Raw genomic sequence first — 56,563 nt, 5'->3', positions numbered from 1 at the left:
GCGGACACGGACATCGGCAAGCGGACGGCGGCGCTGGACCTGGACCGGCCTTCGGACCGGCGCGTCCTCGACGGACTGCTGGACGAGGCGGACGTCCTGGTGACCGGCTACCGTCCCGGCGCCCTGGAGCGCTTCGGCCTTCACCGGCCCGGTCTGGTGATCGCGCGGATCTCGGCGTGGGGCGACCACGGGCCGTGGGGCGAGCGGCGCGGCTTCGACAGCCTGGTGCAGGTGGCGACCGGGATCGCGGCGACCGAGGGTTCGGCGGACGAGCCGGGCGCGCTGCCCGCGCAGGCCCTGGACCACGGGACGGGGTACCTGCTCGCGGCGGCCGTGCAGCGGTCCCTGACGGAGCAGGAGAGGGAGGGCGGCACACGGCTCGTACGCCTGGCCCTGGCGCAGACGGGCCACTGGCTGACGCACACCCTCCCCCGCTACGAACCGGCCCGCCACCTCACGGAGACGTCCGGCCCCTTGGGCCTCCTGCGGCACGCGCTGTCGCCCGTCTCGTACGACGGCGGCCCGACGGGCTGGTCCCGCCCGCCGGGCGTGCAGGGCGGGGACGATCCCACGTGGGGTGACCCCACGGGGGATCCGCGCGCCGACGCCGCTACGGCTTGACGAGGACCTTCAGGGCGGTGCGGTCGTCCATGGACTTGTAGCCGGCCGGGACGCCTTCGAGGTCGACCGTCCGGTCGAAGACGGGGGACGGGTCGATGGTGCCGTCGAGGACGTCCGGGAGCAGCTCGGGGATGTACGCGCGGACCGGCGCGACGCCGCCCCGCAGCGCGATGTTGCGGTCGAACATGACGGACAGGTCGAGCCCCGTGCCGCTGCCGTGCGGGACGCCGACGTAGCCGATGGAGCCGCCGTCGCGGGTGATGGCGACGGCCGTGCGCATCGACTGCTCCGTGCCGACCGCCTCGATGACGGCGTGGGCGCCCTGGCCGCCGGTGAGCTCGCGTACGGCGGCCTCCGCGGCCTCCCCGCGCTCGGCGACGACGTCGGTGGCGCCGAAGACACGGGCGATGTCGGTACGGACGGTGTGGCGGCCGAGCGCGATGATCCGCTCGGCGCCGAGCCGCTTGGCGGCGAGGACGCCACACAGGCCCACGGCACCGTCGCCGACGACCGCGACCGTGGAACCCTTGTGGACGCCCGCGCCGAGGGCGGCGTGGTGGCCGGTGCCCATGACGTCGGAGAGGGCGAGGAGCGCGGTCAGCAGGCGGTCGTCGGAGGCGGCCTCGGCGGGCAGCCTGACGAGGGTGCCGTCGGCGAAGGGGACCCGGACGGCCTCGCCCTGGCCGCCGTCGGAGCCGACCGAGCCCCAGAAGCCGCCCCGCGGGCAGGAGGTCTGCAGGCCCTCGGCGCAGTACGCGCAGGTGCCGTCGGACCAGACGAAGGGGGCGACGACCAGATCACCGGCGGAGAAGCCGGAGACGTCAGCGCCCGCGGCCTCGACGATGCCCAGGAACTCGTGCCCGATGCGCTGACCGGGCTGCCGGGCGGACTCACCGCGGTAGGCCCACAGGTCGCTGCCGCAGATGCAGGCGCGCAGGACCCGGACGACGACGTCGGTGGGGTCCTGGATCACGGGGTCGGGCACGTCCTCCACGCGCATGTCGAACGGGGCGTGGATGGTGGTGGCGCGCATGACGGACGGTCCTTGCTCTCAGTCGGCGGTGCTCCGCTCACCGTACGCCTGTGTGAGCACCCCCGCGGTCAGCAGGTACTGGGCGGCGATGTAGGTGGCCATGATCCAGACGTCGGGGGCGGGCAGCTGGGGCCACTCGGCGATGCCGGTCGCGATGAGGGTGTCGGAGAGCAGGAACAGCGCGCCGCCGATGCCTGCCGTGAGCCCGAGGGAGCCGGAGCGGTACGCCATGGCGGCGAGCAGGAGCGAGTAGCCGGCGACGGGGATCCGCAGCTCGGCGGGGAGGTCGGGCCACAGGAGCACGATCGTGCCGGCGAGGGCGGCGGTGTACGCGATGCCCAGGGGGACGGACGCCCGCCGGCGCCCGAAGAGCGCGAGGTAGCAGACGTGACCGGCGGCGAACGAGCCCATGCCGACGAGGAAGGCCCCGTCGCCGTCGGCGAGCAGCAGGACGTCGCCGCCCCAGCCGAGGAGCAGCGCGACGACCAGGAGCTTCGGGGCGCCGCGGGTGGCGGCGTACGCGGCGAGCAGGGGCATCAGGAGGGGCTTGGCGATCCGGTGTCCGAGCTCGGCGCCGGCGAGGAGGGAGACCAGGTCGACGGCGACGGCGAGCGCGAAGGCGGCGAGGAGGGCGCGGGAGAGCACGCCGGCCGCCACGGCGGGTCGGGCCGAGGCGGCGCGTACGGGTGCGATCACGCGGCGGGCTCCGGGGCGGCGGAGCCCGTGCCCTGCGCGGCGACGGGCCCGGGCGTGGCGGCGGGCCCGGCTGTGGCCTGCGGCTGCCATCCCGGCCCACGGAAGACGCGCCCGGCGCGCTCGCGCCAGCTCGTCGCGGACCGTACGTCCCGGGCGATGGCGGCGTACTCGTGGGTGGCGACGCGCAGCGGGTTGTACGTCGCGATGTTCTTGGTGAGCCCGAAGACAGGCCGCTCGGTCTCCTCCACCCAGGAGCCGAACATCCGGTCCCAGATGATCAGGATGCCGCCGAAGTTCCGGTCCAGGTAGCCGCCCTGCGAGGCGTGGTGGACGCGGTGGTGGGAGGGGGTGTTGAGGACGTACTCGAAGGGCCGGGGCAGCCTGTCGATGCGCTCGGTGTGGATCCAGAACTGGTAGACGAGGCTGACCGAGGAGCAGAAGGCGACGGCGGCCGGGTGGACGCCGAGCGCGATCATCGGCAGGTAGAACGGCCACGAGGTGAAGCCGGTCCAGGGCTGGCGCAGCGCGGTGGAGAGGTTGAACCTGCGGCTGCTGTGGTGCACGACGTGCGAGGCCCACAGGATCCGGATGACGTGGTGGCCACGGTGCTGCCAGTAGTAGAAGAAGTCCTGGGCGAGCAGCATCAGCGGGATCGTCCACCACAGGACGGGGACGCGGAGCGGGGTGAGCTCGTGGACCGCCGTGTAGATCGCGACGATCGGGATCTTCCACACGAGGTCGACGAAGAGACTCCCGAGACCCATGCCCATGCTCGTGGCCGTGTCCTTGGCCTCGTACCCGGCCGCGTCCTCGTCGGGATGGAGGCGGTAGCTGACCATCTCCAGGACGGCGAGCAGGACGAACGCCGGTATGGACCAGAGCACGACGTCGGGCAGGTTCGGCATGCCGATGACGGTAGGGGCGCGGGTCCGGGTGCGACTAGACGTCGTTACCAACAAGTATGCGAGACGACTTGTCAGCAAGCTTTGGCACCTTCCGACAAGGGTCTCTGCGTACGATCCCGGAGAGGGCGGCCGTAGGGGGAGGAACTCCGTTGCAAGGTCTGGAAGTTGCGCTGGCACGGCTGGCGGGGACGGTACTGGGCGCGGTCGCGCGGTCGGTGATCGCACCGCGGAAGGGCGCGGGGCTCGTCCCGTCCCCGCTCCGCCCGCTGCCCCGGCCGGCCGGCCCCGACCGCCTGGCGAAGGTCCTCGGCGGCCGGCTCGCGGAGCGGTACGGAACGCTTCCCGAGCACGAACGGCTCGCGGCGATCGACGGCGTACGGGACACGTTCGCCGCGGCGGGCCCGCTTGACTCGGACCGGCTCTTCGCGGTGGACCTCGACCCGGAGCGGCTGCGTGCGGAGCTACGGGCCCCGGACGCGGGGCTGTCCGGCCGCGCCACGGAGCTCTACGACGACCTGCTCGGACTCTGCTGCGCCCACCTCGTGGAGCAGCAGACGGCCGAACCGTCCTTCGCGGGCCGGGCCGCGGTGGAGCACGTGCGCGTGGCGGGGCGGACACGGGACGCGGTGGAATCCCTGTCCGCGGCCCGGCCCCGGCCGGATGCGGAGGCCCTGGCCTTCGAGCAGCGGTACGCGGAGTTCGTGGCGGCGACGCACGGGCGGCTCGAACTGTTCGGGCTGACGCTGGGGCGGTCGGCGCGGGAGTGGGCGCTGGACACGGCGTACATCAGTCTGGCGGTGAGCGGTGAGCGGGCGGACGCCGTCCATGGTCTGCCCCACGCGGTGCCCGCGACGGTGACCACCGAGCAGGCCCTCACGACGACGGACCGGCTCCTGCTGCGGGGCCCCGCCGGCTCCGGCAAGAGCACCCTGGTCCAGTGGCTGGCCCTGAACGCGGCTCGTCGCTCCTTCGACGGAGAGCTCGCCGTCTGGAACCGCTGCGTGCCGTTCGTGCTCCGGCTCCGCGCCTTCACCTCGGTGGACTCGCTGCCGACGCCCGAGGACTTCCTGCGCGCGGCGGGGGTTCCGCTGCGTCCTCCCGCGGGCTGGGCGGAAGCTCTGCTCGTGAGCGGGCGGGCACTGATACTCGTCGACGGTGTGGACGAGGTCCCGGTGCGGCTGCGCCAGCGGACCGAGACGTGGCTGAAGAACCTGGTCACGGCCTTTCCGGCCGCCCGGTACGTGGTGACGACCCGCCCTTCGGCCGTCCCGGAGGAATGGTTGTCCCGACAGGGCTTCACCGCCCACTCGTTGCTGCCGATGGACCGGGACGGCATTCGCGCCTTCCTGGCTCACTGGCACGACGCCGCACGACTTGAGCAGCCGGAGGACGAGACGCTCGCCGGCTACGAGACCGCCCTGCGACATGCCGTCGCCACCCGCAGGGACCTTGGTCGGCTCGCCACGAACCCGCTGATGTGCGCGCTGCTCTGCGCGCTCAACCGCGACCGTCGGATGCAGCTGCCCCGCGCGAGGAAGGAACTGTACGACGCGGCACTCGACATGCTGCTCGTTCGGCGGGACACGGAGCGCGAGATCTGCGGGATCGAGGGGGTCGACCTGACCCGGGAGGAGCAGACGGCCCTGCTCCAGCGACTGGCGTACTGGCTGATCCGCAACGGGCAGGTGGAAGTCGACCGCGGCGAGGCGGAGGAGATGGTCTCGGAGTGGCTGGCCGCGATGCCGCAGGTCGGAGGGGTGCCGGAACAGGTCTTCGCGCACCTGCTGATCCGCAGCGGTCTGTTACGCGAACCGGCGCCAGGGGTGATCGGCTTCGTGCACCGAACGTTCCAGGACTACTTGGGCGCCAAGGCGGCGGTGGAGGCCCGAGACTTCGGCGTCCTCGTGAAGAACGCCCACGACGACACCTGGGACGACGTGGTCCAGATGGCCGTGGGCCACGCGCGCGTGGACGAGCGCGCACGGCTGCTGAAGCAGCTACTGCGGCGTGCCGACCGGGCGCCGAAGCTGCGGCACCGGCTGGTGCTGCAGGCGGCGGCCTGTCTTGAGCAGGCACCGGAACTGGACCCTGCGGTGCGGGCGGAGGTCGAGGAGCGGACGGGCGAACTCGTGCCGCCCGGAAGCTTCGAAGAGGCGACGGAGCTGGCCAAGGTGGGGGAGCTGGTGCTGCCGCTGCTGCCGGGTCCGGATGCGCTCTCGGTGTCCCAGGGCCAGGCGGTGGTGCGCACCGCGACGCTCGTAGGCGGCGAGGCAGGACTGCTCGTGGCGGCGCGGTTCCTGGCGGACGAGCGCCTCGCAGTCCGCCACCTTCTCGGTGACGCGTGGTCGATGTTCGACACCGACGACTACGCGGAGGCGATTCTCTCCGATCCAGCGATGGCCGATGTCGTCGTCACCGTACGCAACGAGGTTGACCTTGACGCCCTTGCGCGCCTACCGCATCTGACGAGCCTTCGCCTGGAGGGCGATCACGGCCTGCCCTCCCGGCTTCTGCGCCACGACGCGACGAGCTATCTGAATCTCCACGGCAACACGCGCCTGCACGATCTTTCGCCCCTCCGTCGACTGCCCCGGCTGCGCACGCTCACCGTGAGCCAATGTCCGGCCATCAGGGATCTCGGAACCCTCCGGGGGCTCGCGGTCGACCACCTGCATCTCTACGGCGCCGCCGACGGGACCTCACTCGCACCGCTGGACGGCCTCGCCGACCTCACCCACGTGACCATCGACTACGCCCCCGCCGAGCGGGCCGCCGGGGACCTGCCTTTCGGCTCCTCGCTCACAGGTCTGGGGCTCTTCGCCCGAGCCTCTGGAATGCGATTGTCCGGCATCGAGGACTGGCCCCGGCTGGAGTGGCTCACGGTGTCCGGTCCCGAACAGTGGACCGAGCTGTCCCGCACCCGTGTCCCCTCGTTGCTCCGTACGCTGCAGATCCTCAAGGTCGACGAGGTCGACCTGTCGGATGTGCTGCCCTACCAGGGCCTGACCGAGTTGTACCTCGGTTCGTGCGGCGAGATACGCAACCTCGCCGCGTTGGCCGAGCTGCCGAACCTCACACGGGTACACCTCTCGTTCTGCGGCCCCGTCGATCCGACGCCGCTGGCAAGGATCGAGAGGCTCGGCGTCGAGATCCAGCATGCAGCGATCATGTTCACCTGAACCGTCAGACCCCCGCAGCCCCCAGCAGTGAGCCCGCCGCGTACGTCACAACCATCGCCAGGGCTCCGCCGCCCGTCGTGCGCAGGACCGCGCGGCGGGGTGGGGCCGCACCCAGGCGGGCGCTCCACCAGCCGGTGAGGGCGAGGGCGGCGAGGACCGAGAGGACCGTGATCCAGAGGCGGGTCGACGCGGACGGGAGGACGATCGCGAGGAGGGGGAGCAGCGCGCCGGCCGTGAAGGCGAGGAAGCTGGCGGCGGCCGCGTGCCAGGGGTTGGTGAGACTGTCGGGGTCGATGCCGAGCTCCACGCGCGCGTGGGCGCGCAGGGCGTCGCGGGCGGTGAGCTGTTCCGCCGCCTCGCGGGCGATGTCCGCGCTCAGGCCGCGGCGGGCGAGGAGGTCGGTGAGTTCGGCGAGTTCGGCCTCGGGCCGTTCGCGCAGTTCGCGGCGTTCCTGAGCGAGCGCCGCCTGCTCCGAGTCGCGCTGGGTGGAGACCGAGACGTACTCCCCCGCCGCCATCGACAGCGAGCCGGCGAGCAGGCCCGCCAGGCCGGCGGTCAGGAGCGCGGAGCGCGACTCCGTCGCGCCGGCGACGCCCACGACGAGGCCCGCGGTGGAGACGACTCCGTCGTTCGCACCGAGGACGGCGGCCCTGAGCCAGTTCAGCCGGGCGCCGAGCCCGCCGCCGTGGGCCTCGTCGTGCGCTTCAGTCACCCCGGGAGGTTCTCACCCGGGGCGTCACCAGACTCGGACCGACCCGCCCGGCGCGAACGCCGGGCTGGTCGCGCCCGCCGGGACCTCCTTCAGGGGCTCGGCGATCTCCTCGACGGTCGGGCCGTGCACGGCCGCCAGGGAGTCCAGGAACGCCAGGTCGAAGCCGTAGACGCGGGCCGCGTTGCCGCCGGCCATCGCCGCGACCTCCTCCCTTGGCAGCCCCGCGTAGGCGATGCGGAGGCCTTCGCGGGAGTACGGCGTCGTGCCCTCGTCGTGCGGGTAGTCGCTACCCCACATGATCTTGTCGAGGCCGATCCGTTCGCGCAGCGGCACCTCGTGCGGGCGCATGAAGCTGGCGCCGACGAAACAGTTGTCGCGCCAGACCTCGCTGGGGCCCTTGCCCATGGACTCCGCGAGGCCAGCGCCGAACTTGGACTCGGCTGTGGCCGCCCGGGAGGCCGCCGCGACCAGGCGGGCGTGGTAGTAGTCCAGCATCTCGACGACCCCGGGGATCCAGCCCGAACCCTGCTCGGTCAGCACCAGTCTCAGCGACGGGTGCCGGCGGAACGCGCCGCCGAACACGAGGTGCCAGAGCGCCCGGTGCGAGAACCACGTCGTCTCCACCATGAACACCGCGCGCGCCGCCGGCTCGTCGCCGAGCGGCGGTGAGGCGGAGCCGCCGTGGTGGTTGACGGGGACGTCCAGCTCCGCGCAGACCGCCCAGATCGGGTCGTACGTCTGCGAGTAGAGCTCGGGGATCCCGCTGCCGGGCGGGGCGCCCGGCAGGAGGATGCCGCCGGTGAGGCCGGCCTCCTTGGTGCGGCGGATCTCCTTCACGGCCTCCTCGACGTCGTTGAGGAGGATCTGCGCCACCCCCGCACGGCGGCCGGGGGCGTCCGCGCAGAAGTCGGCCAGCCAGCGGTTGTGCGCGCGCAGCCCCGCCCAGCGCTGCTCGAACTCCTCGCGGCTCGGCGCGGGTGCCATCAGGGAGGCGGAGGGGAAGAACGGCGGGATGGTGTTGGGGAAGACGACCTCGGCGACGATCCCGTCCGCCTCCAGCTCGCGCAGCCTGCGCCCGGAGTTCCAGTTGCGGTCGGCGGTGTCGGCGAGCAGGTCCTCGTACGGGTTGACGTAGCCGGCCGCCCAGGCGTCGAAGGCGTCGTGGTGCTTCTTCTCGAGGTACGGCTTGTAGTCGAGGAGGTCGGCGCCGGCGTGGCAGTCCGCCGAGATGACGGTGTAGCGGTCCATCAGTTCACCCCCAGAGCGGGGAAGTCGTGGTCGGTCAGCCAGTGGCGGCCGACCTCGCGGGAGCGGGCCCAGGAGGCCTCCACCGCCTCCTGGTCGGGTGACTGGCCCAGCTCGGCGGGGGTCGGACCGATACGACGGGCGATCGGATCCAGTTTCCGGACATCGAATCCGAAGACCTCGGCCGCGGCGAGGCCCAGCATCCGCCGGGTCTCCGCCACCGGGATGTCGTGGAACGTGTTCCGCAGCCACGCGCGCGTGTTGGGCCAGGTCCCCTCCGGGTGCGGGAAGTCCGAGCCCCACAGGATGTTGTCCACGCCGATCTCGTACCGCTGTGCCAGCTCGCGCCGCTTGGTGTTGGTGGCGCAGACGAAGACCTGGCGGTCCAGGTACTCGCTCGGCGGCCGCCTCAGCTCCGCGAACGGGGAGAGCTTCTTGCCGCCGTGCGCGCCGAGGTAGAGCCGGTCCATGAACCAGAGCAGGTTCGGCAGCCACCAGCAGCCCGACTCGGCGACACCGAACTTCAGCCCGGGGTGGCGCTCGAAGACCCCGGACCAGAGCAGGAACCAGAGGGGCCTGGCCGGCCACCAGGTGACCTCGCTGACGTAGATGCCGAGATGGTCGCCGTACTCCTCGCGCGGCGCCGCGCCCGAGTGGGTGACCAGCGGCATCCCCGTCTCGGCCGCCGCCGCCCAGATCGGGTCGTAACTCCGGTCGTGGTACGGCTCCTTGTCCACCCACATCGAGGGGATCATCAGCGCCCCGAGCCCCGATTCCCTGGCCCGGTGGATCTCGGCGACGACCTTCGACGGCTCCGCCGTGATCGGCAGCAGCGCCACCCCACAGTGCCGCTCGGGGTTCTGTCCCACGAACTCGGCCAGCCAGCGGTTGTGCGCCTGCGCCCCCGCCATGCCGAGCTCCGGGTCCTGGTCGCCGGAGAGCCCGAGGCCGACCCCGAAGGGCGCGGCGGTCTGGCTGTCGACGGCGTCCGCGTCGGGGAAGACGACCTCGGCCGCCACCCCGTCGCCGTCGAGCTCCTTGAGCCGCTGGGCGGCGTCCCAGCCGCCCCGCAGCCCTTCCTCGTTGTCGCTGAACCACTTGTTCGCGAAGGCCTCGTTGCGCACCCCGAGCCGGGTCATGGCCTCGCGGCGGGCGTCCCGCCCGGCGAGGAACTCGTCGAAGGCGCGGTGGAACCGGGAGTCGAGATACGGCCGGTAGCGCTCGGTGGGCAGACCGGCGTGGCAGTCGGAGGAGATGATCAGGTACGGGTCGTTCGGATCGGCCATGACGGACCCCTCAGTCGAGAATGAAGCTCTCCAGGTACGACGGGTTGGCGCGGTCGAGCATCGACTGCGAGCGCGCCCGGATCTGCCGGTCGCTGTGCTCGCTCGCCGGGAGCATCCAGAACCGGTCGGCGCGGATGCCGTCCACGACGTGCTCCGCGACCTCCTCGACGGGCGTGAAGGCGACCTCGTGCCCGGCCTCCTTCATCGCCGCCTCCCACTGGTCCAGGCTGCGGTACGGGGTCTTGCGCGGCCGCTCCTTGGCGTACCGCTCGGGCCGGTTGCGGTGCGACTCCCACAGGCCTGTGCGCAGCATGTGCGGGCCGGGGAAGAGGACCGACGCCCCCACGCGCGCGTGCTCGGCCTTCAGATGCGCGTACAGCGACTCGGTCATGGTGACGACGGCCGCCTTGGTGACGGCGTAGACGGAGGCGGTCGGCAGCGGGGCGATCCCGCCGTCGCCGGAGGAGGTGTTGACGACGTGGCCGGGCTCACCGCCGGCGATCATGCGCGGGACGAAGGCCTGGATGCCGTGGAAGACGCCCCAGACGTTGACGGAGAAGGCCCACTTCCAGTCGTTGGGCTCGTGCTCCCACATGCGGCCCTCGGCGCCCGAGCCGACGCCGGCGTTGTTGCACAGGACGTGCACGCCGCCGAAGGTGTCGAACGCCGCGTCCGCGAAGGCCCGTACGGAATCCGCGTCGCTGACGTCGAGGGTACGGGCGAGGACCCGCGCACCGCCCTCCACCAGCTCCTCGGCCGCCTTGGCGAGCGCGGCCTCCTCCACGTCGCCGAGGACGACGGCGAGCCCCTCGGCGGCGAACCGGCGCGCCATCGCGAGACCGATGCCGCTCGCCGCGCCGGTGACGACCGCGACCTGCCCCTGGCGCAGCTCCATCACACGCTCCCTTCCGGGGGTCCGTCGAGGATCTGCTGCGGGTCGTCGTAGCGCTGGTGGATGTAGGGCAGGAGGGCCTCCGCGCTCACCCGCTCCACGACCCGGCCCTTCTGGTCGGTGGTCTTCTCGCCGATGGTGATCTCGACGATCCGGCGTACGGGAAGGTCGGCGACGGGGTCGTACATGGACTCGCGCAGCACGACGTCACCGGTGATCCGCTCCAGCTTGCGGACCTTCTCGCCGCGGACGCAGTGCACGAGGACGGGGTCGGCGTCGAAGCCGGTGCCGTCCACGCCGGGCAGGAACTTGAAGTAGAAGTCGGTCTTCTCGGCGGGCTCCGGCAGGGGCAGCGGGCCGGAGACCGCGCCGCGCACCTCGACGAAGGCGATGCCGTGGCGTGCGAGGGAGGCGCGGACGACGAGCCCGTCGCGTTCGACGACGACCTCGCCTAGCTTCTTGGGCTCGCCGAAGACCTCCCGGCCGCCGATGAGGGCACGCTCCAGGGTCATCGGCATGACGAGCGGGTACCAGCCCGCCTGCCCTCCATGGGCGGCGGCGACGGCCACCGAGCCGGCGCCCAGGGGGTAGCCGGGCAGGTCGACCTGGGAGATGTTGGCCCGCACCAGGGGCCGTTCGGTGGGTTTCAGCGGGGGCGGCAGGACGGCCGCGACCACGTCCGGATCGGTCTCCCAGACGGCGACCACTCCGGTGGACCAGATGTCGGGAAGCTTGCTGCTCTTGGCGCGGGCCGCCGTGATCTCGGCGTCGGTGCGCGCGCCGTACCGTACTCGTGCCATGACGTACCACCCTTCAGGGACCGTCGGCCTGTAACACAGTTACACCGGCGGCGATGAAGGGTAAAGAGCCGTGCACTGAGGAGAATTGGGGGGACGATGGCGCGCACCGCACTCACCCGCGAGGAGGTCCTCGCGACCGCCGCCGCTCTGGTGAGGCAGCACGGCCCGGACGCCCTGACCATGCGCAAGCTCGCCGCCGAACTCGGCACGGCGGTCACCTCGATCTACTGGCACGTCGGCAACCGCGAGTCCCTGCTCGACGCGCTGGTCGAGCGGACGGTCGCCGATCTCTCCGCCATCACCCCGCACGGGCGCACCCCCGCCGACCGGATCGTCTCGGTGGCCCGCTCGCTCCGCCGCGAGCTGCGCGAGCGCCCGCATCTGGTGGCGATGGTCCACGAACGGGGCCTGACGGAGCGGATGTTCCTGCCCGCGCAGCGGGCCCTGGCCGACGAGGTGCACGCGGCGGGCATTCGCGGCGCGCGGGCGGCGGAGGTGGTCCGCGCGGTACAGGTCCAGGTCGTCGGCTACGTACTCGTGGAACGCAACCGCGAGCGGGCACCGGTCCAGTCGCCCGCCGAGGAGGAGCTCTGGGAGTCGGAGACGACCGACCCGGACGACCCCGCCCTCACCCGGGCCCTGGCTCGCCCGATCGACCCGGAGCGCCTCTTCGTCACCTCCGTACGGGCCTTGGTGGACGGCCTGTTGAGACGCTGAGACCCCGCCGCGGACCCCGCGCTTATTCGGTGGCACGCGCGCGTGGTGCCGTCCTAGGCTGCGTTCAGGCGGGGACGGCTCCGCAAGCGTGCTTCCTTCTCACTCTTTCTATGACACCCGTAGCGCGCTCACTCTCCGTCTCCGCCCCACTCTTCCCCTCCCTCCTGGAGATCCCTTTTTGTCTGTGGTGTCGTCCGTCCTGCTCCGCCGTCTCCGTACGGTCTACGTCGATCAGGCCGGGCCCCGCCCCGGCGACCCGTCCACCGCCGAAGGCCTCACCGCTCTGGAGGCCGAGCTCCTGGACCGGGGCTTCGCCCCCACCGCCGAGCTGCGCGAGGCGCTCGCCTGGCTCGGTCCCGCGGGACTCGCCGACGCGGGCAAGCAGTTGCTGCGCCATCTGGACGCGGAGTCGGGCGTCGATCGCCCGCACATGCCGCTCTTCCGGTCGTTCCCGGCCTCCGTCCCCGACGACACGTCCACGCTCTACGTCGACCGGGTCTTCACCCTGCTGCTCCAGTGGCCGACGCAGCCGTGTGTCCTGTGCGGCACCGCCGGAACCGTCCACGCGGTCTCGCCCTGCGCCCACCTCGTCTGCCGGCACTGCTGGGACGGGGCCGTGTACGACGGCTGTCCGATCTGCCACCGCCGGATCGATCCCGCGGACCCGTTCCTGAAGCCGAAGGCCGCGACCGCTCCCGCCGAGGGCGAGGCCGAGGCCGAGGAGTCCTCCGTCGGGCCCCTCCGGCTGCTCGCGCTCGGCCGCGACCGCCCGGCGGACGCGGCGAAGGCCCTGCTCACGCTGCTGGCCCGGCGCACACCGCTCTCGCCGGCAGACCGCGACGACCTGAAGGTGCTGCTCACCCAGGCGCCCACGGCGCTCGACTGGCTGCCCGACGAGATCCCGGTACGCGCGACCAAGGCGTTGCTCCTGGGCACGCTGCTGCTCGACCCCGGTACCCGGGACGCCGTCCTGCCCGAGCTCGACGTCCGGCTGACGACCGCGACCGACGTCCTTCGGCTGCTCGCCGTCTGGTCGGGCGGTGAGGCGGACCTGCTGGAGCCCCGGCGCTTCCGCTCGCTGCCGCGCCCGCTGCGCCGCCGGCTCCTCGCCGTCCTGGACGGCCTCGACGTGACCTCACTGGTGGAGGATCTGGCACGCCACCAGGGTCTGTGGAAGAAGGCCGCCGAGACGCTCCACCCCTTCGAGCGGCACGACCGTCACCCCCGGGCCTCGATGGCGTTCGCGGTGCTGCGCGCGACCGACACGACGTCCGTCTCGCACGGCGATGCCCTGCTGCGGACCGCCGCCGAGCACCCCTCCGCGGTGCGGGTCGACGGCGGGCGCCTCAAGCCGCACACCTGGGCGGGGCGCGTCGAGACCGCCCTGGCCGAGCGGGACCCGGACACCGCGCTCCCGCTGCTCGCGCAGCGCCCCGGCGAACTGATGCGACGCCTCGACCATCTGCTGCGGCTGTACGGCTCCGGCACCCTCCCCGCGCGCGTGGCCGAGACGCTGCGCCGCGCGCTGCCCGGTGCGGGCCCCGGACCGGTGCTCGCGGCCCTCGGGCAGCTGCGGATCCGCCATCTGCCGGGCGACCGGCGGGTGTTCTTTCCGCGCGGCCGGGTCACGCACGCGTTCACGACGGACGACCGGCGTGCTCCCCTGCCGACCGCGCTCACCGAAGACGTGTGCCGACTGCTGGAGAGCGAGGTGCTGCGCAGGCTCGGTGCCGCGCCCCGGTTCGACACCGCTGTCCTGGACTCCGCGCTCGCGGGGCTCGCCGTGCCGTCCGCGGAGGGCGCCGCGGCCAAGGCCCTGGTGTCGGTGCCGCGCGGCTCGACACAGCCGCTGCCCCGGGGCGAGGTCCTGCGCATGTTCCTGCACTGGACCCAGCCGACGAAGACCCGGGTCGATCTGGATCTGTCGGTCGCCCTGTACGACGCGGACTGGTCGTACGTCGGGCTGTGCGACTACACCAACCTCGTCCACGGCGACCGGGCCGTCGTCCACTCCGGCGACCTGATCTCGGCGCCCGCGCCCAAGGGGGCGACCGAGTACGCCGATCTGGACCTCACGGCGCTCGCCGAGGCCGGGGTGCGGTTCGCGATGCCCATCGTGTTCAGCTACAACAACGTGCCGTTCGAGCAGCTCCTCGACGCGTTCGCCGGTTTCATGACCCTCCCTTCCAGGGAGGGCAGGGACGCGACGTACGACCCGAGGACCGTGCGTCAGCGCTACGACCTCGTGGGCGACTCCCAGATCCATGTACCGATGCTGGTCGACCTGGAGCACCGCACCTTCCTCTGGACGGATCTGCATCTGCCGCCGTCCGAGGGGTTCCAGAGCGTGGGGTCGCACAGCGCGGACCTGGGCCGGGTCGGCAAGGACCTGTACCAGTACTTCACGGCCGGGCGGACGACGTTGTGGGATCTGGCGGTCTGGCACGCCGCCGCCCGGACCGACGCGGTGACCGTCCTGCGACGGGCGCACGAGGGCCCTGACGACGTGTGGGAGTACCGGCGCGGGAGCGAGGAGCCCGTGGAGTCGTTCGCCGACCGGATCCGTGCGGCCGGCCCACCCGACCGGCGCCGTACGGCCGAGGACGGACGGGCCGTGGCCGCGGCGGGCGCGAGCGGCCGGAGCGCTTTCCTCGCCCTCCTCGACGGCGACGTCGTGCCGGACGGCGCGACCGGGACGGTCTACCGCCTGTTGCCGGGGCCGGTGGACGGCTGCGGTCTCGAACAGGCGGCGGCCGGTGACCTGGTGGCCGGTCTCGGCTGAGCCCGCGCGGCGGCCCCGGTGAACTCCCCCACGGGGTGGGCGCCATGGGCGTCGCGGGCTCGGCGGCGCGTCGACCGGATGGCCGGTTCCGGTCGCCGGCGGGGCACCGGGGGGCGGGGGTGTCAGTAGGGGCCCGTATTCTCAGTGACCATGCTCGACGACCGTACGACAGCAGCAGCGTGGCCGGCCGCCTACCCACAGGGGTACGCGGTCGTCGACGTGGAGACCACCGGACTCGCCCGCGACGACCGGATAGTGTCGGCTGCCGTCTATCGGCTGGACGCCCAGGGCGAGGTCGAGGACCACTGGTACACGCTGGTCAACCCGGAGCGGGACCCCGGGCCGGTCTGGATCCACGGGCTGACCCGTGACGTGCTGGAGGGCGCGCCGCTCTTCCCGGAGATCGCCGCCGAGTTCTCCGAGCGGCTCGACGGCCGGGTCCTGGTGGCGCACAACGCGCTCTTCGACTGGTCGATGATCGCCCGGGAGTACGCACGGGCCGAGCGCACCGCGCCCGTGCGGCAGCGGCTGTGCACGATCGCCCTCGCCAAGGAGCTGTCGCTGCCGCTGCCCAACCACAAGCTGGAGTCCCTGGCGGCGCACTTCGGTGTCGTCCAGGAGCGGGCGCACAACGCGCTGGACGACGCCCGGGTGCTGGCCGAGGCGTTCAGGCCGAGCCTGCACGCGGCGGCCGAGCGGAACGTACGGCTGCCGCTCCTGGAGTGCCGGCCGCTGACGGAGTGGGTGTCCACGCCCGCACCTGCCCGGATCGGCCACCAGGCCTCCTATCACACGAACGGCTGGCGTCCCTCGCGCAAGCGGCCGCCGTGCCCGCACCCGAACCCGGGTCGCTACGAAGCGGACAAACCACTCAAGCAGGGCATGCGGGTGGCGTTCTCGGGCGACACGTCCATCGACCGCGAGCTGCTCGAGGACCGCGCGGTCGAGGCGGGGCTCCATGTCGCCACGAGCGTCTCCCGGCTGACGAGCCTGCTGGTCACGAACGATCCGGACGCCGCCACCTCCAAGACGGTGAAGGCGAAGTCCTTCGGCACCCCGATCGTCGACGAGGCCGCCTTCACCCAGCTGCTGCGCGACGTGGCCCCGGCAGACGGGTGACGCGCCGGGCGTGCCGCCCGCACCTCGCCCGGGTCACGTCGCACCCTGTGGCGCATGGCACGTTGTGAGGTCTGCGGAAACGATTACGGCATGTCCTTCGAGGTGCACGCGCAAGGCGCGGTGCACGTCTTCGACTGCTTCTCCTGCGCCATTCACCGCATGGCGCCCATCTGTGAGCACTGCAAGGTCCAGATCATCGGGCAGGGCGTCGAGGTCGAGGGCAACTGGTACTGCGGCGGGCACTGCGCCCGGGCGGAGGGAAAGGTGGGGATCGTCGACCACGTCTGAGCCCCGGCAGCCGCGGCAGCCCGCGACCGCCCAGGCAGCCCCGGCCGCCCCCCGGCGACCGGAACCCCCGTGCGTGCACCCCATGACCACAGTTGTACGGTCATGGGGTGTACCGCTTCCTGTTGTCCCGGCAGTGGGTGATCCTCACCCTCGTGGCCCTCGTCCTCGTCCCGACGATGATCGAGCTGGGCTTCTGGCAGTTCCACCGGCACGAACGCCGGGTCGCGCAGAACGCCCTCATCGCGGACAACCTCAAGGCGGAGACGCTCCCCGTCGAGAAGCTGACCTCCCCCGGCCACACCGTCCCGCGCGCCGACTACTGGCGCCAGGTCACGGCCACCGGCACCTTCGACACCGGGCACGAGGTCGTCGTCCGCCGCCGCACCAACGCCGACGACAAGGTCGGCTTCCTCGTCCTGACCCCGCTGACGCTCAAGGACGGCCGGGTCGTGCTCGTCAACCGCGGCTGGGTCCCGGCCGCGGCCGACCAGAAGGCGTACCCCCCGGTCCCGCCCGCGCCCAAGGGCGAGGTGACCGTGACCGGCCGGCTCAAGGCCGACGAGACGACCGGCGCCAGCGGGATCAAGGACCTGCGCGGGCTGCCGGACCGTCAGGTGATGCTGATCAACAGCGCGCAGCAGGCCGAGCTCACCGGCCGTACGGTGCTCGGCGGCTACATCGAGCAGACCGCGCCCGAACCCGCCGGGAACACCCCGGAGCTGATCCCCGAGCCCGACCACGACTCGATCGGCGCGCACATGGCGTACGCCGTGCAGTGGTGGCTCTTCGCCGCCGGTGTGCCGGTGGGGTGGGTGATCCTGGTGCGCCGCGAGAAGCGCGACCGGGAGACCGCGGCCCGCACCGACGGTGGAGCGGGCACCCCCGAACCGGCCCCGGCCGCGGTATAGGCCACACTTTCCCTCTGATTGACCGTCGCCTCGTGCGGGAACACGCCAGAGCGTGACGCAACGTATCGACGACTACGCCCTCATCGGTGATCTGCAGACCGCCGCGCTCGTCGGAAGCGACGGGTCGATCGACTGGTTGTGTCTGCCGCGCTTCGACTCGGCCGCGTGCTTCGCCGCGTTGCTCGGGGACCAGGACAACGGACACTGGCGGCTCGCACCCAAGGGCGCCACCACCTGCACCACCCGGGGCTACGCCGGCGACTCGCTCGTCCTGGAGACGTACTGGGAGACGCGCACCGGCACCGTGAAGGTCGTCGACTTCATGCCCCAGCGCGACAGATCGCCCGATGTCATGCGGATCGTGGAGGGCGTCAGCGGCACCGTCGAGATGAGCGGGGTGCTGCGGCTTCGGTTCGACTACGGCTCGATCGTGCCGTGGATGCGGCGCAGCGACGGCCACCATGTGGCCGTCGCGGGTCCCGACTCGGTCTGGCTGCGCAGCGAGCCGCCCGTGAAGACCTGGGGCCAGCAGTTCTCGACCTGTTCGTCGTTCACGGTCGACGCGGGCGAGAAGGTCGCGTTCGTGCTCACCTGGCACCCCTCGCACGAGCCGCGCCCCGAGCTGATCGACCCCTTCGGCGCGCTGGAGGAGTGCCTGCGGGACTGGCGCGACTGGTCGGCGCACTGCGTGTACGAGGGGCCGTACCGGGAGGCCGTGCTGCGCTCGCTGATCACGCTCAAGGCCCTCACGTACGCGCCGACGGGCGGTATCGTCGCCGCGCCCACCACCTCGCTCCCGGAGGAGCTGGGAGGTGTACGGAACTGGGACTACCGCTCCTGCTGGCTGCGCGACTCCACCCTCACCCTCGGCGCGCTGCTGTCCGCGGGCTATGTCGACGAGGCGGCTGCGTGGCGCGACTGGCTGCTGCGGGCGGTGGCGGGCGATCCGGCGGATCTGCAGATCATGTACGGGCCGGGCGGCGAGCGGCGGCTGCCGGAGACGACCCTGCCCTGGCTGAGCGGGCACGCGGACTCGGCGCCGGTGCGGATCGGGAACGCCGCCGTGGAGCAGTTCCAGCTCGATGTGTACGGCGAGGTCATGGACTCGCTCAGCATGGCCCGGGAGGCCGGCATCCCACCGGTGGGGCACGCCTGGAACCTGCAGCTGAGCCTGCTCGGCTTCCTGGAGTCGAACTGGCGGGATCCCGACGAGGGGCTGTGGGAGGTGCGCGGGCCGCGCCGCCACTTCGTGCACTCGAAGGTGATGGCCTGGGTGGCCGCCGACCGGGCGGTGAGCACCCTGGAGGCCGACCCCTCGCTGCGCGGGGACGTGGTGCGCTGGCGGACGATGCGGGACGAGATCCACGCGGACGTGTGCGCCAAGGGGTACGACCCCGAGCGCAACACGTTCACCCAGTCGTACGGCTCACGGGAGCTCGACGCGGCGACGCTGCTGATCCCGCGGGTCGGGTTCCTGCCGCCGGACGATCCCCGGGTGGTGGGGACGGTGGACGCGGTGCGCGAGGAGCTGACGCACGGCGGCTTCGTCCGCCGCTACAGCACCGAAGGGACCTCGGTCGACGGCATTCCCGGCGGCGAGGGAACGTTTCTGGTCTGCTCGTTCTGGATGGCGGACGCGCTGCGGATGACCGGGCGCGAGGCCGAGGCGCGGGAGCTCTTCGAGCGCCTCGTGGAGCTCCGTAACGACGTCGGGCTGCTCGCGGAGGAGTACGACCCGGTGGCGCGGCGCCAGCTGGGCAACTTCCCGCAGGCGTTCAGCCACATCGGCCTGGTGGGGACCGCCCTCGCGCTGCCGTGGCAGGACCCGGCAGGATAGGTCCATGGATCTTGGACTGAGGGACCGGGTGTACGTGGTGACCGGCGCGACGCGGGGGCTCGGCCGTGCCTCGGCCGAGGCGCTGCTCGCCGAGGGTGCGAAGGTGCTGGTCACCGGGCGCGAGGAGAAGTCGGTCGCCGAGGCGGTCGCGGAACTCGGCCCTGGCGCGGCCGGTCTCGCCGCCGACAACGCCGACCCCGGGACGCCCGCCCGGCTGATCGCGGAGGCGCGCTCCCGCTTCGGGCGCTTCGACGGCGTCCTCGTCAGCGTGGGCGGCCCCGCGCCGGGCTTCGGCGCGGACAACACCGACGAGCAGTGGGCGTCGGCGTTCGAGAGCGTCTTCCTCGGGGCGGTACGGATGGCCAGGGCGGCGGCGGAGGAGCTGACCGAGGGCGGAGTCATCGGCTTCGTGCTCTCCGGCTCGGTCCACGAGCCGATCCCGGGCCTGACGATCTCCAACGGGCTGCGCCCGGGGCTCGCCGGGTTCGCGAAGTCCCTGGCGTCGGACCTGGGCCCGCGGGGCATCCGGGTGGTGGGCGTGCTCCCGGGCCGGATCGACACGGACCGGGTGCGTCAGCTCGACGCGCTCTCGGGCGACGCGGAGGCGTCGCGCGCGGCGAACGAGTCCCGCATCCCGCTGCGGCGCTACGGCACCCCGGCGGAGTACGGCCGGACGGCGGCGTTCCTGCTCTCGCCGGCGGCGTCCTATGTGACGGGCGTGATGATGTCGGTGGACGGCGGAGCCCGGCACGGGTTCTGACCGGCACCCAGGGCGTCGGGTGCCGACGGGCTGCACCGCGCGCGGATTCCGCCTGGCTGCCCCGGGTGGGGCTCCGACGTCCGCACCGGGCGCGGCTCACGACCGGGCCGCACCGGGCGCGCGGGTTCCGGCCGGAGCCGCCTCGGTGGGCCGGGGCGCGCCCGGTGCGCGACGTCGCGTCAGGTCACCCGCCGCGCGCGGTGCTTGACCGCGCGGAGGCGGGCCTCCGTCGGGAGGCTGCTCAGGCCGGTCGAGGTACGGGCGTGGTGCAGGGCCTCGGTGGCGAGCGTGGTCAGGGCGGCGGCCGGGGAGGCGTACGGCTCCAGGCGCAGCGCCACGCGCGTGCGCGGGGCCGTGCGGCGCCCCGTCAGGGAGACGCGGGCCCTGGCCACCCCCTCCTGGGCCGTCGCGTCCGCCTCGACGACCGTCTCCAGGGACCGGCCCCGTACCGTCGCCACCTCGCCGTCACCCGTGTCGATGAGGATCTCCGCGAGCCGGGCGCGCCGGAGCTGGGCGAGCAGCCACCACAGGAGCAGAAGCACGACCACGCCGAGGACGGCGATCACCACCGGCCACCACCAGCCCTCGTCGCGCCATCGCAGCCGGTCCGCGCGGCTCAACAGGACGTCGGAGGGTCCCTCCCACGGCCACCACGAGGGCACTGCCAGATCGAACCCGGCCGCGAGCACCGCCCCGCCGCCGGCGACGAGCACCAGGCCCACGAGTCCGAGCACCACGCGGTTGACGCGCCGGAGAATGCCGGTCACCCCTTCACCCCTTCTTCGGTGGGCGGCCCACCCGCACGGTCAGCGCCGGTGGCCGGGCGAGGCCCAGTTCGTCGATGCCGGTCCCGAGGACGCTCTCCACGTCGGCGCGTACCTCGTCGAGTTCGCGGAAGTGCGAGACCGCCCGCACCGCCACCTTCCTGCGCTTCATCCGTACGCGTACCGACTGCACGCCCGAGACCTCCATGGCCCGGTCCCGCAGAGCCAGGGCCGCGGCGTCGCGGTCGAGCCCGGCCCGTACGTCGTCGTGGTCGCGCCGCATCGGGAGGATGGCGCGCAGCCCCGGGGTGGCCGCCAGGATCAGGAGCCAGACCCCGATCAGTACGGCGACGCCCGCGCCGATCAGCACCAGGACATCGTCGAGGGGCCGGGTCGCCAGGTCGTCGGCGAGTTCGCTGCGCCAGTCCATGGCCGTGCGGCCGGCCCGTACAGCTGCCACGTCGTAGAGCAGCAGGCCGGTGCCGCCGAGGAGGATCAGGGCGATCAGGACGGACGGGATCCGCCGTACCGCCCAGAATCGGCGGGCACGGGGCGCGGGTTCCCGCGCGGCTTCCTCCGGTGGGTCGTCCGGTGCGGGCGCGGGGTCGGGGTCGGGGCGGGTGCCCGTGTCCGTGGTCATCGCAGCTTCCGCCCGCCCGACTCCCGTGCTGTGCGCGGGGAGTGCAGGCGTTCGACGTGGACGGCCACCTCGGGGACCTCCAGCCCCGCCAGTTCCCGTACCCGGTGGATCACCCGGCTCCGGACCGCCAGGCACTGCCCGCGGAGGTCGGAGGGGTACCCCAGTTCCAGGTTGATCGAGACGCGCGCCACGTCACGCTGCACGACGACCGAGGCGAGGGGCGCGGAGCCGCCCTGCGGCAGCCCGCCGAGCGCCTCCCGCGCCGCCCGCGCGGCGATCTTCGCGACGACCCGGTCGGCGATCGTGGTCGCCCCGCGGCCGGCCGGGCCCATGCTGTCGGCTGTCACCTCCGGTCACCGCAGCCGGTCGCCGCGCTCGCGGCCTCGGAATTCGCCGCGCTCGCGGCTGCGGAAGAAGTCGCCGGGTTCGAGGTCCCCCTCCAGGAACCGCCCGACGACGAAGCCGATCGCGCCCAACGCCGCGACCAGCACGAACGCCCCGAAGCCGCCGAAGTATCCGGCGAACCCCAGGGCCATTCCGGCCACCAGGCCGACCATCGCCATGCTCATGCTGAGCCCTTTCAGTCCGACCGCCGACGACTACTGGAGCCGCGGCTCCGGCTCCTCTTCCTCTTCATCCGGCAGCTTCACGTCGCTGACCGCGATGTTGACCTCGACGACGTCCAGGCCGGTCATCCGCTCCACTTCCGCGATGACGTTCTCGCGCACGGCCCCGGCCACGTCACCGATGGAGGCGCCGTACACGACGACGATCTCCAGGTCGAGCGCGGTCTGCACCTCGCCGACCTCGGCCTTCACACCGCGGGTGGCGCCCGCCTTGGTCCCTCCTCCGCCTGGCACCCTGTCGCGCACCGCGCCGATGGTGCGGGAGAACCCGCTGCCCATGGCGTGGACGCCGTCGACCTCACGTGCGGCCAGACCGGCGATCTTCTCGACGACGCCGTCGGCGATGGTGGTCCGGCCACGGCTGGCGGGGTCACCACCGCCGCGCTTGGTCACGGACGGTTCCCTGGGGTGTGCGGGGTCATTCATCACCGTTCATCCCTTCTATGCTCATATCAACGCCTTTGCCCACATTAGGCTGGGCCAATGACGACGACATCTGGAGCGGGACGATCGGGGTCGGTACGCGAGCGGCTCAAGCCGGGCCGGTTGCTGCCGCTGGGGGAGGCGAAGGACGGCGCGTGGCTGACGGAGCGGGCGGCCCGGGAGGTGCTGCTCCGTGGACTGACGGCCGTACGGGGGGTGGTGCCGGGGAAGCTACGGGTGGGGCTCGCGGAGGTGGGTCCGGAGGCGCCGTTCGCCGTACCGCCGGGCGGGCTGCCGCCGGGACCGCTGCGGATCACCGGGGAGTTCGCGATGGAGGCCGGCCCGGCGGCGGACAGGCCGCTGCCGGTCGTGGCGGAGGAGGTGCGCACGGCGCTGTTCGCCACGGCGGAGCGCGATCTGGGCCTGGCGATCGCAGCGGTGGACCTGCGGGTGACCGGGTTCGTGGAGGGCTCCCCGGATTCGGGGGTCGCCACTCCCCCACCCGGGCGAACCACGCAGGTGGTGGACGACCCGGTCGCTCGCGCCGTGCTGAAGGTGGAGGGCGTGGCAGGGCTGACGTCCGTGCTCGGCTTCCCCGTCCGCCGCACGACGAGCACGCTGCGGCTGGAACTGGCGGTGGCCCGCGGCCACCGCGCCCTGAACGTCGCCCGCGCGGCCCGCACCCTGGCTGCCGCGACGGACCCCGAGGCGGCGGAGATCACGATCCTCGTGTCGGAGATCCGCTGAGACACGCGCCGGGGCCCGCGGGACCGCGCGCCGCACGGCCGCCCCGAGCCGCAGAGGCATGCCGACCCGCGGAGCCGGACCGTACCGCGGAGACCAGCCGGCCCGTGGAGACGCGCGGGCGGGCAGAGGCGTGCCGGTGGGCCCGGCGGCTCGCCGGGCCCGACAGGGCATCAGTCGCCGAGGCCCGCCAGGTCGCGCAGGCGGCGGGCCTGGGCGGCGCGTTCGGCGGTGCGCTGGGCCTCGTAGGTGCGGTCGCCGGCGCCCTGGAGCAGCGCCTTGGTCTCGATGACGGCGTCGCGCGGCCCGGCGAGCAGCGCGGCGCTCAAGTCCCGTACCGCGGCGTCGAGTTCGTCGACGGGCACGGCGATGTTGGCGAGGCCGATGCGCTCGGCCTCCTGCGCGTGGACGAAGCGGCCCGTCGCGCAGATCTCCAGCGCACGGGCATAGCCGACCAGGCCCACGAGCGGGTGCGTGCCGGTGAGGTCCGGTACGAGTCCCAGGCCGGTCTCGCGCATGGCGAACTGCACGTCGTCGGCGACGACCCGCAGGTCGCAGGCGAGGGCGAGCTGGAACCCGGCCCCGATGGCATGCCCCTGGACAGCCGCGATCGACACGATGTCGCTGCGGCGCCACCAGGTGAACGCCTCCTGGTACTCGGCGATGACCGCGTCCAGGTCCTCGTCCGAACCGCGTGCCAGGTCCAGGAAGGACGGCTCTCCGTCGAAGCCCTCGGGCGTGAACGCCTGCCGGTCGAGCCCGGCGGAGAAGGACTTGCCCTCACCGCGCAGGACGACGACCCGCACGCTGCCCGGCAGTGACCGTCCGGCCTCCGTCAACGCCCGCCACAGAGCGGGAGACTGGGCGTTGCGCTTCGCCGGGTTGGTCAGGGCCACCGTGGCAACGGCGTCCTCGACGGTGAGCCGTACACCGTCCTTGTCGAACACGAGCACAGAGTCGAGCGAAGTCATGGGGCGCCTCCGGTTCCGGTGCAGCACTGCTAAGTGACTGCACAGTAACCACCCGGTCGACCGCACGGGCGACCGGGTGGCCACCGCGAGAACCGATGGGACCCGACGAACCGCGCCCGGTCAGGCCGAGGCTGCCTTCTTGCCCCGTGTCGCCCCGCCGCGTCCACGCAGCGTGACTCCGGACTCACTGAGCATCCGGTGGACGAATCCGTAGGAGCGGCCGGTTTCCTCGGCCAGCGCCCGGATGCTCGCACCGGAGTCGTACTTCTTCTTCAGGTCTGCCGCGAGCTTGTCGCGCGCGGCGCCGGTCACCCGGCTGCCCTTCTTCAGAGTCTCGGCCACCCGTGCCTCCTCATGGGAAGTGCGCTCTGGACTTCTCATGATCACCCCTCCCGGACGTCCTGGCCACCCATTCGACAAGGTCTGTGCCGCCAGGTTTGCGGACGGCGAAGCTCTCCTCACGACCGGAATCACATATTCCGGGGTACGCGATCCACCCTCCGGGATACGCCCGGCCAGGAATTGCCAGGTCAGCGCGGCAACGGGGGAACAAAGACGGCGCGGCCCCGGCGGAAGGATTCCGCACGGAGCCGCGCCGGGGAGTACGAGACGCCCTCACTCAGATGAAGGATCACCCATGAGCCGAATGATCCATACCGAGATGATCAGGCGAGGGCCACGAGGTCCTTGTAGTCCGGACCCCACAGATCCTCGACGCCGTCCGGGAGCAGGATGATCCGCTCCGGCTCCAGCGCGTCGACCGCGCCCTCGTCATGCGTGACGAGGACCACCGCGCCCTTGTAGGTGCGCAGCGCGCCGAGGATCTCCTCGCGGCTGGCTGGGTCGAGGTTGTTGGTCGGCTCGTCGAGGAGCAGCACGTTCGCCGAGGAGACCACCAGGGTCGCGAGGGCCAGCCGGGTCTTCTCACCGCCGGAGAGGACTCCGGCCGGCTTGTCGACGTCGTCGCCGGAGAAGAGGAAGGAGCCGAGCGTCTTGCGCACCTCGACGAGGTCGAGGTCGGGCGCGGACGACCGCATGTTCTCCAGGACGGTGCGGTCCGGGTCGAGCGTCTCGTGCTCCTGGGCGTAGTAGCCGAGCTTGAGGCCGTGGCCGGGGGTCACCTCGCCGGTGTCGGGCTTCTCGGCCCCGGCGAGCAGACGCAGCAGCGTGGTCTTGCCCGCGCCGTTGAGGCCGAGGATGACGACGCGCGATCCCTTGTCGATCGCGAGGTCCACATCGGTGAAGATTTCCAGCGATCCGTAGGACTTCGACAGACCCTCGGCGGTCAGCGGGGTCTTGCCGCAGGGCGCGGGCTCCGGGAAGCGGAGCTTGGCGACCTTGTCGTTGACCCGGACCGCCTCCAGGCCGGACAGCAGGCGCTCGGCGCGCTTGGCCATGTTCTGCGCGGCGACGGTCTTGGTGGCCTTGGCGCGCATCTTGTCGGCCTGCGAGTTGAGGGCGGCGGCCTTCTTCTCGGCGTTCTGGCGCTCGCGCTTGCGGCGCTTCTCGTCGGCCTCGCGCTGCTGCTGGTAGAGCTTCCAGCCCATGTTGTAGACGTCGATCGCCGAGCGGTTGGCGTCCAGGTAGAAGACCTTGTTCACGACCGTCTCGACGAGGTCGACGTCGTGGGAGATGACGATGAAGCCACCGCGGTAGGTCTTCAGGTAGTCGCGCAGCCAGACGATGGAGTCGGCGTCGAGGTGGTTGGTGGGCTCGTCGAGGAGCAGCGTGTCGGCGTCGGAGAACAGGATCCGGGCCAGCTCGACGCGGCGGCGCTGACCGCCGGAGAGGGTGTGCAACGGCTGCCCCAGGACCCGGTCGGGGAGCCCGAGGGCGGCGGCGATGGTCGACGCCTCGGCCTCGGCGGCGTACCCGCCCTTGGTGAGGAACTCGGTCTCCTGGCGCTCGTACTGCTTCATCGCCTTGTCGCGCGTGCCGCCGGTACCGGTCGCGATGCGCTCCTCGTTCATCCGCATCTTCTTGATGAGGACGTCCAGGCCACGCGCGGAGAGGATGCGGTCGCGGGCCAGGACATCGAGGTCGCCGGTGCGCGGGTCCTGCGGGAGGTAGCCGACCTCGCCGGAGCGGGCGATCTGCCCGGCGGCGGGCATGCCCTCGCCCGCGAGGCACTTGGTGAGGGTGGTCTTGCCCGCTCCGTTGCGGCCGACGAGGCCGATGCGGTCGCCCTTGGCGATGCGGAAGGAAGCGGACTCGATGAGGATGCGGGCGCCGGCGCGCAGCTCGATGCCGGAAGCGGTGATCACGGACAGACTCCAGGGCGGACGGTTCGGCGGAAAGGGCTGTATGCGGATTCGACGCCGCTAGTCATGCGCGGGGAGAATGGCCATACGGCCAGTCTAACGGGCGCATGCAACTGCTTTTCGGCCACAGTCCGGCGCCGGCTCCTCACCGCCCGCACCCGCCCCTACCGCCCATGCCCGACAAAAGGGGCGATCCCCATCGGATTCTCCGATACTCGGGCGCAGGGCGGCGGCCACTGCCGCGGCAGAGACGCAGAGGGTGGTGGCGCATGCAGTTCGACGACGACGCCGACCTGGACACCTCGGAGGTGCGGGACGTGCGCGGCAGCCGCATCCCCGGCGGGAAGGCCACCGTCGGCGGCGGCGTCGTCGGCTTCATCGCCCTGATCCTGGGACTGCTCTTCGGGGTGGGCCCCGAGCAGCTCGGCCTCACCTCCGGCGACCCCGCGCCGGTCGCGACCTCGTCCTCGGCGGCCCAGATCGAGCAGACCTGCCGGACCGGCGCCGATGCGAACACCCGTGCGGACTGCCGCATCGTCGCGGTCGTCAACAGCGTCCAGGACTTCTGGCGGGCGGAGTACGAACGGCGCGGCGGCCGGTACGGGGACGCGCGCACGGTCGTGTTCAGCGACCGGGTCGGCACCGCCTGCGGCTCGGCCACCTCGGCGGTCGGGCCGTTCTACTGCCCGGGCGACCGTCAGGTCTACCTGGACCTGGGCTTCTTCGACGAGCTGCGGACCAAGTTCGGGTCGAGCGGCGGACCCTTCGCGCAGGCGTACGTGGTGGCGCACGAGTACGGCCACCATGTGCAGAACATGATGGGTACCCTGGCCCGCGCCCAGGACGGGCGGGTGGGCGCGAACTCCAACGCCGTACGGGTCGAGCTGCAGGCCGACTGCTACGCGGGCGTCTGGGCGCACCACGCGACGACCACGCCGGACGAGAAGACGGGCCGCCCCCTGCTCACCAGCCTGACCGAGGCCGACATCCGGGACGGTCTGGACGCGGCGGCCGCGGTGGGCGACGACCGGATCCAGGAGCGGTTCCAGGGCCGGGTGACGCCGGAGAACTGGACGCACGGCTCGGCCGCGCAGCGCCGGCAGTGGTTCGCCACCGGCTTCCGCACCGGGGACATGGCGCGGTGCAACACCTTCGGATGACGCGCCCCGATGTCGGTGCCGGGTGCCAGACTGAGATCCAGGTCACATTCCCCCCGCCCGCGAGAAGGAGTGATCGGGATGGCTGAGGCACCCCATATCTGTCCGACCCTGACCTACCACGACGCGCACGCCGCGATCCGGCAGCTCACCGAGGCGTTCGGCTTCACCCGCACCGCGGTGTACGAGGGCGAGGACGGCAAGGTCGTGCACGCCGAGCTGTCGTACGGAAACGGCATGGTGATGCTCGGCAGCAAGGGCACCGGCAGCGAGTTCGACAAGCTGGTCGAGGGCTCCGGACCCAGCGGGGTGTACGTCCACGTGGACGACGTGGACGAACACCACGCCCGGTCGGTGGCCCACGGCGTCGACATCGTGATGCCGCCCACGGACCAGGAGTACGGCTCGCGGGACTACATCGCGCGGGACGGCGAGGGCAATGTCTGGAGCTTCGGCACCTATCTGCCGGGGGCCACCGACTGAGAGCGGCGGGGGTGGTCAGCTTCCCCCGGTGTGGACCTGGAAGGCCGCCCGGCGGACCGCCTTGGCGAGGGCGGGGTCGGGGTGGGCCGCGGCGAGGGCGACGAGGACCTGGACCGTACGGGGGTGGCCGACGGCGCGCACCGCGTCGAGGAGCGCCGGGACCGTGCCCTGGACGGCGGAGTCGAGGTGGCGCACCAACAGCGTGCTCTCCCCGTGGTCGGCGACGGCCGCGGCGGTGTCCACCCAGAGCCAGGTGGCTTCCTCCCGGGTGAGCACCTCCGGGGCGTCGTCGGGGTCGGCGCCTTCGTACTCGGCGATCCAGAGCAGGGCGTACGGACGGAGCGAGGCCTCCTCGGCCGCCGCCCGGACCTCGGCCTCGGCGGGGGCACCGACGACGCGGAGCGCCTCGAAGGCGAGTCCGCGCAGCAGGGCGTCCTCACCACGGGCGACGGCGAGCAGCTCGGCGACCGCGCTGGTGAGCGTGCGGGCGGCGAGCCAGGCGCGGTACTCGTCGCGGGCCGGACCGGGGGTGAGACTCGCGCAGCCGCGGAGCATGTCCTCGGCGGACTGCTCGATGTTGCCGGCGGGGCTCTGGGCGGCGACGCAGATCTGCTCCAGCTTGACCCAGACCGCCCAGCTGCCGAGCGGGGTCAGGGTGGCCTGGCGGCCGTCGGATCCCTCGCCGAGGGTCAGGGCGCCGACGGCGGCGAGACCCTCCAAGGCCCAGTCGAGCAGGGCGGCGAGGCCCTCGGGGCCGGGGACCGAGGCGGCGGCGGTGCCTGACACGGTGTCGGGAGCGGTGTCGGCGCCCTCTACGGGCACCTCGCAGCGCTCCTCGCGCAGCTCCTCGACCCGCTGCCGGAGCAGGTCGAGAAGGGCGGGGACCACCTCCGGGCCCGCGGAGAGCTGAAGGAGCGAGAGCACCTGGGGGACGGCCTCGACGACCTCGGCGACGGCGCCGGGCGCGACGTCCGCCGGGGCGGGGTGGACCAGGGACCAGGCGTCGAACAGGGCGACCCAGCCGCGGAGGACCGCGGAGTCGTCGCGGTCCCAGGCGTGCAGCCGCCAGCCGGGGCGGGCGGTGTCGCCGTGGAGCTCGACGAGGCCGGCGAGCCGGGCCCGGTCCCAGCCGGCCCGGATCTGGCCGGGAGTCAGGTCCAGTGCGGCGGCGGCCCGTTCCTGGGCGGGGACGCCGTCGGGGGCGGCCACGGGGGCCTGGGGGTTCGTGGCTCCCGCCGTGGGAGCGGTCGCGCGGACGGACCGGGGGCCGGACGCCGCCGCGGTCTCCGCGCCACCGTCGAGGGTGACCCAGCGGGCGATCCGTACGGCGTCGGCGAGGACGGTCCGCGCCTGGCGGGCCAGTTCCGCGCGGGGCGGAGTGCCCTCCGGCGGCCGCGGGGCCGGGCGGGTCCGCCGGGTCGTCACGGCACGCCGGGCGGTGGCGAGTGCCCGCGGACGGACAAGTCGGAGTCTGGAGTTGCGCGCCAATTGCTCATCGGGCTTTCGAGACGTCACGGGGGCAGTCTTCCCGTTGGCGGCCCGAAAGCCCAATCGGAATCGGGGAGGCCGCCGGAACACCGGCCGTACGTCCCAGGCCGAGCGGCGAGCGAGGGCCCTCGGAGGGCCTAAAGGAGAGGAGTGACGAACCGTCGCAGGGCCTCTTCGTAGCGGACCGGGTCGGCGTTCCACATCGCCGCGTGCGGGGCTCCGCGGACGGTGTTCAGGGTGACCAGTTCCGGGCGCCGGGCGGCCAGTTCGAGGGAGGGCTCCCAGGGGGCGATCGTGTCGTCGGGGCCGTGGAAGACGAGCGTCGGCACGCGCAGGGCGGCCGGGTCGGCGGCCTCCCGGACGCGGTCGCCGTGCAGCCCCGCCCTGCCCTGCGCGGCGCGGACGGCCAGCGGCAGCAGCGGTCCCGGCACGCGGTGGGCCGCGGCGAGGTTGCGCAGGGTGGCCTCCCGGTCGAGGACCGGGGAGTCCAGGACGAGGCCGCGGATCACGTCCCGTACGCCCGACTCGGCGGCGGCGTGCAGGGCCATCGTGGCGCCGGGCCCCCAGCCGTACAGGACGACGTGCTCGGCGCCCCTGCGGACGGCGTAGCGGATGGCGGCGTCGACGTCGCGCCACTCGGAGTCGCCGAGGTGGCCGAGGCCGTCGGGGGACGGAGGCGCGCCCTCGTCGCCGCGGTAGGAGAGGCAGAGGACGGGGATCTGCCGGCGGGAGAGGAAGGGGACGAGGTTGAGGGGGTGCCGTCGGCTGGTGCCGATGCCGTGCAGGGCGATGACCCACGTGGGGCGCGGGCCGGGGACGAGCCAGGCGGGCAGGGCGCCGAGCTCTCCGGGGATCTCGACGTCCTCGTGGTCGACGCCGAGGGAGCTGTGCGGGGTGCCGCTGTGCAGCTCGGGGGTGAGGCGGACCCGCGCGCCGGGCTCCAGGTCGCCGAGCTCGACGCGTTCCAGACGGCGTACGACGGTGTCGGCGGTGTGCGGCACCCGGTCGAGGGCGGGGCCCACCACCGCGTGGACGCCGTTGCCCTCGATCCCGTACGTACCGGGGCGCAGGGAGGCGAGGCTGCGGGTGAGGGTGACCCGGTCGGGACCCGTGGCGTGCACGGTGAGCCGGGGGTCGCCGGGCAGGGGCCGGCCGGACGAGGCCTTGAGGGCGACGTCTCCCGCGTACCGGCCGGCCGCGATCACGGCCGCGCCGACACCGATCAGAGTGGTGACGGCCGCTGCCGTCGCTGTAGCCGGGCGCACGGTCCCAGTGTCGACAGGTCCGGCCGTGGCTGCCACCGGACGGAGCCGCCCGTGGTCCGTCGTCCGTCGGCCCCCGGTCCGTCCCCTTCAGGCCCCCTGGGGAGTGACATGGATCTCCTCCGCGGGTCGCTCGGTCGGCTGACGCGGTCTCCGGGTCGTCCACGGGCTGACACGGGCGGCCGGGGAGGAAGCGGCGGGAGTCCTCCATGTCCGGTGATGGCATGGATTACCCGGGGTCGCACCCTGCCCACATCGTGGACAGACCATCCGCCCGAGCCGTAAGCGGAATCTCCGGTCCCCGATTGGAGACACCGCACCGCCGGGCTCAGTTCACCTTCCGTTCACTCAGGTTGCTTACGTTCGTCCAGCCACTGACGTCAAACGATTGCCTGGGTAAATGGAACACATCACGCTGCTGCTCGCGATTGTGGTCGTGACAGCTCTCGTGTTCGATTTCACGAACGGTTTCCACGACACCGCCAACGCGATGGCGACGACCATCTCGACCGGTGCCCTCAAGCCCAAGACGGCGGTGGCCATGTCCGCCGTGCTCAACCTGGTCGGCGCGTTCCTGTCCGTCGAGGTCGCCAAGACGATCTCCGGCGGGATCATCAACGAACAGGGCATTCGTACCGAAGTGATCTTCGCGGCGCTCGTCGGCGCCATCCTCTGGAATCTGCTGACCTGGCTCCTGGGTCTGCCGTCCAGCTCCTCCCACGCCCTCTTCGGCGGACTCATCGGCGCGGCCGTGATGTCGGCCGGCTGGTCGGCCGTCAACGGCTCGACCGTGGTCAGCAAGGTCCTCATCCCCGCGATCGCCGCGCCGCTCGTCGCCGGTCTCGCCGCGATGGCGGCCACGAAGCTGACGTACAAGATCGGCTCCAGGACGGACACGAAGGCCACGGCCAAGGGCTACCGGGCCGGCCAGATCGCCTCCGCCGGTCTCGTCTCCCTCGCGCACGGCACCAACGACGCCCAGAAGACGATGGGTGTCATCACCCTCGCCCTGGTGACCGGCGGCGTCCTCGCCCCCGGCGCCAACCCCCCGATGTGGGTCGTCGTCTCCGCCGGTGTCGCGATCGCGCTCGGCACCTACCTCGGCGGCTGGCGCATCATCCGCACCATGGGCAAGGGCCTCACCGACCTCCAGCCGCAGCAGGGCTTCGCCGCCCAGACCAGCGCCGCGACGGTCATCCTGGCCTCGTCCAACCTGGGCTTCTCCCTCTCCACCACGCAGTCCTGCTCCGGCGCCGTCATGGGCGCGGGTCTCGGGCGCAAGGGCGGAGTCGTCCGCTGGTCGACCGCGACCCGGATGTTCGTCGCCTGGGGTCTGACCCTGCCGGCCGCGGGCCTGGTCGGCGCGGGCGCCGAGTTCCTCACCAAGCAGGGTCCCTGGGGCGTCGCCGCCGTCGCGGTCCTCCTCGTCGCCGGCTCGGCGGTCATCTGGGCGCTCTCGCGCCGCAAGCCCGTCGACCACCACAACGTGACCGCCGACGAGATCGACGGCGAGCCCGCCGGCGTCGTGACCACCGCGATCGCGGCCGTCACCCCGCCCGCGCCCGCCGGTGCCTTCGCCGCCGTCGCGGACGAGGACCTCAAGACCACCATCCCCTCGCCGGCCCCCACGGACCCGGCAGCCCCCGCCGCCCCGGCCGCGGTGTAAGGAACCAACGACATGAAGATCGACTGGGCAGCTCTCGGCTCCGTCTTCGGAGTCAGCCTCGTGGCGACCGTGGCCCTGGTGGGCCTGTTCACCCTCGGCATCGTCGGCCTCTCCAAGCAGGAGCAGGCCGCCTCCCAGGGTGGCTCCGCCGCCCTGGCGCGCACCGGCGCGTACGCCTGCTTCGCGCTGTGCGCGGCGGCCGTCGCGTACGGCATCTATCTGATCGTCGTCTGACGACGGTCCCGCTTCGACGGCCGGGCGGGCCGCACCCTCGGGTGCGGCCCGCCCGGCCGTCGTTTCACGGGGGCCGACCGCGGGCCGTGTGGTGCTTCGCACACTGTCCCGCCGCAGGTCAAACGTGAGTTGACGGGTGTTCGCACAGCGTGGTGGACTTCCGGGGCCATTACGGCGGCAAGCAGAGGAAGCCCGGTGCGAATCCGGCGCGGTCCCGCCACTGTGACCGGGGGTCGATCCCCGGGAGCCAGGAACTCTCGCCGCCGGTCACGTCGAGCCAGGGCGCGGACCCTGAGTGAGGACACAGCGCCATGCCCGGCCGCAGTGCAGCCACAGGTGTATTCGCGTACGGCGCCGCCGCCGGTCTGGCCGCGGACCTGATCATCGGCGACCCCCGCCGCGGCCATCCGGTCGCCGCCTTCGGACGCGCCGCGGGCACGGTCGAGAAGCTGCTGTGGCGCGATCACCGCGGGTGGGGCGCGCTGCACACCGCCGTCTGCGTGGCCGGTGCCGCGGGCACCGCCGCGCTGGCCGCCCGTACCGTACGCCACCATCCCCGCGCCTCCGTCGCGCTGACCGCCGCCTCCGTGTGGGCCGTCGTCGGCGGGACGACCCTGGGCCGGGAGGCCCGCGCGATCGGCGGGGCCCTCGCGGCCGGGGACCTGGACGTGGCCCGTGAGCGGCTGCCCCATCTGTGCGGGCGCGATCCGCAGGCCCTGGACGGTCCGGCGATGGCCCGCGCGGTCGTGGAGTCCGTCGCCGAGAACACCTCCGACGCCGTGGTCGGGGCCCTGGTCTGGGGCGCGGTCGCGGGCGTTCCGGGGCTGGTCGGCTTCCGGGCGGTGAACACCCTGGACGCGATGGTCGGCCACAGGTCGGCGCGGTACCGGCGCTTCGGCTGGGCCTCGGCCCGGCTCGACGACGTGGCGGGCTGGCCGGGGGCCCGGCTGACCGCCGCGCTCGCGGCGGTGGCCGGCGGGAACCCGCGCGGTGCGGTGCGCGCCTGGCGGGCGGACGCGGCGAAGCATCCGAGCCCCAACGCCGGCCCGGTCGAGGCCTCGTTCGCGGGGGCGCTCGGCGTACGGCTCGGCGGGACGCTGTCGTACAACGGCCGGGTCGAGCACCGGCCCGTGCTGAACGGGGAGGGACGGGCCGTGGAGGTCGGAGACATCGAACGGGCGGTACGGCTGTCGCGCCGGGTGACGGGGCTGACGCTCGCGGCCTGTGTGGGCGGACGGATCCTGGCGGGCGCGATGAAGCGGAGGAAGGCATGAGAGGCGGGGGGCTGCTGGTCGCCGGGACCACGTCCGACGCGGGCAAGAGCGTCGTCACGGCGGGCATCTGCCGCTGGCTGGTCCGGCAGGGCGTGAAGGTCGCCCCGTTCAAGGGCCAGAACATGTCCCTGAACTCCTTCGTGACGCGCGAGGGGGCGGAGATCGGGCGGGCGCAGGCCATGCAGGCGCAGGCGGCCCGGGTCGAGCCGACCGCGCTGATGAACCCCGTCCTGCTGAAGCCGGGCAGCGACCGCTCCAGTCAGGTCGTCCTGATGGGCAAGCCGGTGGGCGAGCTGAGCGCGAGGGGCTACCACGGGGGGCGGCAGAAAGAGCTCTTCGAGCCCGTCATGGCGTGCCTGGAGGAGCTGCGGGGCACGTATGACGCCGTGATCTGCGAGGGGGCGGGCAGTCCGGCCGAGATCAACCTGCGGCGTACGGACATCGTGAACATGGGCATCGCGCGGGCCGCTCGGCTGCCGGTCCTCGTGGTCGGGGACATCGACAGGGGCGGGGTGTTCGCCCAGTTCTTCGGCACGACGGCGCTGCTCGCGCCCGAGGACCAGGAGCTGGTCGCGGGCTATCTCGTGAACAAGTTCCGCGGTGACGTGACCCTGTTGGAGCCGGGCCTCGACATGCTTCTCGGGCTGACCGGGCGCCGGACGTTCGGCGTGCTGCCGTACGCGCACGGGCTGGGCATCGACGAGGAGGACGGGCTGCGCGTCTCGCTGCGGGGCGCGGTCCGCGAGTCGGTCGTCGCGCCGCCGGCCGGCGAGGACGTGCTGCGGGTCGCGGTGTGCGCGGTGCCGCTGATGTCGAACTTCACGGACGTGGACGCGCTGGCGGCCGAACCGGGCGTCGTCGTGCGGTTCGTGGACCGGGCCGAGGAGCTCGTCGACGCGGACCTGGTGGTCGTGCCGGGGACCCGCGGGACGGTGAAGGCGCTGGCCTGGCTGCGCGAGCGCGGTCTCGCGGACGCGCTCGCCCGGCGGGCCGCGGAGGGCCGGCCGGTGCTCGGCATCTGCGGCGGCTTCCAGGCGCTCGGCGAGCGGATCGAGGACGAGGTCGAGTCGAAGGCGGGCACGGTCGACGGGCTCGGACTGCTGCCCGTACGGGTCCGGTTCGCGGCCGAGAAGACGCTGGCCCGGCCCGTCGGCGAGGCGCTCGGCGAGCGGGTCGAGGGGTACGAGATCCACCACGGCGTCGCGGACGTCCTGGGCGGCGATCCGTTCCTGGACGGCTGCCGGGTCGGGGCGGTCTGGGGCACGCACTGGCACGGCTCCCTGGAGAGCGACGGATTCCGCCGCGCGTTCCTGCGCCAGGTCGCGGCGGCGGCCGGCCGGCGCTTCGTGCCGGCTCCCGACACGTCCTTCGGGGCGCTGCGCGAGGAGCAGTTGGACCGCCTCGGTGACCTGATCGAGGAGCACGCGGACACGGACGCGCTGCTGCGCCTGATCGAGAACGGGGCTCCGGCGGGGCTGCCGTTCGTCCCACCGGGAGCGCCGTGACGCCCCTCCCCGCGAGCCAGCGCTCCCGCCCGGGCCCGCGCCTGTCCGTACGCCTCCGCCCGCGTCGGCGAACCGAACTCGAAGAGAGGACCACCCGATGAGCACCCGGTATCCGTTCACCGCCGTCGTCGGCATGGACGACCTCCGCCTCGCGCTGCTGCTCAACGCGGTGAGCCCGGCGGTGGGCGGTGTCCTCGTGCGCGGCGAGAAGGGCACCGCGAAGTCGACCGCCGTGCGGGCGCTCGCGGACCTGCTGCCGTCGGTGGCGGTGGTCTCGGGCTGCCGGTTCAGCTGCGACCCGGCCGCTCCCGATCCGCAGTGCCCCGACGGGCCGCACGAGACCGCGGGTGCCGACGCCCGGCCCGCGCGGATGGTCGAGCTGCCCGTCGGTGCCTCCGAGGACCGGCTCGTCGGTGCGCTGGACATCGAACGGGCCCTCGCCGAGGGCGTGAAGGCCTTCGAGCCCGGGCTGCTCGCGGACGCGCACCGCGGGATCCTGTACGTCGACGAGGTCAACCTCCTCCACGACCACCTGATCGACCTGCTCCTCGACGCCGCCGCCATGGGCTCCTCCTACGTCGAGCGCGAGGGCGTCTCCGTACGGCACGCCGCCCGCTTCCTGCTCGTCGGCACCATGAACCCCGAAGAAGGCGAGCTGCGGCCGCAGTTGCTTGACCGTTTCGGGCTGACCGTCGAGGTCGCGGCCTCCCGCGAGCCCGAGCAGCGCGTCGAGGTCGTCCGGCGACGGCTGGCCTACGACGACGACCCGGCCGCCTTCGCCGCCCGCTGGGCCGGCGAGGAGACCGCGCTCAGGGACCGGATCGTCGCGGCGCGCACGCTGCTGCCGGGCGTGGTGCTCGGGGACGCCGCCCTGCTCCAGATCGCCGCGACCTGCGCCGCGTTCGAGGTGGACGGCATGCGCGCGGACATCGTCATGGCGCGGACGGCGACCGCGCTCGCCGCGTGGGCCGGACGGACGGAGGTGACCTCCGACGACGTACGGCAGGCCGCGCTGCTCGCCCTCCCCCACCGCAGGCGGCGGAACCCCTTCGACGCACCGGGGCTCGACGAGGACAAGCTCGACGAGACGCTGGAGCAGTTCAAGGGCGAGGACGAGGGGGACGACGACCCGGACCCCGGTCCCGACGGCGGACCCGGCGGAGGCCCCGGTGGCGGCCTGCCGCCCCAGGGCGACGCACCGGACGACGGCGCATCCCGGGAGACGGGCCCGGACGATGCCCCCGCGCCCGCGCCTGGCGGGGGCGGTGGCGCCGGTGAACGGGCCGCCGTCAAGGCCGCCGAGCCGTTCCGTACGAAGATGCTCAGCGTGCCCGGACTCGGCGAGGGCGCGGCCGGGCGCCGCTCCCGGGCCCGTACCGAGCACGGCAGGACGACGGGCGCCGTACGGCCCCGGGGCGGCCTGACCAAGCTCCACCTCGCCGCGACCGTGCACGCCGCCGCCCCGCACCAGAAGGCCCGCGGGCGGACCGGCCCCGGGCTCGTGGTCCGCCGGGACGATCTGCGGCAGGCGACCCGTGAGGGCCGCGAGGGCAACCTCGTGCTCTTCGCGGTGGACGCCTCGGGTTCGATGGCGGCGCGGCAGCGGATGAGCGCGGTGAAGGGCGCGGTGCTCTCGCTGCTGCTCGACGCCTACCAGCGGCGCGACAAGGTCGGCCTGGTCACCTTCCGGGGCCGTGACGCCGAGGTCGCCCTGCCGCCGACGTCGTCCGTGGACGCCGCCGCCGCCCGGCTGGAGCAGCTCCCGACGGGTGGCCGGACGCCGCTGTCGGCGGGGCTGCTCAAGGCCCATGACGTGCTGCGCGTCGAGCGGCTGCGCGACCCCTCCCGCCGGCCCCTCCTGGTCGTCGTGACGGACGGCCGGGCGACCGGCGGCGGCGCCGACCCGGTGGCGCTCGCCGCCCGGGCGGCGCGGCTGCACGCCTCCGAGGGCACGGCGGCCGTGGTCGTGGACTGCGAGACCGGCCCCGTGCGGCTGGGGCTCGCCGGGGACCTCGCCCGCGAACTGGGCGGCACGGCCGTGACCTTGGACGAGCTGCGCGCCGACTCGATCGCCGGTCTCGTCAGGAACGTACAGGCAGAACACGCAACGAGGAGGGCCGCTTAATGCCGCAGGGACAGCCGACCGTCGTTCCCGACGACGGTCTCACGACCCGTCAGCGCCGCAACCGCGCGCTGGTGATGGTCCACACCGGTGTCGGCAAGGGGAAGTCGACCGCCGCCTTCGGCATGGCGCTGCGCGCCTGGAACCAGGGCTGGCCGATCGGGGTGTTCCAGTTCGTCAAGTCCGCCAAGTGGAAGGTCGGCGAGGAGAACGCCCTCAAGGCGCTCGGCGAGACCGGCAAGGGCGGCACGGTCGTCTGGAACAAGATGGGCGAGGGCTGGTCCTGGATCCAGCGCGAGGTCGCCGAGGGCGAGCAGTCGCACGAGGACAAGGCGCGCGAGGGCTGGGAGCAGGTCAAGCGCGACCTCGCGGAGGAGAAGTACAAGTTCTACGTCCTGGACGAGTTCGCGTACCTGCTGCACTGGGGCTGGATCGACACCAAGGAGGTCGTCGAGGTGCTGCGCGACCGTCCCGGGCAGCAGCACGTCGTCATCACGGGCCGCAACGCCCCGCAGGAGCTGGTGGACTTCGCGGATCTCGTGACGGACATGTCGAAGGTGAAGCACCCGATGGACGCGGGCCAGAAGGGCCAGCGGGGCATCGAGTGGTAGCACGTCTCGTCATCGCCGCGCCGTCCTCCGGCGCCGGCAAGACCACGGTCGCGACCGGTCTGATGGCCGCGTTCGCGGGCCGTGGTCTCGCGGTGTCGCCGCACAAGGTCGGCCCCGACTACATCGACCCGGGCTATCACGCGCTCGCGACGGGGCGGCCGGGCCGCAACCTCGACGCGTACATGTGCGGTACGGGGCTGATCGCGCCGCTCTTCGAGCACGGGGCGCGCGGCTGCGACCTGGCGGTCGTCGAGGGCGTCATGGGCCTGTACGACGGCGCCGCCGACCAGGGCGAGCTGGCGTCGACGGCGCAGGTCTCGAAGTTGCTCAAGGCACCGGTGGTGCTGGTCGTGGACGCCTCGTCGCAGTCGCGGTCGGTGGCGGCGCTGGTGCACGGCTTCGCCTCGTGGGATCCGGAGGTGCGGATCGGCGGGGTGATCCTGAACAAGGTGGCGACGGACCGGCACGAGCATCTGCTGCGGGAGGCGCTCGGGGAGTCGGGGGTGCCGGTGCTGGGGGTTCTGCGGCGGGCGCCCGCGGTCGCCACGCCGTCGCGGCACCTCGGGTTGGTGCCGGTCGCCGAGCGGCAGGCTCAGGCCGTCGAGGCGGTTGCCGCGCAGGCGGAGCAGGTCCTTCAGGGGTGCGACCTGGATGCGCTCCTGGCCCTTGCGCGATCGGCGCCGGAGCTGCACGCCGAGGCGTGGGAGCCCACCAGGGCGTGGGCAGGCGCTGCGCAGGGCGGAACGGGTGGGCAGAGCCCGACCACCGGCCCGCACCCGGCACACACCCCGGGCCGTCGCCCGGTGGTCGCCGTAGCCGGTGGCGCCGCCTTCACCTTCTCGTACGCCGAGCACACGGAGTTGCTGACCGCCGCCGGCGCCGACGTCGTCACCTTCGATCCGCTCCGGGACGAGGCCCTTCCCGAGGGCACGAGCGGGCTCGTCATAGGCGGGGGCTTTCCCGAGATGTACGGGGCCGAGCTCTCCGCCAACGAGCCCCTGCGCAAGGCCGTCGCCGCGCTGGCCGCCTCCGGCGCGCCCGTCGCCGCCGAGTGCGCCGGCCTGCTGTACCTCGCCCGTTCGCTCGACGGGACGCCGATGTGCGGGGTGCTCGACGCCGACGCGCGGATGTCGGAGCGGCTCACGCTCGGGTACCGGGACGCCGTCGCCGTGAGCGACAGTCCGCTCGCCGCCGCCGGGGCGCGGCTGCGCGGCCACGAGTTCCACCGGACCGTGATCGAGCCGGGCGCCGGGGCGAACGCGGCCTGGGGACTGCGGCAGCCGGAGCGGCGCATGGAGGGGTTCGTACAGCAGGGGGTGCACGCGAGTTATGTGCACACCCACTGGGCGGGCGCCCCGGAGGCGGCGGTGCGGTTCGTGGAGCACTGTGCGAACGGGACCGTGGCGTGAGATCAGCCGCCGGACAGGCCCACCACGAGCCAGATGAAGCCCACGCCCGCCACCGTGCACAACAGGGTGGAGCGGGCGGGGTGTTCGTGGTGGGCCTCAGGCAGGATCTCGGCCGCGGCGAGGTAGAGCAGGGCGCCGCCGAAGAACCCGAGATAGCTGCCGAGCAGTTCCTCCGGAAGGGTGAACAGCAGGGTGGACGCGGCGCCGACGATCGGCGCGAGCGCGTCCGCGATCAGCATGATGACCGCCTTGCGACGGGCGTTCCCGTACAGGCTGGTGATCGTGTACGTGTTGAATCCGTCGGCGAAGTCGTGGGTGATGACGGCGAGCGCGACGGTCGCGCCCATGCCCCCGCCGACCTGGAAGGCGGCGCCGAGCGCGATGCCGTCCATGAGGCTGTGGGCGACCATGGCGGCGGCCGCGGTGAGGCCGACCTGCGGCACCCTCTCGTCCGCGCCGACGCCGTGCGCCGCCTGACGGACGGCCAGCAGCCGTTCCACCACGTGGGCGAGGAGGAACCCGCCCACGAAGAGCAGCAGGGCCTGCGGAACACCGAACACCTTGGTGCCGGAGGCCTCCAGCGCCTCCGGCAGAAGGTCGAGTCCGACCACACCCAGCATGAGTCCGCCGGCGAGGCCGAGGACCAGGTGGCGTCGGTCGGTGACGCGCTGCGCCGTCCATCCGCCGAACAGCGTCATGAGGAACGCGCCGAGCGCGACGAAAACGGCCATGCGCCTTTGCTATCCGATCGGGCACGCTCCGCGCACATCAGCGGCGCCGTGGCGGGGAGGCTGGTCGCGTGATCACGGTGATCGGCAGCGGTGCGGGCGCGGACCTGGGCTCCTGGGCGGGTGAGGCGGCCCTCGTGGTGGACGTGCGGGGCGACGAGTTGACGGACACGGAGCTCGACCTGGTCGAGAAGCACGTGTCCGCGGGCGGGACGCGGGTGATCGTGCGCGTGCTCGGGGACCCCGGGTTCTTCGGGGTGGTACGGACGTTGGAGGAGCGCTTCGGGCCCGACGGGATCGACGTGCGGCCCGGGCCCACTGCCGTGGGGCTCGCCTTCGCCCGCCTCGGACTGCCGTGGGACGACGCCCTCGTGGTGGAGGGATCGGCGCTCGACCGCGCGGTGAACGTCTGCCGTGCGCATCCCAAGGTGGCCGTGCTGCCCGGGCCCGGGGTGGGCCCGGCGGAGCTGGGCGGGGAACTGCTGCACCGGGTGGCGTCGCGGACGCTGGTGGTGTTCTCGGCGCTGGGCGATCCCTTCCGTGAGCGTTTCGAGCGGGTGGAGCCCGCGGAGGCGATGTGCCGGAGCTGGGAGGGCGTGAGCCTGATCCTGTGTCTGGACGAGACGCGGCAGCACGGGCCGGCGCCCACGGTGACCGGGCCGCTCACGGGGCCGGGCCGATGGGCGCTGCCCGACGCGGAGTTCGGGGCTGACGGGGGGCACGGGGCCGACGGCGCGGACGGCCCTTCCGTACTGCCGTACGAGGCGCGGGCGCTGGCGCTCGCCCGGCTCGGGCCGCGGGCCGGGGATCTGGTCTGGGAGATCGGTACGGGCTGCGGCGCGGTGGCGATCGAGTGTGCGCGGCTCGGCGCGGCGGCGGTCGCCGTGGAGCAGACGGCGTCCGGTGTCGAGCGGATCCGGGCGAACACGGCCGCGCACGGTGTGGAGGTGCGGGCGGTGCACGGGGCGGCGCCGACGGTGCTGTCCCATCTGGCCGATCCGGACGGGGTGTTCATCGGCGGCGGTGGCCGTGAGCTGAGGACGATCGTGCTGACGGCGGGGCGGCGGGCGCGGCGCGCGGTCGTGGTGGCGGTGACGGCCCTGGAGCAGGTGGCGGCGGTCCGCTCGGCGCTGGCGTCCTGCGGCCTGGCGACGGAGGGCGTGCTGTTGCAGTCGCAGCGCCTCCTCGCGCTGCCGGGCGGTTCCTCCACGATGGTGCCGACGGCGCCGGTGTTCCTGGTGTGGGGTACGCGGTGAGCGGGGCGACCGTGGGCGTCGGCGCCCGCTCGGGGGTCTCGGTGGACGAGGTCCTCGGCCTGGTCACGGAGTCGCTGCGGGAAGCCGGTCTCACGGGTTCGGACGTCACGGCGCTCGGCACGCTGGAGGCCCGGGCGACCGAGCCGGGCATCGTGGCCGCGGCCGGGCGGCTGGGGGTGCCGCTGCGGGCGTACGGTGCCGAGGCGCTGGCCGCCGTCTCCGTACCGCATCCCTCGCGGGCACCGCTCGCGGCGACGGGGACGGCGTCGGTGGCGGAGGCGGCGGCGCTGCTGGCGGCGGGCGCCGGTGCCGTCCTTCTCGTACCGAAGAGGAAAACGTCGCGCGTGACGTGTGCTATCGCCCGCTCCCTCCCCTTTCGTCCGAACGAAGATGCCGCTGCCGTACGGTTGTTGCCCCGGAGTCAGGGGTACATCGCTGGTCAGACGGAGCCCCGTACACCCCCCACTCATCACCCGACGGCGGCCATGGATACCCACGCGCACAGAGACGTCCACGATCTGCGACACCACGGTGACGCGGAGGTACGGGACGAGAAGCTGATCGACCTCGCGGTCAACGTACGGACGAACACGCCGCCGGAATGGCTGCGGGCGCGGATCGCGGATTGCCTGACAGGTCTTGCTCACTACCCGGACGGCCGGGTCGCGCGGGCGGCGGTCGCCGAGCGGCACGATCTGCCGGCCGGGCATGTGCTGCTCACGGCCGGGGCCGCGGAGGCGTTCGTGCTGCTCGCGCGGGCGCTGCCGGTGCGGCGGCCGGTGGTGGTGCATCCGCAGTTCACCGAGCCCGAGGCGGCCCTGCGCGACGCGGGCCACGAGGTGGGCCGGGTGCTGCTGCGGGAGGAGGACGGTTTCCGGCTCGATCCGGCGGCCGTTCCGGAGGACGCGGACCTGGTGGTGATCGGGAATCCGACGAACCCGACGTCCGTCCTCCATCCGGCGGCGGCGATCGCGGCCCTGGCGCGGCCGGGGCGGACGCTGGTGGTGGACGAGGCGTTCATGGACGCGGTGCCGGGCGAGCGGGAGTCGCTGGCCGGGCGGACGGACGTACCGGGTCTGGTGGTGCTGCGGAGCCTCACGAAGACCTGGGGTCTGGCGGGGCTGCGGATCGGCTACGTCCTCGCGTCTCCGGAGACGATCGCGCTCCTCGAGCGGGCGCAGCCGCTGTGGCCGGTGTCCACTCCGGCGCTGGTGGCGGCGGAGGCCTGCATGTCGCGGGCCGCGCTGGCGGAGGCCGAGCACGCGGCGCACCGGATCGGGGTGGAGCGGGCCCATCTGCTGGCGGGACTCGCGGAGTTCGACGAGGTGCGGGCCGTGGCGGCGGCGGAAGGCCCGTTCGTACTGGTCCGGATCGATCGCGCGGACGCGGTACGGGAGCGGCTGCGGGCGCTCGGCTTCGCGGCGCGGCGCGGGGACACGTTCCCGGGCCTCGACCGGAACTGGCTCCGGCTCGCGGTGCGGGACAGGGTGACCACGAACAGGTTCCTGCAGGCCCTGGACCAGGCCCTGTTGATAGAGGGCTAGCCAGGCGTCGAGGTCGGTCCGGGGAGGACAGGAGGAGGGCGGCGTGATCGCCGCCCTCCTCACTCCCCCTAGGGTCGGTCAGTTCCGGGCGCGGCTACGGGCCAGGACGAGCGCTCCCGCGCCGCCGCCGAGCAGGACGATCGCGCCGCCGGCCAGGTACGGGGTCATCGAGCTGCCGCCCGTCGCGGCGAGGTTCTGGTCGGTGGGGTTGGCGCCGTCGTTCTGGGTCGTCACACCACTGTCGTCGCTGGGCTCGGCGGAAGGCTCCTGCGAGGGCTGCTCGCTGGGCTTCTCGGTCGGCTTCTCGGTCGGCTTCTCGGTGGGCTTCTCGGTGGGCGGGTCCGTCGGGCCGGCACCCTTCGGCGTCTCGCAGGTGGCCTCGGCGAGCGTCACCACACCCTTGACCTGGGCCACACCGAGCTTCAGCGGGTCGACGTCCACGTTCAGTTCGAGCGCGGTCGCGGCTGCGGTGCGCGAGGTGGTGGACGTACGGGACAGGTCGAGGGTCACCTCGCCGACGCCCGGCACGGTGACCTTGGTCTGCCCGGCGGTCGAGAGGGTGGTCTTCTTGCCGAAGACGGTCACGTGCCCGAGGACGTTGGCCTCGGCGACCGGCTGCTTGCCCGTCTCGCAGACCGCGTCGGCGGTGACCTTCTCGACCTCGATCAGGGAGAGCGCCCGGATACCGGGAACGTGGACCCGCGCCTTGACGAGGTTCACATGCCCCTCGGCCTTGTTCTTCTCCACCGTGGCCGTCGAGGTGGCGACGTCCGCCCGCAGGATGCTGATCGGCTTGCCGTTCTCGGCACCCTCCACCTTCACGGTCAGCGCCGTCTTGTTCTCGCTCTCCGGCGCCGTCACCTCGTTGAGGGAGGTCCGGACCGGCACCTGGACCGACTTGCCGAGCAGGGAGACGTCGAGACCGGCTCGCAGGACGACGGCGGTCGCACGCCCCTCACCGCCCGTGGCGTGCGCCGCGGGGGCCAGGAGGACCACGGGCCCGACGGCCAGCGCGACGGCGGTCGCCGCGGCGGCGGTGCGGCGTACGGGCATGCGGAAGGTGTTGCTGTTCAAGATGGTGGTACCCCCACAAGAGACATGGCGCCGCCGGCCGCTCACCACGGGGACACGGGATCGACGCGGGCTCGGCGACTTGAGACACCGGAATCTTTACGCACGGAGAGTGAACCGACAGGCACCTGGCGTGAGTTCACTCTAAAGGGGGGTTTCCGCGTCCATATTCGATTCTTTCGACACACACGTTCCCGCGCGCCCCGCGCGTTGCATGGCGCGCGGGTGCACGCGGGAAGTGCTTCAACGATCCGCGCCGGTCAGGGGTAACGGACGGTCAACCCGGCGCACCGGCGGGGCTCGCTCAGGTGGCGCGCCAGTAACCCAGCGAGTGGACCCGGTCCTTGGGGAGGGCGAGCTCCTTGCGGACGTACGTGGCGAGGGTGCGGGTGGTCGCGGTGTCGCAGGCGATCCAGACGTACGGGTCGTCCCCGAGCAGCTCCGGGAGCTCCTTGCGCACCTGCTCGACGAGCGCCGCGCCGCCGCCCTGCCGGGGGACCCGGCGCACCTCGTGCCGGTCCGTGTCGACGCGCAGCGGCAGCTCCTCGTCGGCGTCGTGCGAGGTCTCGAACCAGAGCGTGGCCGGGACGTCGGGCGCGGAGTCGAGGAGGGAGTTGATGGCGGGCGTCGAGGCCGGGTCGCCGATCACGAGCATGCGGCCGGGCCGGGGTTCGGGGGCGGTGAAGCCGGTCCCCTGGAGGGTGGCCTCGATGGTGTCACCGGCGGCACAGGTACGGGCCCAGTCGCTGGCGGCTCCTTCGTGGAGCGCGAACTCCAGACTGAAGGTCCCGGCGGCCGGGTCGGGGTCGACGAGGGTGTAGGCGCGCTGGTGCGGCTTGCCCGCGTTCTCGAACCAGAGCCGCACCCACATCGTCGGATGGACCCCGGCGGCGGCGAGGAGCCCTCCGTCCGTCAGGTGCACCCGGCGGTAGTGCTCGGTGACCTGCTCCGCCCCGGTGACGGTGAACGTGAAGTCCCGGCCACGGAACAGTTTGAGGACGACACCTTCCCAGCCATGCCCTTGCCCCACCGCGATCGTCTCCCCTGCGTAGCGTAGTTTAATTTAGGTCAGCCTAACCTAATCAACGTCGGACGGGATCGGAGTCGGAGTGAGCATCGAGGTCTACCGGGACGATTGGGGCGTTCCGCATCTGCGGGCCGCCGATCCGATCGCACTCGTCTTCGCGCAGGGGCGGGTGACGGCGGTGGACCGTGCCTGGCAGCTGGAGGTCGAACGGCACCGGGCGCAGGGCACGTCGGCCGCGTTCCTCGGCACGGGCGAGACCGGCTGGGACACCTTCGTACGGCAGGCCAGGCTCGCCGACACCGCCCGCCGCTGCTTCGACGCGCTGGACCCGGAGACGGCGCGGTGGGTACAGGCGTACGTGGACGGGGTCAACGCCGGCCTGCCGGAAGGGGCCGCGCGGGCGGCCCAGTTCGCGCGGGTGGGGCTCGCGCCGGGGCGCTGGGAGCCGTGGACGCCGCTGGCGGTCTGGCTCTCCACGCACATCCTCTTCGCGGGCTTCCCCACCAAGCTGTGGCGGGAGGAGGTCGCGCGTCGGCTCGGCGAGGAGTGGACGGAGCTGTTCGCCACGGACGGACCGGGCACGTCCGGGTCCAACGGCTGGGTCGTCTCCGGGGCCCGGACGGCCAGCGGGGCGGCGATCGTGGCCGGCGACCCGCACCGCTTCATCGAGGCGCCGGGGGTCTACCAGCAGATCCGCCTCGCCTGCCCGGAGTTCGACGTGCTCGGCCTCGCGGTCCCCGGCGTGCCGGGTCTCGCCCACTTCGGGCACACGGGCCGGGTGGCATGGGCGATCACCAACGCGATGGCCGACTACCAGGACCTGTACCGCGAGCGGCTGCGGCGGACCGCCGACGGCGGGGTGGAGGCGCTGGGCCCGGACGGCTGGCGCCGGGCGTCCGCGCACCGGGAGACGGTCGAGGTGACGGGCGGGGAGCCGGTCGAGATCGAGGTGATCGAGACGGAGCGCGGGCCGGTGATCATCGGCGCGGACGGCGGACCGGCGCGGACGGACACGGCCACGCACGGCGGACCGGCGGGCACGGGCGCGGACGGCGGCGCGGCGGGCGCGGGTGCGGGTGCGGAGGCGACTGCCGGGCCCGGCGGTGACCCCTCCTCCTGGGAGGCGATCAGCCTGCGCTACCCGCCGCGCGTCACCGGTGAGCTGGGCTTCGGCGTCCTGCCCGAGCTGCTCGCCGCCCGGACCGTCGCGGACGTGGACCGCGCCGTCGACGGCTGGGCCGAGCCGGTCAACGTCGTCCAGGCCGCCGACGTGGACGGCGGCCTGCTGCACCGCGTCGCGGGGTACGTCCCCGTGCGCGACCGGGCCAACTCCCTGCGGGTGGTGCCCGCCTGGGAGGCCGCCCACGCCTGGACGGACGAGGCCGCGGCCACGCCCCGCGCGGACGTCGACGGACACGCCGTCATGGCCAACGCACGGGGGATCGCCGCCCCGTTGGGCGTGGAGTTCTCTCCCCCGCACCGGGCCGCGCGGATCGACGCCCTGCTGGCCGCCTCGACGGCCTGGACGCCGGACGGTATGACCGCCGTCCACACCGACACCGACAACCCCTCGGCGGCCCGGCTGCTGGACGCGGTCCGGGCCGGGGGCGAGGACGGTCTCTCCTCCGGCGCCCTCGCCGTCCGGGCGCGGCTGCTCGCCTGGGACCGGCGGATGGAGGCGGACAGCGCCGACGCCGGCCTGTACGCGGCCGTGCGCGGGGCCGTCGTGCGGCGGGTCGCCGGGCATCCGGCGTTCGCGGCGCTGCGGGAGCCCGCCGCGCACCCGGCGGTCTTCCAGCCCTGGCTGGCGCTCGGGCCCCGCGTGGCGTTCGCGCTGGAGACCCTGCTCGTCTCCGGCCCCGTACCGGCCGCCGACATCGACGGCATCGTGCGGGAGGCCCTGGAGGAGGTCGCCGCCGGGGACGCGCCGCCCGCCTGGGGCGTCACGCACCGGCTCGCCCCGTGGGAGGCGCTTCCCGAGGAGGACGACGCACGATGGCCCGGGCTCGGCGGGGACCACGACTGCGTGCTGTCCACGTCCAGCGTGCCCGGGTTCACCGACCGCAGCGCCCGCGCGTCCGCCGCCCGCTACGTCTGGGACCTCGCCGACCGCGAGCGGAGCCTCTGGGTCGTGCCGTTCGGCGCCTCCGGCGTCACCGGCGACCCGCACCACCGCGACCAACTCCCCCTGTGGCTGCGGGGCGAACTCGCCCCCGTCACCACCGACTGGAACCACCTCACCAAGGAGCACCCCCGCCATGACGACCACTGAGTCCAGACAGCCGACCCACCTCCAGACCGTCGAGGGCTTCGGCACCGTACGGATCGACCCCGTCGATCCCGATCGCGACGCCGGCCTCATCCACGGCTGGGTCAACGAGGACCGCGCCCGGTTCTGGGGCATGGGCGGGACGACCGTGGAACAGGTACGGGAGATCTACGCGCACCTGGACTCACTCACCACGCACCACGGCTTCCTCGTGCGGCGGGACGGCGAGCCGGTGGCGCTCTTCCAGACGTACGAGCCCGAGGCCGACCGCGTCAGCGAGTGCTACGAGGTGCTGCCGGGCGACATCGGGGTGCACATCCTGATCGCCCCGGCCGCCACCCCCGAACCCGGCTTCTCCGCCAAGCTGTTCGTCGCGCTGAACGACTTCGCGATGAACGGCCGCACGCGCGCGGTAGCCGAGCCGGACGCCGACAACGAGAAGGCGATCGCCCGGCTGGTGCGGGCGGGATTCGAGCTCGGGCCCGAGGTCGTGCTGCCGGAGGTGGACCTCCCGGAGGTGTTCATCCCGGCGAAGAAGGCGCGGCTCGCGTTCCTGACCCGTTGACGCGGCGCGGGCCCGGGAGCCTGCGGACCCCCGGGCCCGGGAAAGCCGAGGGCACCCCGGTCCTGGCCGAAGGGCACCCCGGCCCCTCTCCCTGCCCCCGGCGCCACCCCGGCGCCGATCGCCGGCGCCGGTCGCCGGCGCCTCAGCCGATCACCCGGCCGTTCACGACGACCCTGCGCGGCGCCGCCAGGGCGCGGACGTCCGCCCGGGGGTCCTCGGCGTAGACGACGAGGTCCGCCGGGGCGCCCTCCTCCAGGGAGGGGCGGCCCAGCCAGGCGCGGGCGCCCCAGGCCGTCGCCGAGAGGGCCTCGATCGGCGGGATGCCGGCCTTGACCAGCTCCTCGACCTCGGCCGCGACCAGGCCGTGGGCCAGGGAGCCGCCGGCGTCCGTGCCGACGAAGACCGGGACGCCCGCGTCGTACGCCGAGCGGACGGTGTCGTACCGGCGCTCGTACAGCCGTCGCATATGCGCCGACCAGCGCGGGAACTTCCGCTCGCCGCCCTCGGCGAGCCGGGGGAACGTGGCGATGTTGACGAGGGTCGGGACGATCGCCACGCCCCGCTCGGCGAAGAGCGGGATCGTCTCCTCGGTGAGTCCGGTGGCGTGCTCGATGCAGTCGATGCCCGCCTCCACCAGGTCCCGCAGCGAGTCCTCCGCGAAACAGTGCGCGGTGACCCGTGCCCCGAGCCGGTGGGCCTCGGCGATCGCCGCCTCGACCTCGGGGCGGGGCCAGCAGGCGCCGAGATCGCCCGCGTCCCGGTCGAGCCAGTCCCCGACGAGCTTGACCCAGCCGTCGCCGCGCCGGGCCTCCTGCCCGACATACGCCACGAGGTCCTCGGGCTCGATCTCATGGGCGTAGTTGCGGATGTAGCGGCGGGTGCGGGCGATGTGCCGGCCCGCGCGGATGATCTTCGGCAGGTCCTCGCGCTCGTCGATCCAGCGGGTGTCGGAGGGCGAGCCCGCGTCACGGATCAGGAGCGTGCCCGCGTCGCGGTCGGTCAGCGCCTGCTTCTCGCTGGTGGCGGCGTCGACCGGGCCGTGCTGGTCCAGGCCGACATGGCAGTGCGCGTCGACGAGACCCGGCAGGGCCCAGCCCTCCACCGTCAGCGCCTCGCCGGACGGGCGGGTGTACGTGATCCGCCCGTCGACCGCCCACAGCTCGTCCCGTACGTCCTCCGGACCGACGAGCACCCGCCCCTTCACATGCAGCACCACGTGATCGCTCATGTCTGCACTCTACGAGGGGCGGGCAGCCCGCTACAGACGGGTCATTCGTCGATCGCCGCGCCGAAGAGGGCGTCCACGGCCGGGCCGCCGAGCGAGCCCGCCGTGTACGTCCACGAGCCCGCCGCCGTCAGCCCTCCCGTACCCGCCGAGAACACCCAGACATGCCCGTCGCCCGAGTTCTCGCCGGGTGCCGAGGCCAGCAGTCCGAAGCGGCCGTCGCGGTTCGGGTCGGTCAGCCGGACCTGGGCGCCGAACCGGTCGCCCCGCTCGACCACGCCCGGTACGGACGGCGAGTCCTGCGTCCACCCCCGGGCGCCGGTACCGGTGGGACCGGAGCGGGTGCCCCGCAGGACGGTGACCATGCCGGAGTCGGCGATCGTGCCGTTGTCCTCCCCGGGGGCACCGATCGCGACCTCCGCATAGCCGTCGCCGTCGGTGTCCGCGACGGAGAGGTCGGAGCCCCAGCCGTCGCCGCGCTCGGAGCTGCCGGGCACGCCCGGGGAGTTCTGGGTCCACCAGCGCGGCGGCGTGCCCGGGCCCTCGGTTCCGGCCGGCCCGGACGGGCCGCCGAGGTAGACGCCGACCATGCCGCCGGTCATGCTCTCGCCGCCGTCGTCCGGGCTGTGCGGTTCGCCCGTGACGAGGTCGTCCTTGCCGTCGCGGTTGATGTCCCCGGACGCGACGACCGGACCGCCGCGCAGTTCGCGTGCGAAGTCGAGCGAGTCGGCGTGGCCCGAGAGGTACCAGGACCAGCCGTGGCCGGATTCGGCCCCGGTGGTGACGCCGCTGATGACCAGGTCCGCGAAGCCGTTGCCGTCGTAGTCGCCGGTGGTGAGGGACTTCGTGGCGAGGTCGCGCGGCACGGCGGTGGCCGTCCTCAGGGAGGAGCGGTTGAGCGCACTGCCCCGGTCCTGGCGGGCGGTCTCGCCCGGCTGGGCGGCGGAGGTGAACAGGTGCCGTTCGGCGCCGTTCCGGTCGAGGGCGATGAGTTGGTCGCCGTCGGTCTCGGCGGTGAAGCGGGCGGCGGCGAACGCGAAGCCGAAGCGGGCCCCGGCGGTGGCGCCCAGCAGGCTCTCGAGCCCCTGGCTGTGGCTGCCGACGAGCCCTCGTGGAGAGCCCCAGAGGATCAGGGCGCCGCCGGTGTCGGCCCGGGTGCCGATGTCCTCGCCGGGGACGCCGACGATCGCGTCGTCGTAGCCGTCCCCGTCCAGGTCGCCGGTGGCGACGGCCTGGCCGAAGGCGTCGCCGGTCTCCGCGCCGCCGGGCACGCCGGCGGTGTTCTGGTGGAGGACGGCGGCACGGGTGGTGCCGATGCCGCGGGACGAGCCGTACTGGACGGTGACGAGGCCGGCGCCGCGCCTGCCGCCGACGGTCGCGCCGGGCGCGCCGACGAGGACGTCGTCGTAACCGTCGCCGTTGAAGTCGCAGTTGCGGTCGTCGGCACGGGTACTGCCGGGGACTCCGGCATGGGCGGCGGGCGCGGTGACGAGGCCCGCGCCGGCGGTGAGGAGGAAGGTCGCGGCGGTGAGCGCGACGAGTCGGTGCGTGCGCATGGAGCGGCTCCTGGATGCTGCGAGGATCCGGGCGGCTGCGGGGGTGTCCGGAAAGGGCCCGTCCCTTGTCCGTCACCCTCTTCGACACCGGATGAGCGGTCAGGGTTGTACGCGCTCGTTGTCTCGTTTCGGGTACGTAGGGGCCCGGACGTCCGAAGCGGCCGGGTACCGGCTCGGTACCCTGAAGCGACGCTCGACCCTCCTTTCGAAGAAGGCACCACCGTGACCGTGACACATCCGCTGCTGGACCTGGCCCCGCTGACCGCCGCGCACTTCGCGTCCATCGAGCGGAGGGTGGCCGCCCTGCTCTCGACGGAGCAGGACGTGGTGATCACGCAGGGCGAGGCGCTGCTGCCGCTGGAGGGCTGCATCCGCAGCGGGGCCCGGCCGGGCTCGACCGCGCTGAACATCGTCACGGGGCCGTACGGCCAGACGTTCGGCAACTGGCTGAGGGACTGCGGCGCCACGGTCGTGGACCTGGAGGTGCCCTTCCACACGGCGGTGACGGCCGCTCAGGTGGAGCGCGCCCTGGCCGAGCACCCGGAGATCGACTTCGTGTCGCTGGTGCACGCCGAGGCGGCGACCGGCAACACCAACCCGGTCGCCGAGATCGGCGAGGTCGTGCGGGCACACGGCGCGCTGTTCTACCTCGACGCGGTGGCGTCGATCGGCGCGGAGCCGGTACTGCCGGACGCCTGGGGCGTGGACATGTGCATCATCGGCGCACAGAAGGCGATGGGCGGTCCGGCGGGCGTCTCGGCGGTCTCCGTGAGCGAGCGGGCGTGGGAGCGGTTCGCCGCCAACCCGCGGGCGCCGCGCCGTTCGTACCTCTCCCTCCTGGACTGGAAGGAGCGCTGGATCGACGGCGGCCGGACGGCCCTGCTGCACGCGCCGGCGCAGCTGGAGATGCTCGCCCTCGAGGCGTGCGTGGAGCGGATCGAGACCGAGGGCCTGGACGTGCTGATGGCCCGTCACGCGTCCGCCGCGGCCGCGACGCGGGCGGGCACGCTGGCGCTGGGCGGCGGCCTGGAGCCGTACGTCCACGAGGCGAAGGACGCGGCCCCGGTCGCGACGACGCTGCGCGCCCCGGCGGGCGTGGACGCCTCGCAGCTGGTGGCCCGGGCGCTGGCCGTGGATCCGTCGTTGCCGCTGATCGCGGGCGGCGGGGCGCTGGCGAAGGAGATGATCCGGGTCAACCACTACGGCGCGGACGCGACGCCGGGCGCGGTGCAGTCCTCGCTGGCGGCCCTGGGTGCGGCGCTCGCCGAGACGGGCCGCCCGGTGGACCTGGAGGGCGCCCGCCGCGCGGCGACGGAGGCGTGGGTCTAGTACGGGAGACCCCTGGGGCACGGCGCACCCGGCAAGGGGCCGGGGTGACGGGCGGGACGGTACGACGTCCGCCCGTCACCCCGGCCCCTTTCGCATGGGCCCGCCCGGCCGGTTCCGTGCGCGGCGGCGGCCCGCCAGGAACCGCCACCGCGAATTGTTCCCAGGCATTCTCCGACCACATTCCCAGGACGTATTTCGCGCGCGCATTATCGACGCGAATTCCCCGTGCACCTTCCGGGTTTCTTCTGCCCCCGATCAAGGACCCTAAACGCTAAGGTTTCATCAGCACTTCCGAGCCATTCCACCACCTGTGACGGACTCCACACCCTCGCCGTTTCGCCCGTATTTATACCGTCAAACCCGGACAGAACAGCGCTCGCGCGAATAACACATCGATCCTCTCCCGCCCACCCCTCCGCCCCATGCAATCCAAGAATTCGATCGGTAAATTGCCTCGGCATGACCGCAGCACAAGCAGCCATGACCTTGGAAAGCCCACGCGTGGAGGACGGAGCCGCGATATGGCGCATTGCCCGCGATTCCCGGGTGCTCGACCTGAACTCCTCGTACAGCTACCTGCTGTGGTGCCGCGACTTCGCCGCCACGTCGCTGGTCGCGCGCGCCGCCGACGGTGAGCCGGTCGGCTTCGTCACCGGGTACCTGCGCCCCGACCGGCCCGGGACCCTCGTCGTCTGGCAGATAGCCGTCGACGAGAGCCACCGCGGGCGGGGCCTGGCCGGGGTGCTGCTCGACGCGCTGACCGCCCGGGTCGCCCCGGACGCGGTCGAGACGACGGTCACCCCCGACAACACCCCCTCGGACCGGCTCTTCACCGCCTACGCCGCCCGGCACCGCCTCCCCCTGGAGCGCGAGGTCCTCTTCGACGGGGGCCTGTTCCCCGACACCGCCGACGGCGGCACCGCCCACCAGCCCGAAGTCCTGTACCGCATAGGCCCCTTCCACCCCACGGGAGCATCGCTGTGACCATCACCCCGCCCGAACTGAGCGTCTTCGAGACCCTTGAGTCGGAGGTGCGCAGCTACTGCCGCGGCTGGCCCACCGTCTTCGACCGCGCGCAGGGCGCCAGGCTCACCGACGAGGACGGGCACGAGTACCTCGACTTCTTCGCCGGCGCCGGCTCGCTCAACTACGGCCACAACAATCCCGTACTGAAACGGGCGTTGATCGACTATCTGGAACGTGACGGGATCACCCACGGTCTCGACATGGCGACCACCGCCAAGCGGACCTTCCTGGAGACCTTCGAGGAGGTCGTGCTGCGGCCGCGCTCGCTGCCGTACAAGGTGATGTTCCCGGGCCCGACCGGCACCAACGCGGTGGAGTCCGCGCTGAAACTGGCCCGGAAGGTGAAGGGCCGCGAGTCGGTGGTCTCCTTCACCAACGCCTTCCACGGCATGTCGCTGGGGTCGCTGGCCGTCACCGGAAACGCCTTCAAGCGGGCCGGCGCCGGCATCCCGCTGGTGCACGGCACACCGATGCCGTTCGACCACTACCTCGACGGGCAGGTACCGGACTTCCTCTGGTTCGAGCGACTGCTCGACGACCAGGGTTCCGGTCTGAACAAGCCCGCCGCGGTGATCGTCGAGACGGTCCAGGGCGAGGGCGGCATCAACGTGGCCCGCCCCGAGTGGCTGCGTGCGCTCGCCGAGCTCTGCCGGCGCCAGGACATGCTGCTGATCGTCGACGACATCCAGATGGGCTGCGGCCGCACCGGCGCGTTCTTCTCCTTCGAGGAGGCCGGCATCACCCCGGACATCGTCACGCTGTCGAAGTCGATCAGCGGGTACGGGCTGCCGATGTCGCTCTGCCTCTTCCGTCCCGAGCTGGACGTCTGGGAGCCGGGCGAGCACAACGGCACCTTCCGGGGCAACAACCCGGCCTTCGTCACCGCCGCCGCCGCGCTCGACACGTACTGGGCCGACGGCCAGATGGAGAAGCAGACACTGTCCCGCGGCGAGCAGGTCGAGCAGGCGCTGCTCGCGCTCTGCGAGGAGAACTCCGCCGACGGCGCCCACTACCGGGGCCGGGGCCTGGTCTGGGGCCTGGAGTTCGCCGACCGCACGCGCGCGGCGAAGATCTGCGCGCGCGCCTTCGAGCTGGGACTCCTGCTGGAGACCTCGGGCCCGGAGAGCCAGGTCGTCAAGCTCCTGCCGCCGCTGACCATCACCCCCGAGGAGCTGGACGAGGGGCTGCGGACGCTGTCCCGCGCGGTCCGCGAGACCGTCTGAACCATCCGTAACACCGCTAGACGCAAGGGAGTTGCAGCGTGATCGTCCGATCGTTCAAGGACATCGAGAACACCGAACGCCATGTGAAGGCGAAGTCCGGCACCTGGGAGAGCAAGCGGATCGTCCTCGCCAAGGAGCGGGTCGGCTTCTCGCTCCACGAGACCGTGCTCTACGCGGGCACCGAGACGTCCATGTGGTACGCCAACCACATCGAGGCCGTCCTGTGCGTCGAGGGCGAGGCCGAGCTGACGAACGACGAGACCGGCGAGACGCACTGGATCGAGCCGGGCACGATGTACCTGCTGGACGGCCATGAGCGCCACACCATGCGCCCCAAGACCGACTTCCGCTGCGTCTGCGTCTTCAACCCACCGGTCACGGGCAGGGAGGACCACGACGCGAACGGGGTGTATCCACTGCTCACGGAGGAGGGCTGACATGACGAACGTCCTGACCGACCTGTACCCGACCCGCGGCGCCGCCGAGGTGCTCACGCCCCGCCGGGACCCGGTGGTGTGGAGCGACGCCCCGGGCCTGGAGTCGTACGAGCGGGACGGCTTCCTCGTGGAGCCGGAGCTGCTGGCCGACGACGAGGTCGCCGCGTACCGGCGCGAGCTGGACCGGCTGGTCGCCGATCCCACCGTACGGTCCGATCCGCGCGCGATCGTCGAGTCGAAGTCGGCGACCGTACGCTCCGTCTTCGAGGTGCACCGGATCAGCGAGGTCTTCGCCCGGCTGGTCCGCGACGAGCGGGTGGTGGGCAGAGCACGCGAGATCCTCGGATCGGACGTGTACGTCCACCAGTCGCGGATCAACGTGAAGCCGGGCTTCGGCGCCTCGGGGTTCTACTGGCACTCGGACTTCGAGACCTGGCACGCGGAGGACGGACTGCCGCGCATGCGCACGGTGTCGGTGTCGATCGCGCTGACCGAGAACCACGACACCAACGGCGGCCTGATGATCATGCCGGGTTCACACCGCACGTTCCTGGGCTGCGAGGGCGCGACGCCGAAGGACAACTACAAGCGTTCGCTGCAGATGCAGGACGCCGGCACCCCGTCCGACGAGGCCCTGACCTCGCTCGCGGACGCGCACGGGATCCGGCTCTTCACGGGCCGGGCCGGTTCGGCGACCTGGTTCGACTGCAACGCGATGCACGGCTCGGGCGACAACATCACGCCGTATCCGCGCAGCAATGTGTTCATCGTCTTCAACAGCGTGGAGAACACGGCGGTGGAACCGTTCGCGGCGCCGGTGCGGCGCCCGGAGTTCATCGGAGCGCGGGACTTCACGCCGGTTCGGTGAGCGCGGTGCGGTGCGTCGGTGGGGTGCGGTGCGTCGGTGCGGTGAGCCCGGTGCCGTGAGCCGGTGCGGTGGGGAGCGCGGGGGCCCTTGGTGCGGGGCCCCCGCGAACTCCCTCACAGCGCCGGGTAGTCGGTGTAGCCGCGGTGGTCGCCGCCGTAGAAGGAGGCGCGGTCCGGCGTGTTGTACGGGCCGTCGTTCCGCAGCCGCGCCGGCAGGTCGGGGTTGGCGATGAACAGCGCTCCGTACGCGACCATGTCGGCCGTGCCGTCCTCGATCAGGGCCAGCGAGGCGGCGCCGGTCGGGCCCTCGGTCGCCGGGTTGAGGACGAACACTCCGGAGAAGCGCTTGCGCAGCACCAGGGTCAGCTCGCGGACGGCCGGGGCGGCCTCCATGAGGTGCAGATAGGCGATGCCGATCGGGTCGACGGCCTCGACCAGCGCGGTGTACGTCTCCTCCGGCCCGGTCTCGGTGATGTCGTTGTAGGGGTTGGCCGGGGAGATCCGCAGCCCGGTGCGCTCGGGGCCGATCTCGGCGGCGACGGCCCTCACCACCTCGACGGCGAACCTGATCCGGTTCTCGACCGGACCGCCCCACTCGTCGGTGCGGTGGTTGGTGCCCGTGGCGAGGAACTGATGCACGAGGTAGCCGTTGGCGCCGTGGACCTCGACGCCGTCGAAGCCCGCGTCCACGGCGTTTCGCGCGGCGGCCGCGTACGCGGCGACGGTGGCGCGCACCTCGTCGGCGGTCAGCTCGCGCGGGGTGACGAAGTCCTTGAGGCCGTCGAGCGTGTAGAGCTGTCCGCCGGCGCGGACGGCGGACGGCCCGACGGGGTGGAGGTCGCCGTCGAGGAGGTCGGGGTGACCGATCCGCCCGGTGTGCATCAGCTGCGCGAAGATCGTGCCGCCACGGGCGTGGACGGCGTCGGTGACCGCGCGCCAGGCGGCGGTCTGTTCGGGGCTGTGCAGACCGGGGGTGCCGGGGTAGCCCTGGCCTTCCGCGACCGGCTGGATGCCTTCGCT

52 protein-coding genes and 1 riboswitch (2 of these 53 only partly in view) are annotated in these 56,563 nt (G+C 73.0%); of the genes, 28 read left to right on the top strand and 24 right to left on the bottom strand.

Translation table 11 applies throughout. The features are described 5' to 3' along the window. Positions 1-621, top strand: the 3' portion of a protein-coding gene (locus ACZ3OF_RS09535) for a CoA transferase (protein ID WP_361668896.1). The gene continues 720 nt to the left of window position 1, outside the view; the window shows 621 of its 1,341 coding nt (coding positions 721-1,341); its start codon lies off the left edge, out of view; the stop codon is at positions 619-621. Here the strand turns inward: ACZ3OF_RS09535 and ACZ3OF_RS09530 are convergent. The 3 genes from ACZ3OF_RS09530 to ACZ3OF_RS09520 are packed head-to-tail and all read right to left on the bottom strand — an operon-like array spanning position 611 to position 3,255. Further along, entirely contained in the window at positions 611-1,654 is a 1,044-nt protein-coding gene (locus tag ACZ3OF_RS09530) for a zinc-dependent alcohol dehydrogenase family protein (protein ID WP_361668899.1), read from the bottom strand. The two genes, ACZ3OF_RS09535 and ACZ3OF_RS09530, sit on opposite strands and share 11 nt — an antisense overlap. 18 nt (positions 1,655-1,672) lie before the next feature. Further along, positions 1,673-2,347, bottom strand: coding sequence for a lysoplasmalogenase (locus tag ACZ3OF_RS09525; protein WP_361669730.1), 675 nt, complete (start codon positions 2,345-2,347; stop codon positions 1,673-1,675). Beyond that, a complete protein-coding gene (locus ACZ3OF_RS09520) occupies positions 2,347-3,255 on the bottom strand; it encodes a sterol desaturase family protein (protein WP_467303752.1) in 909 nt (302 codons plus the stop codon). Before ACZ3OF_RS09520 ends, ACZ3OF_RS09525 begins: the two co-directional genes overlap by 1 nt. Before the next feature lie 149 nt (positions 3,256-3,404). On the opposite strand from ACZ3OF_RS09520, the gene ACZ3OF_RS09515 reads away from it, so the two are divergent. After that, positions 3,405-6,434 (top strand): NACHT domain-containing protein, encoded by a 3,030-nt coding sequence (locus tag ACZ3OF_RS09515; protein WP_467303750.1) that lies wholly within the window; start codon positions 3,405-3,407, stop codon positions 6,432-6,434. 4 nt (positions 6,435-6,438) lie between these two features. Here ACZ3OF_RS09515 and ACZ3OF_RS09510 read toward each other — a convergent pair whose 3' ends face one another. The 5 genes from ACZ3OF_RS09510 to ACZ3OF_RS09490 are packed head-to-tail and all read right to left on the bottom strand — an operon-like array spanning position 6,439 to position 11,369. Next, positions 6,439-7,146 (bottom strand): VIT1/CCC1 transporter family protein, encoded by a 708-nt coding sequence (locus ACZ3OF_RS09510; protein ID WP_361668903.1) that lies wholly within the window; start codon positions 7,144-7,146, stop codon positions 6,439-6,441. 24 nt (positions 7,147-7,170) lie between these two features. Next, positions 7,171-8,394, bottom strand: coding sequence for an amidohydrolase family protein (locus ACZ3OF_RS09505; RefSeq protein WP_467303746.1), 1,224 nt, complete (start codon positions 8,392-8,394; stop codon positions 7,171-7,173). Next, on the bottom strand, positions 8,394-9,677 hold the full coding sequence (locus ACZ3OF_RS09500) for an amidohydrolase family protein (RefSeq protein WP_361668908.1): 1,284 nt from the start codon (positions 9,675-9,677) through the stop codon (positions 8,394-8,396). Before ACZ3OF_RS09500 ends, ACZ3OF_RS09505 begins: the two co-directional genes overlap by 1 nt. A 10-nt stretch (positions 9,678-9,687) precedes the next feature. Beyond that, entirely contained in the window at positions 9,688-10,572 is an 885-nt protein-coding gene (locus ACZ3OF_RS09495) for an SDR family NAD(P)-dependent oxidoreductase (protein ID WP_361668911.1), read from the bottom strand. Continuing rightward, positions 10,572-11,369 carry an acetoacetate decarboxylase family protein gene (locus tag ACZ3OF_RS09490; RefSeq protein WP_361668914.1) on the bottom strand — a complete coding sequence of 266 codons (798 nt, stop codon included), beginning with the start codon at positions 11,367-11,369 and terminating at the stop codon, positions 10,572-10,574. Before ACZ3OF_RS09490 ends, ACZ3OF_RS09495 begins: the two co-directional genes overlap by 1 nt. Positions 11,370-11,465: 96 nt before the next feature. Between ACZ3OF_RS09490 and ACZ3OF_RS09485 the strand changes: the two genes are divergently transcribed. From ACZ3OF_RS09485 to ACZ3OF_RS09455, 7 genes are all read left to right on the top strand, one after another. Then, on the top strand, positions 11,466-12,086 hold the full coding sequence (locus tag ACZ3OF_RS09485) for a TetR/AcrR family transcriptional regulator (RefSeq protein WP_361668916.1): 621 nt from the start codon (positions 11,466-11,468) through the stop codon (positions 12,084-12,086). A gap of 178 nt (positions 12,087-12,264) precedes the next feature. Further along, entirely contained in the window at positions 12,265-14,868 is a 2,604-nt protein-coding gene (locus ACZ3OF_RS09480) for an MXAN_6230/SCO0854 family RING domain-containing protein (RefSeq protein ID WP_467303742.1), read from the top strand. A gap of 144 nt (positions 14,869-15,012) precedes the next feature. After that, positions 15,013-15,987, top strand: coding sequence for a DEDDh family exonuclease (locus ACZ3OF_RS09475; RefSeq protein ID WP_361668921.1), 975 nt, complete (start codon positions 15,013-15,015; stop codon positions 15,985-15,987). 54 nt (positions 15,988-16,041) lie between these two features. Continuing rightward, on the top strand, positions 16,042-16,275 hold the full coding sequence (locus ACZ3OF_RS09470; RefSeq protein ID WP_361668923.1) for a hypothetical protein: 234 nt from the start codon (positions 16,042-16,044) through the stop codon (positions 16,273-16,275). Between the two features lie 107 nt (positions 16,276-16,382). Further along, positions 16,383-17,183, top strand: a complete 801-nt coding sequence (locus ACZ3OF_RS09465; RefSeq protein ID WP_361668925.1) for an SURF1 family cytochrome oxidase biogenesis protein — start codon at positions 16,383-16,385, stop codon at positions 17,181-17,183. A 52-nt stretch (positions 17,184-17,235) separates the two neighbouring features. Next, complete coding sequence (locus ACZ3OF_RS09460) at positions 17,236-19,020, top strand: glycoside hydrolase family 15 protein (RefSeq protein ID WP_467303738.1); 1,785 nt, start codon at positions 17,236-17,238, stop codon at positions 19,018-19,020. A 4-nt stretch (positions 19,021-19,024) separates the two neighbouring features. Next, positions 19,025-19,780 carry an SDR family NAD(P)-dependent oxidoreductase gene (locus tag ACZ3OF_RS09455; RefSeq protein ID WP_467303736.1) on the top strand — a complete coding sequence of 252 codons (756 nt, stop codon included), beginning with the start codon at positions 19,025-19,027 and terminating at the stop codon, positions 19,778-19,780. A gap of 179 nt (positions 19,781-19,959) precedes the next feature. Here the strand turns inward: ACZ3OF_RS09455 and amaP are convergent, their stop codons facing one another. From amaP to ACZ3OF_RS09430, 5 genes are read right to left on the bottom strand one after another with little or no spacing between them, the layout of a single operon-like run. Next, positions 19,960-20,547: an alkaline shock response membrane anchor protein AmaP gene (gene amaP, locus ACZ3OF_RS09450; protein ID WP_361668934.1), complete on the bottom strand. Its 588-nt coding sequence runs from the start codon at positions 20,545-20,547 to the stop codon at positions 19,960-19,962. 4 nt (positions 20,548-20,551) lie between these two features. Continuing rightward, positions 20,552-21,184 carry a DUF6286 domain-containing protein gene (locus ACZ3OF_RS09445; protein WP_467303733.1) on the bottom strand — a complete coding sequence of 211 codons (633 nt, stop codon included), beginning with the start codon at positions 21,182-21,184 and terminating at the stop codon, positions 20,552-20,554. After that, on the bottom strand, positions 21,181-21,516 hold the full coding sequence (locus tag ACZ3OF_RS09440) for an Asp23/Gls24 family envelope stress response protein (RefSeq protein WP_361669732.1): 336 nt from the start codon (positions 21,514-21,516) through the stop codon (positions 21,181-21,183). The genes ACZ3OF_RS09445 and ACZ3OF_RS09440 overlap by 4 nt, the downstream gene beginning before the upstream one ends. Before the next feature lie 21 nt (positions 21,517-21,537). Beyond that, positions 21,538-21,753: a hypothetical protein gene (locus tag ACZ3OF_RS09435; RefSeq protein WP_361668940.1), complete on the bottom strand. Its 216-nt coding sequence runs from the start codon at positions 21,751-21,753 to the stop codon at positions 21,538-21,540. Between the two features lie 30 nt (positions 21,754-21,783). Further along, complete coding sequence (locus tag ACZ3OF_RS09430) at positions 21,784-22,236, bottom strand: Asp23/Gls24 family envelope stress response protein (protein WP_361668942.1); 453 nt, start codon at positions 22,234-22,236, stop codon at positions 21,784-21,786. A 57-nt stretch (positions 22,237-22,293) separates the two neighbouring features. Between ACZ3OF_RS09430 and ACZ3OF_RS09425 the strand changes: the two genes are divergently transcribed. Beyond that, positions 22,294-22,980, top strand: coding sequence for a hypothetical protein (locus ACZ3OF_RS09425; RefSeq protein ID WP_467303730.1), 687 nt, complete (start codon positions 22,294-22,296; stop codon positions 22,978-22,980). 170 nt (positions 22,981-23,150) lie between these two features. Here ACZ3OF_RS09425 and ACZ3OF_RS09420 read toward each other — a convergent pair whose 3' ends face one another. From ACZ3OF_RS09420 to ACZ3OF_RS09410, 3 genes are all read right to left on the bottom strand, one after another. After that, positions 23,151-23,948, bottom strand: coding sequence for an enoyl-CoA hydratase/isomerase family protein (locus tag ACZ3OF_RS09420; RefSeq protein ID WP_467303728.1), 798 nt, complete (start codon positions 23,946-23,948; stop codon positions 23,151-23,153). A gap of 120 nt (positions 23,949-24,068) precedes the next feature. Continuing rightward, complete coding sequence (locus ACZ3OF_RS09415; protein WP_006123601.1) at positions 24,069-24,290, bottom strand: helix-turn-helix domain-containing protein; 222 nt, start codon at positions 24,288-24,290, stop codon at positions 24,069-24,071. Positions 24,291-24,613: 323 nt separating this feature from the next. After that, on the bottom strand, positions 24,614-26,212 hold the full coding sequence (locus ACZ3OF_RS09410) for an ABC-F family ATP-binding cassette domain-containing protein (protein WP_361668946.1): 1,599 nt from the start codon (positions 26,210-26,212) through the stop codon (positions 24,614-24,616). A 266-nt stretch (positions 26,213-26,478) separates the two neighbouring features. Here ACZ3OF_RS09410 and ypfJ point away from each other — a divergent pair, with 266 nt between their 5' ends. Together ypfJ and ACZ3OF_RS09400 are read left to right on the top strand one after the other, a co-directional pair. Further along, positions 26,479-27,369 carry a KPN_02809 family neutral zinc metallopeptidase gene (gene ypfJ, locus ACZ3OF_RS09405; protein ID WP_361668948.1) on the top strand — a complete coding sequence of 297 codons (891 nt, stop codon included), beginning with the start codon at positions 26,479-26,481 and terminating at the stop codon, positions 27,367-27,369. Positions 27,370-27,447: 78 nt separating this feature from the next. Continuing rightward, positions 27,448-27,849 carry a VOC family protein gene (locus tag ACZ3OF_RS09400; RefSeq protein WP_361432477.1) on the top strand — a complete coding sequence of 134 codons (402 nt, stop codon included), beginning with the start codon at positions 27,448-27,450 and terminating at the stop codon, positions 27,847-27,849. Positions 27,850-27,864: 15 nt separating this feature from the next. Here ACZ3OF_RS09400 and ACZ3OF_RS09395 read toward each other — a convergent pair whose 3' ends face one another. Both ACZ3OF_RS09395 and ACZ3OF_RS09390 read right to left on the bottom strand, forming a co-directional pair. Next, positions 27,865-29,364, bottom strand: coding sequence for a hypothetical protein (locus tag ACZ3OF_RS09395; protein WP_467303724.1), 1,500 nt, complete (start codon positions 29,362-29,364; stop codon positions 27,865-27,867). A 110-nt stretch (positions 29,365-29,474) separates the two neighbouring features. Continuing rightward, positions 29,475-30,602 carry an alpha/beta hydrolase gene (locus tag ACZ3OF_RS09390; RefSeq protein ID WP_467303722.1) on the bottom strand — a complete coding sequence of 376 codons (1,128 nt, stop codon included), beginning with the start codon at positions 30,600-30,602 and terminating at the stop codon, positions 29,475-29,477. Positions 30,603-30,999: 397 nt separating this feature from the next. Here ACZ3OF_RS09390 and ACZ3OF_RS09385 point away from each other — a divergent pair, with 397 nt between their 5' ends. The 7 genes from ACZ3OF_RS09385 (at position 31,000) to ACZ3OF_RS09355 (ending at position 39,420) form a co-directional block, all read left to right on the top strand. Continuing rightward, the gene (locus ACZ3OF_RS09385; RefSeq protein ID WP_467303720.1) at positions 31,000-32,265 is read left to right on the top strand and encodes an inorganic phosphate transporter; all 1,266 of its coding nucleotides are present in this window, start codon (positions 31,000-31,002) and stop codon (positions 32,263-32,265) included. Between the two features lie 12 nt (positions 32,266-32,277). Further along, positions 32,278-32,499, top strand: coding sequence for a hypothetical protein (locus ACZ3OF_RS09380; protein ID WP_329122086.1), 222 nt, complete (start codon positions 32,278-32,280; stop codon positions 32,497-32,499). A gap of 184 nt (positions 32,500-32,683) precedes the next feature. Then, positions 32,684-32,756, top strand: a riboswitch (cobalamin riboswitch). 54 nt (positions 32,757-32,810) lie between these two features. After that, positions 32,811-33,773 carry a cobalamin biosynthesis protein gene (locus ACZ3OF_RS09375; RefSeq protein ID WP_361668953.1) on the top strand — a complete coding sequence of 321 codons (963 nt, stop codon included), beginning with the start codon at positions 32,811-32,813 and terminating at the stop codon, positions 33,771-33,773. Continuing rightward, a complete protein-coding gene (locus ACZ3OF_RS09370; RefSeq protein ID WP_361668956.1) occupies positions 33,770-35,278 on the top strand; it encodes a cobyric acid synthase in 1,509 nt (502 codons plus the stop codon). Before ACZ3OF_RS09375 ends, ACZ3OF_RS09370 begins: the two co-directional genes overlap by 4 nt. 97 nt (positions 35,279-35,375) lie before the next feature. After that, positions 35,376-37,403 carry a putative cobaltochelatase gene (locus ACZ3OF_RS09365; protein WP_467303715.1) on the top strand — a complete coding sequence of 676 codons (2,028 nt, stop codon included), beginning with the start codon at positions 35,376-35,378 and terminating at the stop codon, positions 37,401-37,403. Then, positions 37,403-38,011 (top strand): cob(I)yrinic acid a,c-diamide adenosyltransferase, encoded by a 609-nt coding sequence (gene cobO / locus ACZ3OF_RS09360; RefSeq protein WP_361432493.1) that lies wholly within the window; start codon positions 37,403-37,405, stop codon positions 38,009-38,011. Before ACZ3OF_RS09365 ends, cobO begins: the two co-directional genes overlap by 1 nt. Next, positions 38,005-39,420, top strand: coding sequence for a cobyrinate a,c-diamide synthase (locus tag ACZ3OF_RS09355; RefSeq protein ID WP_467303712.1), 1,416 nt, complete (start codon positions 38,005-38,007; stop codon positions 39,418-39,420). Before cobO ends, ACZ3OF_RS09355 begins: the two co-directional genes overlap by 7 nt. Before the next feature lie 2 nt (positions 39,421-39,422). Here ACZ3OF_RS09355 and ACZ3OF_RS09350 read toward each other — a convergent pair whose 3' ends face one another. Then, entirely contained in the window at positions 39,423-40,151 is a 729-nt protein-coding gene (locus ACZ3OF_RS09350) for a ZIP family metal transporter (RefSeq protein ID WP_361592582.1), read from the bottom strand. 68 nt (positions 40,152-40,219) lie between these two features. Between ACZ3OF_RS09350 and ACZ3OF_RS09345 the strand changes: the two genes are divergently transcribed. Together ACZ3OF_RS09345 and cobC are read left to right on the top strand one after the other, a co-directional pair. After that, on the top strand, positions 40,220-41,404 hold the full coding sequence (locus tag ACZ3OF_RS09345; protein WP_467303706.1) for a bifunctional cobalt-precorrin-7 (C(5))-methyltransferase/cobalt-precorrin-6B (C(15))-methyltransferase: 1,185 nt from the start codon (positions 40,220-40,222) through the stop codon (positions 41,402-41,404). Continuing rightward, the gene (gene cobC / locus ACZ3OF_RS09340) at positions 41,401-42,948 is read left to right on the top strand and encodes an Rv2231c family pyridoxal phosphate-dependent protein CobC (protein ID WP_467303703.1); all 1,548 of its coding nucleotides are present in this window, start codon (positions 41,401-41,403) and stop codon (positions 42,946-42,948) included. Before ACZ3OF_RS09345 ends, cobC begins: the two co-directional genes overlap by 4 nt. 78 nt (positions 42,949-43,026) lie before the next feature. On the opposite strand, the gene ACZ3OF_RS09335 is transcribed toward cobC, so the two are convergent. Together ACZ3OF_RS09335 and ACZ3OF_RS09330 are read right to left on the bottom strand one after the other, a co-directional pair. Next, positions 43,027-44,022, bottom strand: coding sequence for an SCO1860 family LAETG-anchored protein (locus ACZ3OF_RS09335; protein WP_467303700.1), 996 nt, complete (start codon positions 44,020-44,022; stop codon positions 43,027-43,029). Positions 44,023-44,323: 301 nt separating this feature from the next. Beyond that, positions 44,324-45,049, bottom strand: a complete 726-nt coding sequence (locus ACZ3OF_RS09330) for a siderophore-interacting protein (RefSeq protein ID WP_467303699.1) — start codon at positions 45,047-45,049, stop codon at positions 44,324-44,326. A 79-nt stretch (positions 45,050-45,128) separates the two neighbouring features. Here ACZ3OF_RS09330 and ACZ3OF_RS09325 point away from each other — a divergent pair, with 79 nt between their 5' ends. Beyond that, positions 45,129-47,318: a penicillin acylase family protein gene (locus tag ACZ3OF_RS09325; RefSeq protein WP_467303697.1), complete on the top strand. Its 2,190-nt coding sequence runs from the start codon at positions 45,129-45,131 to the stop codon at positions 47,316-47,318. Continuing rightward, on the top strand, positions 47,305-47,880 hold the full coding sequence (locus ACZ3OF_RS09320) for a GNAT family N-acetyltransferase (protein WP_361668978.1): 576 nt from the start codon (positions 47,305-47,307) through the stop codon (positions 47,878-47,880). The genes ACZ3OF_RS09325 and ACZ3OF_RS09320 overlap by 14 nt, the downstream gene beginning before the upstream one ends. A gap of 142 nt (positions 47,881-48,022) precedes the next feature. Here the strand turns inward: ACZ3OF_RS09320 and ACZ3OF_RS09315 are convergent, their stop codons facing one another. Both ACZ3OF_RS09315 and ACZ3OF_RS09310 read right to left on the bottom strand, forming a co-directional pair. Then, the gene (locus ACZ3OF_RS09315; RefSeq protein WP_361668980.1) at positions 48,023-49,108 is read right to left on the bottom strand and encodes an amidohydrolase family protein; all 1,086 of its coding nucleotides are present in this window, start codon (positions 49,106-49,108) and stop codon (positions 48,023-48,025) included. Between the two features lie 41 nt (positions 49,109-49,149). After that, positions 49,150-50,661 (bottom strand): esterase, encoded by a 1,512-nt coding sequence (locus ACZ3OF_RS09310; protein ID WP_467303693.1) that lies wholly within the window; start codon positions 50,659-50,661, stop codon positions 49,150-49,152. A 228-nt stretch (positions 50,662-50,889) separates the two neighbouring features. On the opposite strand from ACZ3OF_RS09310, the gene ACZ3OF_RS09305 reads away from it, so the two are divergent. From ACZ3OF_RS09305 to thpD, 5 genes are all read left to right on the top strand, one after another. Continuing rightward, a complete protein-coding gene (locus tag ACZ3OF_RS09305) occupies positions 50,890-51,990 on the top strand; it encodes a pyridoxal-phosphate-dependent aminotransferase family protein (RefSeq protein WP_361669736.1) in 1,101 nt (366 codons plus the stop codon). Positions 51,991-52,449: 459 nt separating this feature from the next. Next, complete coding sequence (ectA, locus tag ACZ3OF_RS09300; RefSeq protein WP_467303691.1) at positions 52,450-52,974, top strand: diaminobutyrate acetyltransferase; 525 nt, start codon at positions 52,450-52,452, stop codon at positions 52,972-52,974. Continuing rightward, on the top strand, positions 52,971-54,239 hold the full coding sequence (gene ectB, locus ACZ3OF_RS09295) for a diaminobutyrate--2-oxoglutarate transaminase (protein ID WP_361668989.1): 1,269 nt from the start codon (positions 52,971-52,973) through the stop codon (positions 54,237-54,239). Before ectA ends, ectB begins: the two co-directional genes overlap by 4 nt. Positions 54,240-54,277: 38 nt before the next feature. Continuing rightward, complete coding sequence (locus ACZ3OF_RS09290; RefSeq protein WP_361668991.1) at positions 54,278-54,676, top strand: ectoine synthase; 399 nt, start codon at positions 54,278-54,280, stop codon at positions 54,674-54,676. Between the two features lies 1 nt (position 54,677). Continuing rightward, positions 54,678-55,544 (top strand): ectoine hydroxylase, encoded by an 867-nt coding sequence (gene thpD / locus ACZ3OF_RS09285; protein ID WP_361668994.1) that lies wholly within the window; start codon positions 54,678-54,680, stop codon positions 55,542-55,544. 113 nt (positions 55,545-55,657) lie between these two features. Here the strand turns inward: thpD and ACZ3OF_RS09280 are convergent, their stop codons facing one another. Then, positions 55,658-56,563: the 3' portion of an alkene reductase gene (locus ACZ3OF_RS09280; RefSeq protein WP_361668996.1), read on the bottom strand. The gene runs 162 nt beyond the window's last position; 906 of the gene's 1,068 nt are visible here — the last part of the coding sequence; the start codon falls outside the window, past its right edge; the stop codon is at positions 55,658-55,660.

It is taken from the genome of Streptomyces sp. NPDC022552, assembly GCF_055561875.1.
This window is presented reverse-complemented; position numbering and strand designations above follow the sequence as displayed.

What these genes read in the sequence shown, in the direction of transcription:
- ypfJ (WP_361668948.1), top strand. Translation starts at nt 26,479, where the DNA reads ATGCAGTTCGACGACGACGCCGACCTGGACACCTCGGAGGTGCGGGAC.
- ACZ3OF_RS09365 (WP_467303715.1), top strand. Translation starts at nt 35,376, where the DNA reads ATGAGCACCCGGTATCCGTTCACCGCCGTCGTCGGCATGGACGACCTC.
- ACZ3OF_RS09430 (WP_361668942.1), bottom strand. Translation starts at nt 22,236, where the DNA reads ATGAATGACCCCGCACACCCCAGGGAACCGTCCGTGACCAAGCGCGGC.
- ACZ3OF_RS09310 (WP_467303693.1), bottom strand. Translation starts at nt 50,661, where the DNA reads ATGCGCACGCACCGACTCGTCGCGCTCACCGCCGCGACCTTCCTCCTC.
- ACZ3OF_RS09445 (WP_467303733.1), bottom strand. Translation starts at nt 21,184, where the DNA reads ATGACCACGGACACGGGCACCCGCCCCGACCCCGACCCCGCGCCCGCA.
- ACZ3OF_RS09505 (WP_467303746.1), bottom strand. Translation starts at nt 8,394, where the DNA reads ATGGACCGCTACACCGTCATCTCGGCGGACTGCCACGCCGGCGCCGAC.
- ACZ3OF_RS09440 (WP_361669732.1), bottom strand. Translation starts at nt 21,516, where the DNA reads ATGGGCCCGGCCGGCCGCGGGGCGACCACGATCGCCGACCGGGTCGTC.
- ACZ3OF_RS09435 (WP_361668940.1), bottom strand. Translation starts at nt 21,753, where the DNA reads ATGAGCATGGCGATGGTCGGCCTGGTGGCCGGAATGGCCCTGGGGTTC.
- ACZ3OF_RS09380 (WP_329122086.1), top strand. Translation starts at nt 32,278, where the DNA reads ATGAAGATCGACTGGGCAGCTCTCGGCTCCGTCTTCGGAGTCAGCCTC.
- ACZ3OF_RS09490 (WP_361668914.1), bottom strand. Translation starts at nt 11,369, where the DNA reads ATGGCACGAGTACGGTACGGCGCGCGCACCGACGCCGAGATCACGGCG.
- ACZ3OF_RS09400 (WP_361432477.1), top strand. Translation starts at nt 27,448, where the DNA reads ATGGCTGAGGCACCCCATATCTGTCCGACCCTGACCTACCACGACGCG.
- ACZ3OF_RS09370 (WP_361668956.1), top strand. Translation starts at nt 33,770, where the DNA reads ATGAGAGGCGGGGGGCTGCTGGTCGCCGGGACCACGTCCGACGCGGGC.
- ACZ3OF_RS09350 (WP_361592582.1), bottom strand. Translation starts at nt 40,151, where the DNA reads ATGGCCGTTTTCGTCGCGCTCGGCGCGTTCCTCATGACGCTGTTCGGC.
- ACZ3OF_RS09530 (WP_361668899.1), bottom strand. Translation starts at nt 1,654, where the DNA reads ATGCGCGCCACCACCATCCACGCCCCGTTCGACATGCGCGTGGAGGAC.
- ACZ3OF_RS09470 (WP_361668923.1), top strand. Translation starts at nt 16,042, where the DNA reads ATGGCACGTTGTGAGGTCTGCGGAAACGATTACGGCATGTCCTTCGAG.
- ACZ3OF_RS09420 (WP_467303728.1), bottom strand. Translation starts at nt 23,948, where the DNA reads ATGACTTCGCTCGACTCTGTGCTCGTGTTCGACAAGGACGGTGTACGG.
- ACZ3OF_RS09520 (WP_467303752.1), bottom strand. Translation starts at nt 3,255, where the DNA reads ATGCCGAACCTGCCCGACGTCGTGCTCTGGTCCATACCGGCGTTCGTC.
- ACZ3OF_RS09500 (WP_361668908.1), bottom strand. Translation starts at nt 9,677, where the DNA reads ATGGCCGATCCGAACGACCCGTACCTGATCATCTCCTCCGACTGCCAC.
- thpD (WP_361668994.1), top strand. Translation starts at nt 54,678, where the DNA reads ATGACGAACGTCCTGACCGACCTGTACCCGACCCGCGGCGCCGCCGAG.
- ACZ3OF_RS09375 (WP_361668953.1), top strand. Translation starts at nt 32,811, where the DNA reads ATGCCCGGCCGCAGTGCAGCCACAGGTGTATTCGCGTACGGCGCCGCC.
- ACZ3OF_RS09455 (WP_467303736.1), top strand. Translation starts at nt 19,025, where the DNA reads ATGGATCTTGGACTGAGGGACCGGGTGTACGTGGTGACCGGCGCGACG.
- ACZ3OF_RS09425 (WP_467303730.1), top strand. Translation starts at nt 22,294, where the DNA reads ATGACGACGACATCTGGAGCGGGACGATCGGGGTCGGTACGCGAGCGG.
- ACZ3OF_RS09320 (WP_361668978.1), top strand. Translation starts at nt 47,305, where the DNA reads ATGACGACCACTGAGTCCAGACAGCCGACCCACCTCCAGACCGTCGAG.
- ACZ3OF_RS09495 (WP_361668911.1), bottom strand. Translation starts at nt 10,572, where the DNA reads ATGGAGCTGCGCCAGGGGCAGGTCGCGGTCGTCACCGGCGCGGCGAGC.
- ACZ3OF_RS09385 (WP_467303720.1), top strand. Translation starts at nt 31,000, where the DNA reads ATGGAACACATCACGCTGCTGCTCGCGATTGTGGTCGTGACAGCTCTC.
- ACZ3OF_RS09315 (WP_361668980.1), bottom strand. Translation starts at nt 49,108, where the DNA reads ATGAGCGATCACGTGGTGCTGCATGTGAAGGGGCGGGTGCTCGTCGGT.
- ACZ3OF_RS09485 (WP_361668916.1), top strand. Translation starts at nt 11,466, where the DNA reads ATGGCGCGCACCGCACTCACCCGCGAGGAGGTCCTCGCGACCGCCGCC.
- cobO (WP_361432493.1), top strand. Translation starts at nt 37,403, where the DNA reads ATGCCGCAGGGACAGCCGACCGTCGTTCCCGACGACGGTCTCACGACC.
- ectA (WP_467303691.1), top strand. Translation starts at nt 52,450, where the DNA reads ATGACCGCAGCACAAGCAGCCATGACCTTGGAAAGCCCACGCGTGGAG.